Origin of the sequence: Pseudomonas sp. JS3066 (assembly GCF_036328175.1) — a bacterium.
Taxonomy (GTDB): Bacteria; Pseudomonadota; Gammaproteobacteria; order Pseudomonadales; family Pseudomonadaceae; genus Metapseudomonas.
This window is the reverse complement of record NZ_CP143312.1, coordinates 1187208-1242626: the sequence shown is the minus strand read 5'-3', so window position 1 is coordinate 1242626 and position 55419 is coordinate 1187208. Positions and strand designations below refer to the sequence as shown.

General features: G+C 63.2%; 55 protein-coding genes and 3 pseudogenes (1 of these 58 cut by a window edge). 28 read left to right on the top strand and 30 right to left on the bottom strand.

Annotated features, from left to right (window positions below):
• The first annotated feature begins 227 nt into the window (after positions 1-227).
• On the top strand, positions 228-1205 hold the full coding sequence (locus tag SA496_RS05880) for a zinc-dependent alcohol dehydrogenase family protein (protein ID WP_120652153.1): 978 nt from the start codon (positions 228-230) through the stop codon (positions 1203-1205).
• Between the two features lie 164 nt (positions 1206-1369).
• Here SA496_RS05880 and SA496_RS05875 read toward each other — a convergent pair.
• The 3 genes and pseudogenes from SA496_RS05875 to SA496_RS05865 form a co-directional block, all read right to left on the bottom strand.
• Positions 1370-1621 (bottom strand): annotated as a pseudogene (locus SA496_RS05875) (DUF1294 domain-containing protein); the annotation flags it as partial.
• 105 nt (positions 1622-1726) lie between these two features.
• Positions 1727-1831, bottom strand: a pseudogene (locus SA496_RS05870) (DUF4124 domain-containing protein); the annotation flags it as partial.
• Between the two features lie 2 nt (positions 1832-1833).
• Positions 1834-3165 (bottom strand): DEAD/DEAH box helicase, encoded by a 1332-nt coding sequence (locus tag SA496_RS05865; protein ID WP_330115160.1) that lies wholly within the window; start codon positions 3163-3165, stop codon positions 1834-1836.
• A 138-nt stretch (positions 3166-3303) separates the two neighbouring features.
• Here SA496_RS05865 and SA496_RS05860 point away from each other — a divergent pair, with 138 nt between their 5' ends.
• Both SA496_RS05860 and SA496_RS05855 read left to right on the top strand, forming a co-directional pair.
• Positions 3304-3849, top strand: a complete 546-nt coding sequence (locus SA496_RS05860) for a dihydrofolate reductase family protein (protein WP_153917805.1) — start codon at positions 3304-3306, stop codon at positions 3847-3849.
• A complete protein-coding gene (locus tag SA496_RS05855; RefSeq protein ID WP_330115159.1) occupies positions 3846-4247 on the top strand; it encodes an NUDIX hydrolase in 402 nt (133 codons plus the stop codon). The genes SA496_RS05860 and SA496_RS05855 overlap by 4 nt, the downstream gene beginning before the upstream one ends.
• Here the strand turns inward: SA496_RS05855 and rarD are convergent.
• The 3 genes from rarD to SA496_RS05840 form a co-directional block, all read right to left on the bottom strand.
• The gene (gene rarD / locus SA496_RS05850) at positions 4218-5114 is read right to left on the bottom strand and encodes an EamA family transporter RarD (protein ID WP_120652163.1); all 897 of its coding nucleotides are present in this window, start codon (positions 5112-5114) and stop codon (positions 4218-4220) included. The genes SA496_RS05855 and rarD overlap by 30 nt on opposite strands.
• A gap of 314 nt (positions 5115-5428) precedes the next feature.
• Complete coding sequence (locus SA496_RS05845; protein ID WP_330115158.1) at positions 5429-6028, bottom strand: FMN-dependent NADH-azoreductase; 600 nt, start codon at positions 6026-6028, stop codon at positions 5429-5431.
• Between the two features lie 162 nt (positions 6029-6190).
• Positions 6191-6505, bottom strand: a complete 315-nt coding sequence (locus SA496_RS05840) for a 3-phosphoglycerate kinase (protein WP_330115157.1) — start codon at positions 6503-6505, stop codon at positions 6191-6193.
• 109 nt (positions 6506-6614) lie between these two features.
• Between SA496_RS05840 and SA496_RS05835 the strand changes: the two genes are divergently transcribed.
• From SA496_RS05835 to SA496_RS05810, 6 genes are all read left to right on the top strand, one after another.
• Entirely contained in the window at positions 6615-7541 is a 927-nt protein-coding gene (locus SA496_RS05835; protein WP_120652169.1) for a LysR family transcriptional regulator, read from the top strand.
• A 13-nt stretch (positions 7542-7554) separates the two neighbouring features.
• Positions 7555-8364 carry an alpha/beta fold hydrolase gene (locus SA496_RS05830; RefSeq protein WP_330115156.1) on the top strand — a complete coding sequence of 270 codons (810 nt, stop codon included), beginning with the start codon at positions 7555-7557 and terminating at the stop codon, positions 8362-8364.
• A complete protein-coding gene (locus tag SA496_RS05825) occupies positions 8358-8912 on the top strand; it encodes a peptidylprolyl isomerase (protein WP_330115155.1) in 555 nt (184 codons plus the stop codon). The genes SA496_RS05830 and SA496_RS05825 overlap by 7 nt, the downstream gene beginning before the upstream one ends.
• A 58-nt stretch (positions 8913-8970) precedes the next feature.
• On the top strand, positions 8971-10803 hold the full coding sequence (locus SA496_RS05820; RefSeq protein ID WP_120652175.1) for an ABC transporter ATP-binding protein: 1833 nt from the start codon (positions 8971-8973) through the stop codon (positions 10801-10803).
• A 141-nt stretch (positions 10804-10944) separates the two neighbouring features.
• On the top strand, positions 10945-11211 hold the full coding sequence (locus SA496_RS05815; RefSeq protein ID WP_120652177.1) for a DUF2790 domain-containing protein: 267 nt from the start codon (positions 10945-10947) through the stop codon (positions 11209-11211).
• Positions 11212-11460: 249 nt separating this feature from the next.
• Positions 11461-11745 (top strand): DUF2790 domain-containing protein, encoded by a 285-nt coding sequence (locus SA496_RS05810; protein ID WP_120652179.1) that lies wholly within the window; start codon positions 11461-11463, stop codon positions 11743-11745.
• Here the strand turns inward: SA496_RS05810 and SA496_RS05805 are convergent, their stop codons facing one another.
• The 5 genes from SA496_RS05805 to SA496_RS05785 form a co-directional block, all read right to left on the bottom strand.
• Positions 11746-12873, bottom strand: coding sequence for a GNAT family N-acetyltransferase (locus SA496_RS05805; RefSeq protein ID WP_330115154.1), 1128 nt, complete (start codon positions 12871-12873; stop codon positions 11746-11748).
• A 102-nt stretch (positions 12874-12975) separates the two neighbouring features.
• Positions 12976-13092 (bottom strand): cytochrome c oxidase subunit CcoM, encoded by a 117-nt coding sequence (gene ccoM / locus SA496_RS05800; protein WP_280359762.1) that lies wholly within the window; start codon positions 13090-13092, stop codon positions 12976-12978.
• A gap of 239 nt (positions 13093-13331) precedes the next feature.
• Positions 13332-13487, bottom strand: a complete 156-nt coding sequence (locus SA496_RS05795; protein WP_162945836.1) for a hypothetical protein — start codon at positions 13485-13487, stop codon at positions 13332-13334.
• Complete coding sequence (locus tag SA496_RS05790; protein WP_280359763.1) at positions 13487-14080, bottom strand: alpha-ketoglutarate-dependent dioxygenase AlkB family protein; 594 nt, start codon at positions 14078-14080, stop codon at positions 13487-13489. Before SA496_RS05790 ends, SA496_RS05795 begins: the two co-directional genes overlap by 1 nt.
• Positions 14081-14122: 42 nt before the next feature.
• Entirely contained in the window at positions 14123-14419 is a 297-nt protein-coding gene (locus SA496_RS05785) for an aspartate-semialdehyde dehydrogenase (RefSeq protein WP_153917798.1), read from the bottom strand.
• 155 nt (positions 14420-14574) lie between these two features.
• Between SA496_RS05785 and rapA the strand changes: the two genes are divergently transcribed.
• Positions 14575-17424 (top strand): RNA polymerase-associated protein RapA, encoded by a 2850-nt coding sequence (rapA, locus tag SA496_RS05780; protein ID WP_120652187.1) that lies wholly within the window; start codon positions 14575-14577, stop codon positions 17422-17424.
• An 85-nt stretch (positions 17425-17509) separates the two neighbouring features.
• Here rapA and SA496_RS05775 read toward each other — a convergent pair whose 3' ends face one another.
• Positions 17510-18838 (bottom strand): spinster family MFS transporter, encoded by a 1329-nt coding sequence (locus SA496_RS05775; protein WP_120652189.1) that lies wholly within the window; start codon positions 18836-18838, stop codon positions 17510-17512.
• 288 nt (positions 18839-19126) lie between these two features.
• Here SA496_RS05775 and SA496_RS05770 point away from each other — a divergent pair, with 288 nt between their 5' ends.
• Entirely contained in the window at positions 19127-21328 is a 2202-nt protein-coding gene (locus SA496_RS05770) for a putative bifunctional diguanylate cyclase/phosphodiesterase (RefSeq protein WP_120652191.1), read from the top strand.
• A gap of 8 nt (positions 21329-21336) precedes the next feature.
• Here the strand turns inward: SA496_RS05770 and mnmH are convergent, their stop codons facing one another.
• The 4 genes from mnmH to SA496_RS05750 form a co-directional block, all read right to left on the bottom strand.
• Entirely contained in the window at positions 21337-22443 is a 1107-nt protein-coding gene (gene mnmH, locus SA496_RS05765; RefSeq protein WP_153917794.1) for a tRNA 2-selenouridine(34) synthase MnmH, read from the bottom strand.
• The gene (gene selD, locus SA496_RS05760; RefSeq protein ID WP_330115153.1) at positions 22443-23477 is read right to left on the bottom strand and encodes a selenide, water dikinase SelD; all 1035 of its coding nucleotides are present in this window, start codon (positions 23475-23477) and stop codon (positions 22443-22445) included. Before selD ends, mnmH begins: the two co-directional genes overlap by 1 nt.
• Positions 23478-23638: 161 nt before the next feature.
• Positions 23639-24424 carry a hydroxypyruvate isomerase family protein gene (locus SA496_RS05755; protein WP_120652197.1) on the bottom strand — a complete coding sequence of 262 codons (786 nt, stop codon included), beginning with the start codon at positions 24422-24424 and terminating at the stop codon, positions 23639-23641.
• Complete coding sequence (locus SA496_RS05750) at positions 24424-25311, bottom strand: NAD(P)-dependent oxidoreductase (RefSeq protein ID WP_120652199.1); 888 nt, start codon at positions 25309-25311, stop codon at positions 24424-24426. The genes SA496_RS05755 and SA496_RS05750 overlap by 1 nt, the downstream gene beginning before the upstream one ends.
• A gap of 125 nt (positions 25312-25436) precedes the next feature.
• Between SA496_RS05750 and SA496_RS05745 the strand changes: the two genes are divergently transcribed.
• From SA496_RS05745 to phnE, 4 genes are read left to right on the top strand one after another with little or no spacing between them, the layout of a single operon-like run.
• The gene (locus SA496_RS05745; protein WP_120652201.1) at positions 25437-26288 is read left to right on the top strand and encodes a putative selenate ABC transporter substrate-binding protein; all 852 of its coding nucleotides are present in this window, start codon (positions 25437-25439) and stop codon (positions 26286-26288) included.
• On the top strand, positions 26285-27091 hold the full coding sequence (locus SA496_RS05740; RefSeq protein WP_330115152.1) for a phosphonate ABC transporter ATP-binding protein: 807 nt from the start codon (positions 26285-26287) through the stop codon (positions 27089-27091). The genes SA496_RS05745 and SA496_RS05740 overlap by 4 nt, the downstream gene beginning before the upstream one ends.
• A complete protein-coding gene (locus tag SA496_RS05735) occupies positions 27085-27912 on the top strand; it encodes a PhnE/PtxC family ABC transporter permease (protein WP_120652204.1) in 828 nt (275 codons plus the stop codon). Before SA496_RS05740 ends, SA496_RS05735 begins: the two co-directional genes overlap by 7 nt.
• Positions 27912-28673 carry a phosphonate ABC transporter, permease protein PhnE gene (gene phnE, locus SA496_RS05730; protein ID WP_330115151.1) on the top strand — a complete coding sequence of 254 codons (762 nt, stop codon included), beginning with the start codon at positions 27912-27914 and terminating at the stop codon, positions 28671-28673. Before SA496_RS05735 ends, phnE begins: the two co-directional genes overlap by 1 nt.
• Before the next feature lie 126 nt (positions 28674-28799).
• Here phnE and SA496_RS05725 read toward each other — a convergent pair whose 3' ends face one another.
• Both SA496_RS05725 and SA496_RS05720 read right to left on the bottom strand, forming a co-directional pair.
• Positions 28800-29165, bottom strand: a complete 366-nt coding sequence (locus tag SA496_RS05725; RefSeq protein ID WP_153917788.1) for a DUF5064 family protein — start codon at positions 29163-29165, stop codon at positions 28800-28802.
• A 151-nt stretch (positions 29166-29316) separates the two neighbouring features.
• A complete protein-coding gene (locus SA496_RS05720; protein ID WP_330115150.1) occupies positions 29317-29634 on the bottom strand; it encodes a DUF2288 domain-containing protein in 318 nt (105 codons plus the stop codon).
• A 302-nt stretch (positions 29635-29936) separates the two neighbouring features.
• On the opposite strand from SA496_RS05720, the gene SA496_RS05715 reads away from it, so the two are divergent.
• From SA496_RS05715 to SA496_RS05685, 7 genes are all read left to right on the top strand, one after another.
• A complete protein-coding gene (locus tag SA496_RS05715) occupies positions 29937-31058 on the top strand; it encodes a branched-chain amino acid ABC transporter substrate-binding protein (protein WP_153917784.1) in 1122 nt (373 codons plus the stop codon).
• Positions 31059-31173: 115 nt separating this feature from the next.
• Positions 31174-32097 carry a high-affinity branched-chain amino acid ABC transporter permease LivH gene (gene livH, locus SA496_RS05710; RefSeq protein WP_120652212.1) on the top strand — a complete coding sequence of 308 codons (924 nt, stop codon included), beginning with the start codon at positions 31174-31176 and terminating at the stop codon, positions 32095-32097.
• Positions 32094-33350: a high-affinity branched-chain amino acid ABC transporter permease LivM gene (locus SA496_RS05705; RefSeq protein ID WP_120652214.1), complete on the top strand. Its 1257-nt coding sequence runs from the start codon at positions 32094-32096 to the stop codon at positions 33348-33350. Before livH ends, SA496_RS05705 begins: the two co-directional genes overlap by 4 nt.
• Positions 33347-34114, top strand: coding sequence for a high-affinity branched-chain amino acid ABC transporter ATP-binding protein LivG (gene livG / locus SA496_RS05700; protein WP_330115149.1), 768 nt, complete (start codon positions 33347-33349; stop codon positions 34112-34114). The genes SA496_RS05705 and livG overlap by 4 nt, the downstream gene beginning before the upstream one ends.
• 3 nt (positions 34115-34117) lie before the next feature.
• Entirely contained in the window at positions 34118-34819 is a 702-nt protein-coding gene (locus tag SA496_RS05695) for an ABC transporter ATP-binding protein (protein ID WP_120652217.1), read from the top strand.
• A gap of 363 nt (positions 34820-35182) precedes the next feature.
• Complete coding sequence (locus SA496_RS05690) at positions 35183-35671, top strand: phage infection protein (protein ID WP_330115148.1); 489 nt, start codon at positions 35183-35185, stop codon at positions 35669-35671.
• Positions 35672-35939: 268 nt separating this feature from the next.
• Positions 35940-37553, top strand: coding sequence for an FMN-binding glutamate synthase family protein (locus SA496_RS05685; RefSeq protein ID WP_120652221.1), 1614 nt, complete (start codon positions 35940-35942; stop codon positions 37551-37553).
• 111 nt (positions 37554-37664) lie between these two features.
• On the opposite strand, the gene SA496_RS05680 is transcribed toward SA496_RS05685, so the two are convergent.
• The 6 genes from SA496_RS05680 to SA496_RS05655 all read right to left on the bottom strand — a co-directional run bounded on the left by SA496_RS05680 (position 37665) and on the right by SA496_RS05655 (position 44354).
• Positions 37665-38447 carry an SDR family oxidoreductase gene (locus SA496_RS05680; RefSeq protein WP_120652223.1) on the bottom strand — a complete coding sequence of 261 codons (783 nt, stop codon included), beginning with the start codon at positions 38445-38447 and terminating at the stop codon, positions 37665-37667.
• A gap of 82 nt (positions 38448-38529) precedes the next feature.
• Positions 38530-39585 carry an ABC transporter ATP-binding protein gene (locus tag SA496_RS05675; RefSeq protein ID WP_120652225.1) on the bottom strand — a complete coding sequence of 352 codons (1056 nt, stop codon included), beginning with the start codon at positions 39583-39585 and terminating at the stop codon, positions 38530-38532.
• Positions 39586-39598: 13 nt separating this feature from the next.
• Positions 39599-40444 (bottom strand): ABC transporter permease, encoded by an 846-nt coding sequence (locus tag SA496_RS05670; protein WP_120652227.1) that lies wholly within the window; start codon positions 40442-40444, stop codon positions 39599-39601.
• Positions 40441-41349: an ABC transporter permease gene (locus tag SA496_RS05665; protein WP_330115147.1), complete on the bottom strand. Its 909-nt coding sequence runs from the start codon at positions 41347-41349 to the stop codon at positions 40441-40443. Before SA496_RS05665 ends, SA496_RS05670 begins: the two co-directional genes overlap by 4 nt.
• Positions 41350-41444: 95 nt before the next feature.
• Entirely contained in the window at positions 41445-42548 is a 1104-nt protein-coding gene (locus SA496_RS05660; protein WP_120652230.1) for an ABC transporter substrate-binding protein, read from the bottom strand.
• 342 nt (positions 42549-42890) lie between these two features.
• Positions 42891-44354, bottom strand: a complete 1464-nt coding sequence (locus SA496_RS05655) for an aldehyde dehydrogenase family protein (protein ID WP_330115146.1) — start codon at positions 44352-44354, stop codon at positions 42891-42893.
• A 186-nt stretch (positions 44355-44540) separates the two neighbouring features.
• Here SA496_RS05655 and SA496_RS05650 point away from each other — a divergent pair, with 186 nt between their 5' ends.
• The 3 genes from SA496_RS05650 to SA496_RS05640 all read left to right on the top strand — a co-directional run bounded on the left by SA496_RS05650 (position 44541) and on the right by SA496_RS05640 (position 46532).
• Positions 44541-45428 carry a LysR substrate-binding domain-containing protein gene (locus tag SA496_RS05650; RefSeq protein ID WP_153917780.1) on the top strand — a complete coding sequence of 296 codons (888 nt, stop codon included), beginning with the start codon at positions 44541-44543 and terminating at the stop codon, positions 45426-45428.
• Between the two features lie 438 nt (positions 45429-45866).
• Positions 45867-46148 carry a peptidylprolyl isomerase gene (locus tag SA496_RS05645; protein ID WP_120652233.1) on the top strand — a complete coding sequence of 94 codons (282 nt, stop codon included), beginning with the start codon at positions 45867-45869 and terminating at the stop codon, positions 46146-46148.
• Positions 46149-46319: 171 nt separating this feature from the next.
• Positions 46320-46532, top strand: coding sequence for a DUF4287 domain-containing protein (locus tag SA496_RS05640; RefSeq protein WP_120652235.1), 213 nt, complete (start codon positions 46320-46322; stop codon positions 46530-46532).
• 73 nt (positions 46533-46605) lie between these two features.
• On the opposite strand, the gene SA496_RS05635 is transcribed toward SA496_RS05640, so the two are convergent.
• The gene (locus SA496_RS05635; protein WP_153917778.1) at positions 46606-46971 is read right to left on the bottom strand and encodes a hypothetical protein; all 366 of its coding nucleotides are present in this window, start codon (positions 46969-46971) and stop codon (positions 46606-46608) included.
• Positions 46972-47529: 558 nt separating this feature from the next.
• On the opposite strand from SA496_RS05635, the gene SA496_RS05630 reads away from it, so the two are divergent.
• Positions 47530-48366, top strand: coding sequence for a hypothetical protein (locus SA496_RS05630; protein ID WP_330115145.1), 837 nt, complete (start codon positions 47530-47532; stop codon positions 48364-48366).
• 72 nt (positions 48367-48438) lie between these two features.
• Here the strand turns inward: SA496_RS05630 and SA496_RS05625 are convergent, their stop codons facing one another.
• A complete protein-coding gene (locus SA496_RS05625) occupies positions 48439-48867 on the bottom strand; it encodes a hypothetical protein (protein WP_153917774.1) in 429 nt (142 codons plus the stop codon).
• Between the two features lie 684 nt (positions 48868-49551).
• Between SA496_RS05625 and SA496_RS05620 the strand changes: the two genes are divergently transcribed.
• Positions 49552-50208, top strand: a complete 657-nt coding sequence (locus SA496_RS05620) for a hypothetical protein (RefSeq protein ID WP_120652245.1) — start codon at positions 49552-49554, stop codon at positions 50206-50208.
• A gap of 137 nt (positions 50209-50345) precedes the next feature.
• On the opposite strand, the gene SA496_RS05615 is transcribed toward SA496_RS05620, so the two are convergent.
• Positions 50346-51236 carry a DUF2950 domain-containing protein gene (locus SA496_RS05615; protein WP_120652247.1) on the bottom strand — a complete coding sequence of 297 codons (891 nt, stop codon included), beginning with the start codon at positions 51234-51236 and terminating at the stop codon, positions 50346-50348.
• Positions 51237-51249: 13 nt separating this feature from the next.
• Positions 51250-52758 (bottom strand): DUF3300 domain-containing protein, encoded by a 1509-nt coding sequence (locus SA496_RS05610; RefSeq protein ID WP_120652249.1) that lies wholly within the window; start codon positions 52756-52758, stop codon positions 51250-51252.
• A gap of 177 nt (positions 52759-52935) precedes the next feature.
• On the opposite strand from SA496_RS05610, the pseudogene SA496_RS05605 reads away from it, so the two are divergent.
• Positions 52936-53072 (top strand): annotated as a pseudogene (locus SA496_RS05605) (c-type cytochrome); the annotation flags it as partial.
• 326 nt (positions 53073-53398) lie between these two features.
• On the opposite strand, the gene SA496_RS05600 reads toward SA496_RS05605, so the two are convergent.
• On the bottom strand, positions 53399-54892 hold the full coding sequence (locus SA496_RS05600; protein WP_330115144.1) for a TolC family protein: 1494 nt from the start codon (positions 54890-54892) through the stop codon (positions 53399-53401).
• A gap of 51 nt (positions 54893-54943) precedes the next feature.
• Positions 54944-55419 carry the end of an Ig-like domain-containing protein gene (locus SA496_RS05595; protein ID WP_330115143.1) on the bottom strand. 10849 nt of this gene lie beyond the right edge of the window, so the window shows 476 of its 11325 coding nt (coding positions 10850-11325); its start codon lies off the right edge, out of view — the gene reads right to left on this strand; the stop codon is at positions 54944-54946.

The following is a 55419-nucleotide window of genomic DNA, read 5'->3' as shown; positions in this document are numbered from 1 at the left end:
CGATCTTCATCTTCTTGTTCCCTCGATGATTTGCGTGAGCGTGAGGAAGCCCCGAATCCTGCTTCGCCGCCGAACCTAGCAAAGGCGCTGCCTGTGGCCAGCCTCAGAACGACCTCCAGCGTCTTCATCGCGCCATCCGATCAGCCGTGGGAATAATGCTGGATTCAGTCGCCCTCGCCCGCCTGCGGCTAGACTCAACCTCCCCTCAAGCCGCCAGGAGAAGCGTCATGCTCAAAGCCGAATACAAGACCCGTGGCCCGGTGCCTCAGGATGTGATCGAGGCAGTGGAACTGGAACTCCCGCCGGTTGCCGCCGGCCAGGCGCTGGTGAAAGTACTGGCAGCCCCCATCAACCCGTCCGACGTGCTCACCCTCACTGGGGAATACGGCATGCTGCCACCACTGCCCGCCATCGGCGGTAACGAAGGCGTTGGCGAAGTGCTCGAAGTGGCCGCCGACGTGACGGGCCTCAAGCCCGGCCAGACCGTGCTGCTGCCGGTGGGCTGCGGCACCTGGCGCACGCATCTGGTCGCCGACGCCAAACAACTGATCCCGTTGCCCAGTGCCGATCCGCAGCAACTGGCGATGCTCACCGTCAATCCGCCCACCGCCTACCTGATGCTGCGCGACTTCGTCGACCTGCAGCCGGGCGACTGGGTGATCCAGAACGCCGCAAACTCGGGAGTGGGTAGCTACCTGGTCCAGTTGGCTAAGATTCGCGGATTGAAAACCATCAACGTGGTACGCCGCGAATCGGCGGTGGCCGGCGTGCAGGCCGAAGGCGGTGACGTGGTGCTGGTGGACGGCCCCGACCTGCCCAAGCGCGTCCGTGAAGCCACGAGCGGCGCACCGGTGAAACTGGGCATCGACGCGGTAGGCGGCGCCTCCACGGACCACCTCGCGGCCAGCCTGGCCGAAGGCGGCGTGCTGGTGAACTACGGTCGCATGAGTGGCGAGCCCTGCCAGGTGAACCCCGGTTCCTTCGTGTTCCGTGATGTGACCCTGAAGGGCTTCTGGCTGGCTCGCTGGTTCCGCCAGGCGACCCCGCAGCAGCAGATGCAGTTGTTCGGCGAACTGATCCAGCTAATAGCCACCGGCAAGCTCAAGGCGCGAATTGCCGCGACCTACGACATCAGCCGGATCAAGGAAGCCGTTGCCGCAGCAGCCGCGGGCGAACGAGACGGGAAGATCGTGCTGGTGCCCTAAGAAGCCCCCTCGCCCAAGCCCTCTCCCCACTAGTGGGCGAGGGCGCGGTACGTGCCTTACCCGCACCTCGACGCTTTGCTTGTAGGGGCCAATTCATTCGCCAAGCGGGCCGCAGGTCCGCCGGGCTCGCCTCAATGCAACGCCCAGCACCCCAGCAATCCCAGATGCAAGGCCACGATCAGCCAGAACTTCACCTGGTAGGCGACCTTGCGGTTCTTGTGGCGGATCAACCTCTGGGCCAGCAGGCCGCCCGGCCAGCCGCCGAGGAGTTCGTACAGGTGAAGGCGGAATTCGGGAGTGCGTTGCGCTCCGGCCCTGGCGAATCGCTTGTCGCGCCAATAGGCAACGAAGCAGACCAGACTCATGAGCGCGTAGGTGAGCAGTAGCAGCTGCCACAGGCTGAGGCCATCCAGCCATGGAACAACCTGGCGAACGCTGGATTCGGCATGCTGCAGCAATCCCGTTACAGCTCCCGGATCGCCGCTCGCCAAGGGTTGCGAAGCATCTAGAGAAGCGCAGCCACGATCGGTGTACTGCACCACCCCATCAGGCTGAACGCAGCGATAGACCTCAGCCGATGCCGGGATCGCCGCGGGCAGCGAAGCCAAGGCGGCGACCCTACGCATCGTTACTCCGCAGCCGGTTTCTTGCGCTTGAGCGGCGCCAGACCGTCGTTGCTGACCACGCGAGATTCCTCGCGAGGCTTGCTCGGCTTGCGCTTGGGCGCGGCGGTTTTGGCAGGCGCTTTCTTGTCGCCCTTCTTGTCGGTCTTTTTCTTCTTGACGCCAGCGGCCTTGCCGGATGCCTTGACCTTCTTCGGACCGGTGTAGGTGCCTTTCAGCTCCTTGATGACCCGTCGCTCGAAAGTCTGCTTGAGGTAACGCTCGACGCTGGACATCAGGTTCCAGTCGTTGTGACAGATCAGCGAGATCGCCAGGCCCTCGCCACCGGCACGACCGGTACGGCCGACACGGTGTACGTACTCGTCGCCGGAGCGCGGCATGTCGAAGTTGATCACCAGGTCCAGGCCTTCGATGTCCAGGCCACGGGCGGCGACATCCGTCGCCACCAGCACCTTGGTGCCGCCCTGTTTCACGCGGTCGATGGCCAGCTTGCGGTCCTTCTGGTCCTTGTCGCCATGGAGCACGAAGGCCTTGTAACCGCCAGCCACCAAATGGCCGTACAGGCGATCGGCCTGGACGCGGGTGTTGGTGAAAATGATTGCCTTCTGGTAGGTCTCGTTGGCCAGCAGCCAGCGCGCCAGCTGTTCCTTGTGCTCAGGATGGTCGGCCGTGATGATCTGATGACGAGTGCCTTCGCTGAGCTGGTCGATGCTGTTCAGGCGCAGGTGCAGCGGATCGCGCAGCACCTTGTTGGCCACTTCGCGCAGGGCGTTGCCGCCGGTGGTGGCGGAGAACAGCAGGGTCTGGTCGCGGTTGCTGCACAGCTCGGTGATGCGCTGCATGTCTTCGGCGAAGCCCATGTCGAGCATGCGGTCAGCCTCGTCCAGTACCAGCACTTCCACTTCACGCAAGTCGAGGCTGCCGGCATTGAGGTGCTCGATCAGGCGCCCAGGGGTGGAAATCAGGACGTCCGGCAGCTTGCGCAACAGCGCGGCCTGCACCTTGAAGTCTTCGCCGCCGGTAACCAGGGCGGACTTGATGAAGGTGAACTGGGAGAAACGCTCCACTTCCTTCAAGGTCTGCTGGGCCAACTCGCGAGTCGGCAGCAGGATCAGCGAGCGGATGCGTTCGCGCGGCTTGGCCTCGCCGATCAGTCGGTTGAGCAACGGCAGGACGAAGGCGGCGGTCTTGCCGCTACCGGTCTGGGCTGTCACCCGCAGGTCGCGCCCTTCCAGGGCAGGCGGAATGGCCGCCACCTGCACCGGAGTCGGCTCGACGAATTTGAGTTCGGCAACGGCCTTGAGCAGACGTTCGTGCAGGGCGAATTGGGAAAACACAGGACTACCTCGATCGAAAGCGTAAACAGCTGCATAGGTTACCCGGAGTTGCGAGCAAACGCCCGATTTCCGAGCGATACAGCGACGGAATCGCCAAGCGGGTATAGGCTTTTCCCACTCGTTTTCCGGAGCCTCGTCATGCGCGCAGCGCTGATCTACTACGTAGCCGCCAGCCTTGACGGATATATTGCCCGTCCCGATGGCAGCGTCGACTGGCTGGAACCGATCGAGGCCTCGGGAGACGACCACGGCTTCCAGGCGTTCTACGACAGCGTCGACGGCCTGCTGATGGGACGAGCAACCTACGAAACCATCCTGGCCTTCGGCGGTGACTGGCCCTACCCGGGCAAGCCCTGCATCGTGCTGACCCGTAGCGACATGTCTCCCGCAGCGCCAGCGGTGCAGATCAGCCACGACACGCCAGCCCAGGCCATCGAGCAACTGACCACCGCCGGCTGCAAACGAATCTGGCTGGTGGGAGGTGGTTCGCTGGCGGGGACCTGCTACTCTGCCGGGCTGCTCGACGAACTGGTGGTCAGCTTCATACCGCTGCTTCTGGGCGCGGGTATCCCGATGTTCGCCACCGGCCTCGGGCGCCGCCTCCAGCTTCGCGAGCAGCGCAGCTTTCCCACCGGCGTGGTGCAGCTGCACTACCAACTCCTGCCGGAAGCCGAGACACCATGACCACCCTGAATATCGCCGCCGCATGCCTGCTGGACCCACAAGACCGCCTGCTGCTGGTGCGCAAGCGTGGCACCCATGCGTTCATGTTGCCGGGCGGCAAGCGCGAGAACGGCGAAAGTCCGCTGCAGGCGCTGCAGCGTGAACTATGGGAAGAGCTGCAATTGCGACTTGACGCATCAGCCCTGAATCCACTGGGCCGTTTCCACGCGCCAGCCGCCAACGAAGCGAACACCTGGGTGGACGCAGAAATCTTCGTCGCCCGTCTGCCCCACGGCGTGGAAGCGGCGGCCGAACTGGAAGAACTGGCCTGGTTCGAACCCGGCGAGCCTCAACCGGAGAACCTCGCCCCACTGCTGCGGGACCACGTGCTACAGGCCTTGTCGGGCCTGCTTGCGTAACAGCTTGGCGCTATCCCAGCCAATCAGCAGCACTGCCAGCCAGATCGGCAGGTAGGTCCAGAGCTGTGCGGGATTGAACGGTTCACCGAGGAAGGCCACTGCCACCGCGAACAGCAGCACCGGTTCCACGTAACTGAGAATCCCGAACAATCCAAGCGGGAGAAGTCGACTGGACGCCATCATCGCCGCAAAAGCCAGGGTGCCCAGTAACCCCAGACCGGGAATGAGCCACCAGAGTTGCGGCGCCTGGCTGAAAGCACCCGGCGGTGAGAAGTTCAGGATCAGCCAGATGGCCAGTGGCGCCAGCACCGCCATTTCCAGGATGAAACCGGACAATGCATCCAGCTTCATCCAGCGACGCAGCATGAAATACGGCGGATAACCCAGGGCGGTGACCAGGGTCAGCCAGGAAAACGCTCGCGTCAGCCAGAACTCGTGCAGCACCCCGATCAACGCAAAGATCACCGCCAGCAACTGCAGCGGCCGAAGGTGCTCGGCATAGAACACTCGCCCTGCCACCACCATCGCCAGGGGCAACAGGAAATAGCCAAGGGAAACCTCCAGCATCCGCCCCTGCAGGGGCGCCCAGAGGAAAAGCCCCCATTGCAGGCCGATCAGCACCGCCGCGAGCGGCAACGACGCCAACAGCAAGGGTTCACGACGCAGACGCCCGAGCACGTTGACAAAGGTGGACCACTGGCGCGTCAGCGCCAGCATCAGGAGCACTACCGGAATCGACCAGAGCACGCGCTGGGCGAAAATCTGCACGCCATCGAGCGGCGCCAGCTCCCGCACGTATCCGGGCATCAGGGCAAACAGGACGGACGCCGTCAGCGACAGCGCAACACCTCGACCGGACAGCCTCATGGCCGCCTCAGCAGGCAGGAAAGGGAGTGGAGCGAAATCATCTGGGGCCTCGCAAAGCAGCCGGCGAACATACGCCTTCCTTGCCGCGAGCGGAAGCTTATCAAGGGCGAAATCTGACCATCCGGGCAGGGCCGCCGCCCGCATTGTTGAAAACGGCATTGCGCCCTACCGGTGGAGGCGAACTCATTCGCCATCGAGGCCGACGACCTCCCCCAGACACCAACAAAAAAGCCCGACCTGTATCAGGCCGGGCAGGCAAGGTGCGCGCACGGAGCGTCAGCGCACCTGGAGGGAGCGAGGAGCGACGCGGTGAATCAGGCCACCTGGGCCAGTTGCGCCTTGGCCGAAGCCAGGCCTTTCTCCTGGAACTCGTTGCCCATGTTCAGCCCTTCGGCATGGATGAAGATCACGTCATGGATCCCGATGAAGCTCATGGCTTGGCGCAGATAGGGCTCCTGATGGTCCAGGGGGCTGCCGGAGTAGATGCCACCGCGAGCAGTCAGGACGAAAGCGCGTTTGCCGGTGAGCAGGCCTTTCGGGCCGGTTTCGGTGTACTTGAAAGTAACGCCAGCGCGCAGCACATGATCCAGCCAGGACTTCAGAGTGCTGGGGATGGCGAAGTTGTACATGGGAGCGGCCATTACCAGTACGTCGGCAGCCAGGAGTTCCTCGGTCAGCAGGTTGGAGCGCTGCAGGGAGGCTTTCTCACTGTCGCTCTGCTGGTCCGCGGGCTTCATCCAGCCACCCAGCAGGTCGGCGTCCAGGTGCGGTACCTGATCGACGGCGAGGTCGCGAACGGTAATTTCATCGGCCGGATAGGCGGCTTGCCAATTGGCGATGAAGTCCTGGGTGAGTTGGCGGGAAACGGAACCTTGCTGACGGGCGCTGCTTTCGATGACGAGTACACGGGACATTTGGGGCTACCTCCATCGGGGGGTTGATTGCGTCGATGGGGCGCAGATTATTTCGACAAGAATCGATTAAAAAGCGTAAATATCCGCTTCTAAGTATCAAGAAATTTGATTTGTAGCAGGAAGGGCACTAGGCTGCTTGCTGTGCCCGAATCCGCGCCCCGACTACTTGGGATTGCAGGTCAGCTTGATCCGCAGCTTGATAATCGCGCGGTTGAAGTTGGCCGTCAGGTAGGCGCTTTTGCCACTCTCGATGACAGCCTTGCGCACTTTGGGAGTCTCGGGTCCGTTGACGAACACCACCTTGCACTCTGCCGTGGTTCCACCGACGTTCTGGATGTTGATGGCGGCCAGGTTGTTGTCGATGTCCGTGGTGTCGTAGACGAGCTCGGCGCCGTTGTACTGCTTCTCCACTTCGATGGGGTAAGCGAAAGCCAGGGTTGGCAACACGGCGAGCAAGGCACAGCACAGTTTTTTCATGGGCGATCTCCAGTGCAGAGAACGCCAGCTTAACAGAGCGCCGCAAGCGGAATCAGCGCCATGAGCGCGCGCAATCTGCCGGCATAAGCAGCTAGAGGAGCAGCTCCGCATGAAAGCCCCGCGCGTGACACTGGACCAGTGGCGAACCCTGCAAGCGGTCGTGGACCACGGCGGCTTCGCCCAGGCAGCCGAAGCGACCCACCGCTCGCAATCCTCGGTCAGCTATACCGTTGCGCGGATGCAGGAGCAGTTGGGTGTGCCCCTGTTGCGCATCGAAGGGCGCAAGGCGGTGCTGACCGAAGCCGGCGAAGTGCTGCTGCGCCGCTCGCGGCAACTGGTCAAGCAAGCCAGCCAGCTCGAAGAACTCGCCCACCATATGGAGCAGGGCTGGGAAGCCGAAGTGCGCCTGGTGGTGGACGCAGCGTATCCCAACGCCCGCCTGGTGCGTGCCCTCACCGCTTTCATGCCGCAAAGCCGGGGCTGCCGCGTGCGCCTGCGCGAGGAAGTACTGTCCGGCGTCGAGGAAGTGCTGCTGGAAGGCTCAGCCGACCTCGCAATCACCACGCTGGATATCCAGGGCTACCTGGGGGCCGGACTCTGCTCGGTGGAGTTCGTCGCCGTCGCTCACCCAGACCACCCTCTGCATCGTTTGCAGCGGGAGATCAGCTTCCAGGACCTGGAAAGCCAGTTGCAGGTGGTAATCCGCGACACCGGCCGCACCCAGCCGCGCAACGTCGGCTGGCTGGGCGCGGAACAGCGCTGGACGGTTGGCAGCCTGTCCACGGCCGCCAACTTCGTCAGCAGCGGACTGGGTTTCGCCTGGCTGCCACGACATCTCATCGAACGGGAAATAAAGGAAGGGCAGCTCAAGCCGCTTCCCATGGAACAGGGCGGTAGCCGCCACCCCGCGTTCTATCTATATGCCAACAAGGACAAGGCCCTGGGGCCGGCGTCGCAGATCCTGGTCGAACTGATCAAGACCTTCGACTCCGCGCCGCTGGACGCCCCCTTCGCCGCGCCACTTTCCAGCGTCTGACAGGAGTCCACGCATGTCCTACTTCGATAACGACGGTTGCCAACTGCACTACGAGGACTACGGCCGCGGCATGCCGGTCTTGCTGATTCACGGTCTCGGCTCCAGCACCCGCGATTGGGAATACCAGGTCCCTGCCCTGGCCGCCCACTATCGGGTAATCGTCATCGATGTGCGCGGCCACGGCCGCTCCGACAAGCCCAATGAGCCCTACAGCATCGCCGCCTTCGCCGATGACGTGACGGCGCTGATCGAGCACCTCAAGCTGATCGACGTGCATCTGGTCGGCATCAGCATGGGCGGGATGATCGGTTTCCAGCTCGCCGTCGATCACCCGGAACTGCTGCGCAGCCTGACCATCGTCAACAGCGGTCCCGAGGTGAAACCCCACTCGCCGAAGGAGTACCTGGAAATCGCCAAGCGCTGGACCCTTTCGCGCCTGCTCAGCCTCGATAGCATCGCCAAGGCTCTCGGCGGCCTGTTGTTCCCGTTGCCCGAGCAGGCTGACCTGCGCCGCAAGATCGAAGAACGCTGGCCGCAGAACGACAAACGCGCCTACCTTTCCGCGCTGAACGCCATCATTGGCTGGGGCGTACGCGATCGCCTGCAGCGCATCAAGTGCCCAACACTGGTGATCACCGCCGACCGTGACTACACCCCGGTCGCCAAGAAAGAGACGTATGTGAAGGAACTACCGAACGCGCGCCTGGTGGTCATCAAGAATTCCCGCCATGCCACCCCACTCGATCAACCCGAACGTTTCAACACCACCCTGCTCGACTTCATTGCTGAAGTGGAGCGCAAAAAGGACCAAATCCCATGCTGAAGAAACTCGTCCTGGGCGCCTGCGCCCTGTTCGTCTCCCTGAGCCTGATGGCCGCCGACAAGCCCCATGTGCTTCTGACCACCAGTGCTGGGGAAATCGAGGTGGAACTGGAAGCCGACAAGGCCCCTGTCAGCGTGAAGAATTTCCTCGACTACGTGGATGCCGGGTTCTACAACGGCACCGTGTTCCATCGCGTGATCCCTGGTTTCATGATCCAGGGTGGCGGCTTCGATACCGAAATGAGCCAGAAGGACACCCGTGACCCGATCAAGAACGAAGCCGACAACGGCCTGCGCAACCTGCGTGGCACCCTCGCCATGGCTCGTACCCAGGCGGTGAATTCGGCCACCAGCCAGTTCTTCATCAACCACAACGACAACGCCTTCCTCGACCACGGCAGCCGCGACTTTGGCTATGCGGTGTTCGGCAAGGTAGTGCGTGGTATGGATGTAGTGGACCAGATCGCCAATGTGCCCACCGGCAATCGCGGCATGTTCCAGAACGTACCGCTGCAGCCGGTAGTGATTCTCTCCGCCAAGCGGCTCTGACGCTCTCGACCCGGGAAGGAAGCCCGGGTCGACCGCTTATCCTTCGGATGGATTCGCCATGCTATTCCAACGCTTCGAGCGTCTGATCGACGTCTTTCGTCAGGCGCCAGACGAAATGCCGCCGCGCAGCGTCCTGCGCTTCTACGTCTATTACCTGCGCCAGGTATGGCCGATCTTCAGCGCCCTGCTGCTGGTGGGGCTGATCGTTGCCCTGATCGAAGTGGCACTGTTCAGCTTCCTCGGCCGCCTCGTCGACCTGGTCCAGGCCACGCCGGTGGGAGAACTCTTCCAGCGGCATGGTGCAGAACTGGCCTGGATGGCCGTGGTGACACTGATCCTGCGACCGCTGTTCAACAGCCTGCACGATCTGCTGGTGCACCAGAGCATCACGCCCGGGCTGACCAACCTGATCCGCTGGCAGAACCACCGCTACGTGCTGAAACAGAGCCTGGGCTTCTTCCAGAACGACTTCGCCGGGCGCATCGCCCAGCGCATCATGCAGACCGGCAACTCCCTGCGCGACTCGGCGGTGCAAGCGGTGGACGCCCTCTGGCACGTGCTGATCTATGCGATCAGTTCCCTGGTGTTGTTCGCCGAGGCCGACTGGCGCCTGATGATTCCCCTGGTGCTGTGGATAGCCAGCTACCTCTATGCGCTCTACTACTTCGTGCCGCGAGTGAAGCAGCGCTCCGTGGAATCCTCCGATTCCCGCTCGCGGCTGATGGGGCGCATTGTCGACGGCTACACCAACATCGCCACCCTCAAGCTCTTCGCCCATACCCGCGAGGAAGAGGACTACGCCCGAGAAGCCATCGGCGACCAAACCCGGAAGAGCCAGGCGATGGCGCGAGTGATCACCGCCATGGACGCCACCGTGACCATCATGGGCGGCCTGCTGATCGTCAGCACCTGCGGCCTGGCCCTGTGGCTTTGTAACCAGGGTCTGATCAGCGTCGGCGCCATTGCCCTGGCCACCGGGCTGGTGATCCGCATCATCAGCATGTCCGGCTGGATCATGTGGGTGGTCACCGGCATCTTCGACAACATCGGCCAGGTACAGGACGGCATGCAGACCATCGCCGTGCCGCGCCAGGTGACCGACCACCCGAACGCCGCACCGCTGCGGGTAGAGCGAGGCGAAGTGCGTTTCGAGCACATCGCCTTCCACTACGGCAAGGGCAGCGGAGTGATCGAGGGCCTGGACCTGGTGGTGCGGCCTGGCGAGAAGATCGGTCTGGTCGGCCCCTCCGGTGCCGGCAAGTCGACCCTGGTCAACCTGCTGCTGCGACTTTACGACCTGGAAAGCGGACGCATCCTCATCGACGGCCAAGACATCGCCCAGGTAACCCAGGAAAGCCTGCGCGCTCAGATCGGCATGGTCACCCAGGACACCTCGCTGCTGCACCGTTCGATCCGCGACAACCTGCTCTATGGCCGCCCCGGCGCCAGCGATGCCGAACTGCTGGATGCGGTGCAAAAGGCCCGCGCCGGCGAATTCGTCCCACAGCTTTCGGACGCCAACGGTCGGCGCGGCTTCGACGCCCATGTCGGCGAACGCGGCGTAAAGCTCTCCGGCGGCCAGCGCCAGCGCATCGCCATTGCCCGCGTGCTGCTCAAGGACGCCCCCATCCTGATCCTCGACGAGGCCACCTCTGCACTGGACTCTGAAGTGGAAGCCGCCATTCAGGAAAGTCTGGAAACGCTCATGCACGGCAAGACGGTCATCGCCATCGCCCACCGTCTGTCCACCATCGCGCGCATGGATCGCCTGGTGGTGCTGGACAAGGGGCGAATAGTGGAAAGCGGCAGTCACTCGCAGTTGCTGGAGTGCGGTGGTCTCTACGCGCGGCTCTGGCAGCACCAGACCGGAGGGTTCGTCGGCGTGGAATGAGTACCAGCCGCGTCGCTCCATCGACGCGGCTGATCTCTAATACAAGGCGCTTCGATTTCAACCTGGCGCATCTGGCTGGTCATATGGACCCCGTATCCGGTTTCACCTCAAACCCACCACGGAACCCGAGAGGATCAGCCCATGAAGATCGCATCCGCCGTCAGCGCCGTGCTCGCCAGCCTCGCTCCAAGTGTGTTCGCCCAGGACCACCATCGTGACGTAGGCGCCGGCATTCCCGCAGTCGACTATCACTACGGCATGGAACTGGACGTGCAGCGCGTCCTTTATCGCACCGACGCAACCCAGCGTGCAGGCGTGGTTCCGGTAACCATGGTCTACGAGGACAGCCAGGGCGACCTGCACAAGGTTCGTTTCCTCGAATGGGGCAGCCATACCAGCAACAGCTGAGAAAAATGAGCCGGGCGCCCCTTCTCCGGGTACCCGGCTTCTCGTACATGGCACCGCGGTACGAGGTAGACCACGATCAATTTTTTCAGGAACTGCGACAAACGGTCGCAACCCCTCAAGCTTGGGCAATTGCGAATGATCAAAAAACGCTCAGACGAGGCACTCGGATCGTGGGCGCTGAACTAACCGTTTTCAGTCGGTCAGATTAAGTCCCTTGTAAGCGAAACCCAACAGAGGAAAACAAGCCTTATGAAAATGGCCTCGGTTGTAAGCGCCCTGCTCACTAGCCTCGCGCCCAGCGTATTCGCCCAGGATGGCCCCCAGAATCAAGGCTCCGGCATCGCGCCGGTGGATTACCACTACGGGATGGAAGTCGATATCCAGAAAGTGCTGCACCGCACCGACACCTCCCAGAAGACCGGTGTAGTGCCCGTCACGCTCGTCTACGAAGACAGCGAGGGCGAAGTCCACAAGCTCCGCTTCCTCGAGTGGGGTGGCAGCACCGCCACTCCCGACCTCCCCCAGATCGGCTGATCAATCCTGCCGATATGGCAGCAAGCCTCGCGCCTCCTCGGCGTAGGCCAGCACGCCAACCCGCTCCTGCACTAGGAAATCACCCACAGCAGCCCGCAAGCCGGGGTGGGCGAGCCAGTGCCAGGAGCGGGTGATCACTGGCTCGAATCCCCGAATCAATTTGTGCTCGCCCTGAGCACCCGCATCGAAGCGCTGCAGACCCGTGGCTATCGCCTGATCGATTCCCTGGTAGAAACAGGTTTCGAAATGCAGCCTGTCGAACTCCGCCAGACAACCCCAATATCGCCCGTAGAGGGTGTCTCCGCCCTGTAGCGAAAATGCCATGGCCACTGGCCGGCCTGCCTGCAGCGCCAACACCACGTGAATGGCTTGCGGCATCCGCTCCGCCAGCAGGCTGAAGAAGGTTCGCGTCAGGTATGGCGCCTGGCCCCGCACCCGGTAGGTGTTGGCATAGCAGGCGTAAACGAAATCCCAATCCGCTTCATCCAACTCCCGGCCTTGGCGCCACTGGAAGTCGATCCCCTGCCCCGCTACTTGTTCGCGTTCTTTGCGGATCTGCTTGCGCTTGCGTGAACTCAACGCGTCGAGGAAATCCTGGAAATCCCGGTACCCGTGGTTGCGCCAGTGAAACTGGCAACCCAAGCGCTCCAACCAGCCTTCGCGCCCGCGCAAATGGTGGTCGGCAAAAGAGTCGGTGAAGTTGATATGCAGTCCGGACAAATTGTCAGTGGCTACATCGACGACTACCGCATCAAGCAGTTCGCTCGCTACGGCGTCATTCACCGCCAGCACGCGCGCGCCTCCCACCGGGGTAAAGGGCACTGCCGCTAACAACTTGGGGTAATAGGGGATGCCCGCGCGCTGGCAGGCATCGGCCCAGGCCCAGTCGAATACGTATTCGCCATAGGAATGGCTCTTCAGGTAAGCCGGCAACGCGGCACGCAACTCGCCCTTCGATCCGCGCAGCAAGTGGTGGGCAGGATGCCATCCGCTGCGACCACCCACGCTGCCGCTTTCTTCAAGGGTGGATAAAAAGGCGTGGCGCACGAATGGCTGATCGTCCGGCAGAAGGGCATCCCACTGCTGCGGGTCGAGTTCATTGAGGCGGGAAAGGGGCTGGATCGACATGGCGCCAGTCTGGCGCGGGCTGCGGAGGAAGAAAAGTGGGGACAAAAAAATGGGCGACCGAAGTCGCCCGAGGTGCCTTGCGTGCCTGTAAACCCAGAAAACTCAACGCGGCTTGCGTTTGTGCGAGTCCTTCCAGATGAAGTAACCAACACCGGCGAAGAAAGCGACCATGAGACCGACGGTGCCTATACCGGCGAGAACCACTGTATCGACGAACATGATCTGCCTCCTGCGTTGTGGCGTTGTTGCTTCGATGGGTTCAAGTTACCCGCACGGCAGGGAGGAGAAATTGATCTGGATCAATAGCCCTGGAGCGCCCGCGGCAAGCCTGCCAGGGCACTGATCCAAGTCAATTTTCGGAGCATCTGGCAGGAAGCGGGAGGGGCAAAACGAACAGTGGGAGCGAATTCATTCGCGAATGAATTCGCTCCCACAATGGGCAGGAAAAGGAGCGGTTCTCAGCGTTTCTTCGGTTTCTTCGGCTTCTTGCCCTTGGACAGTGGCATGGCTTGTTCGAAGGCCTTGCGCATGTCGTTCAGACGCTTGTCGTGGACGTCATGGATGCGCTTGTCGCGCTCGGCGCCGAAATCGATCAGGTTGTCGTCGTTGCTCATCAGCGAATCCATCGGAAGGTGAGGTTGAGACGGGGGGCGCAAGCGGTACGGGTCTTCGCCACCTGGTGCTGCCAATGATGCTGTGTCGGCCCACTCATGACCAGTAGTGCGCCATGGCCAAGTTCCAGGGAATGTTCGATGCGATTGCCACCCTTGCGCCGCAGGTCGAAGCGACGGGTGCCGCCCAGGTTGAGCGAGGCGACCAACGGATTGCTGCCAAGCTCGGGCTCGTCATCGCTGTGCCAGCCCATGGAGTCCTGACCGTCACGATAGTAGTTGAGCAGCACGCCATTCAGGGGCTGCCCCACCGCCGCCACGATCCGCGCGCGAATCTCCGCCAGCAACGGCGTCCAGGGCAGCGGCTCGTGGGTCAGGCCGGAATAGCGGTAGCTGGCCTCGGCATCACCGTACCAGGCCACCAATCGGGGAACCGGATAAAAGCGGCCATGCAGATGAACCTGTGGCTGCTCCCAGGCAGTCTCGGCCACCAAACGCGCCAGCCAGTCACTGGCCACGTCCGGAGAAAGGAAGTGTGGCTCGTAGTGCAGCTCGGCGTTTGGCAACTGAAGGGGAATATCGTCGAACAGATCCACCGGTATAGGCTTCAGGAATCAAGACGCCTCATTCTGCGCGCCTCAGACCTCCACATCCACCCATAGCCCCTGACGTGGCAGCTCCTGGAGAACGGCCTGATCTTCCTCGGCGACCTCTCCGGCCGCCAGTTCCTGGGGCGAATAACCTCTCCGCTGACGACGACGCTGCTCTTCGCGCAGCAGTTCCTCGGCCTCCTGGGGATGGCGCTTGTCCAGGCTCACGGCGCTTTCCTGCGCACTCTCCTGCATGGGAGTGACGGGCGCGATGTCAGGACGCGGCTTGACCACGTCCTGTTGGGCCGTGACGGGGACCAGGCCCTGCGGAATGGGTGGCAACATGATCGCGCCCTCCTTTGGTCAGTCTGTCGGCCACTTGGGGGGTTTCTTTACCGGCGCTCGCTAAACTTCTGCGGATATACGGCCCGTATCCGGCGTCGCCCTGCGCCTTCGGTTCCGTTAACATACGCGGCTTTTTTCAATTCAGGGAGACACGCATGGCGCAGCAGTATCAACCGGGGCAACGCTGGATCAGTGACAGCGAAGCAGAGCTTGGGCTCGGAACCATCCTGACATCGGATGGCCGGCTGCTCACCGTGCTCTACCCGGCCACTGGCGAGACCCGCCAGTACGCGCTGCGCAATGCGCCGCTGACCCGCGTGCGCTTCGCTCCGGGCGACGAGATCACCCACTTCGACGGCTGGAAGCTCAATGTCCAGGAAGTCGAAGATATCGATGGGCTGTTGATCTATCACGGCATCACTGCCCAGAACGAACCTCGCATCCTCCCGGAAACCCAGCTGAACAACTTCATCCAGTTCCGCCTGGCCAACGATCGCCTGTTCGCCGGGCAGATCGACCCGCACAAGTGGTTCGCCCTGCGCTACCACACGCTGGAACACCGCTCGCGCCTGCTGCAATCCTCCCTCTGGGGTCTGTCCGGCGCCCGCGCCCAGCCGATCGCCCACCAGTTGCACATTGCTCGTGAGGTAGCCGACCGCGTTGCGCCGCGCGTACTGCTGGCCGACGAAGTAGGCCTGGGCAAGACCATCGAAGCCGGCCTCGTCATCCACCGCCAGCTCATCTCCGGCCGCGCCAGCCGGGTACTGATCCTGGTACCGGAGAACCTCCAGCACCAATGGCTGGTAGAAATGCGCCGTCGCTTCAACCTGCAGGTCGCCCTGTTCGATGCCGAACGCTTCGCCGAGAGCGATGCCAGCAACCCCTTCGAAGACAGCCAGTTGGCTCTCGTGTCCCTGGAGTGGCTCAAGAGCAGCGACCGCGCCCAGGATGCAGCCTTTGCCGCCGGCTGGGACCTGCTGGTCGTCGACGAAGCGCACCACCTGGTGTGGCATCCGGAGCAGGCCAGCCCTGAGTACCGTCTTGTGGAGCAATTGGCCGAGGTCATCCCCGGTGTCCTGCTGCTCACCGCCACCCCGGAACAGCTGGGTCTGGAAAGCCACTTCGCGCGCCTGAGACTGCTGGACCCGAGCCGTTTCCACGACCTGGAGGCCTTCCGTGCGGAAAGCGCCAACTATCGCCAGGTGGCCGAAGCCGTCCAGGAACTGCTGGACCAGGGCCGCCTGAGCGCCAAGGCCGAAGCAACCATCAAGGGCTTCCTCGGCGAAGAAGGCGAAGGTCTGCTGCACGCCCTTGCCGGTGGCGACGAAGAAGCCGCACCACGCCTGGTGCGCGAGTTGCTCGACCGTCATGGCACTGGCCGCGTGCTGTTCCGCAACACCCGCGCCGCCGTGCAGGGCTTCCCCGAGCGCCAGCTGCACCCCTACCCGCTGCCCAACCCGGTCGAGTACATGGAGCTGCCTATCGGCGAGCACCCTGATCTCTACCCGGAAGTCAGCTTCCAGTCCCAGCAGGACAACAGCGACGAAACCGAACGCTGGTGGCGCTTCGATCCGCGCGTCGAATGGCTCATCGACACCCTGAAGATGCTGAAGAAGTTCAAGGTGCTGGTGATCTGTGCCCACGCGGAAACCGCCCTGGACCTGGAAGACGCGCTGCGCGTGCGCTCCGGCATCCCGGCTACCGTATTCCACGAAGGCATGAGTATCCTCGAGCGCGATCGCGCCGCCGCCTACTTCGCGGACGAGGAATTCGGTGCCCAGGTGCTGATCTGCTCTGAAATCGGCTCCGAGGGCCGCAACTTCCAGTTCGCCCATCATCTGGTGCTGTTCGACCTGCCGGCCCATCCGGACCTGCTGGAACAACGCATCGGCCGCCTCGACCGGATCGGCCAGAAACACACCATCCAACTCCATGTGCCCTATCTGGAAACCAGTCCGCAGGAGCGCCTGTTCCAGTGGTACCACCAGGCATTGAACGCCTTCCTCGCCACCTGCCCTACCGGCAGCGCCATCCAGCACAAGTTCGGACCGCGTCTGCTGCCGATGCTCGAAGGGGGTGATGACAGCGCCTGGGATGCCCTGGTGAGCGAAGCCGAAGCCGAGCGCAAACGCCTGGAAGGTGAAATGCACAACGGCCGCGACCGCTTGCTGGAACTCAACTCCGGTGGTGCCGGCGAAGGCGAGCGTCTGGTCGAGGACATTCTCGACCAGGACGACCAGTTCGCCCTGCCTCTTTATATGGAGTCTCTGTTCGAAGCCTTCGGTGTCGACAGTGAAGACCACTCCGAGAATGCTCTGGTGCTCAAGCCTGGCGAGAAGATGCTGGACGCCGGCTTCCCCCTCGGCGACGACGAAGGCGTGACCGTCACCTACGACCGCGACCAGGCCCTGTCCCGCGAGGACATGCAATTCCTCACCTGGGAACATCCCATGGTGCAGGGCGGCATGGACCTGGTGCTCTCCGGCTCCATGGGCAACACCGCGGTGGCGCTGATCAAGAACAAGGCGCTCAAGCCCGGCACCGTGCTGCTGGAACTGCTCTATGTCAGCGAAGCCGTCGCCCCGCGTGCCCTGCAACTGAGCCGCTTCCTGCCACCCAAGGCCCTGCGCTGCCTGCTGGATGGCAACGGTAACGACCTGGCGTCCAAGGTGGCCTTCGACACCCTCAACGACCAATTGGAAAGCGTGCCGCGCGGCAGCGCCAACAAATTCGTCCAGGCCCAGCGCGACGTGCTCGCGGCGCAAATCAACGCCGCCGAAGCCAAGATCGCCCCGCGCCATGCCGAGCGCGTTGCCGAAGCCAAGCGCCGTCTGAAGGCCGAACTGGACGAAGAACTGGCCCGCCTCACCGCACTTCGGGCGGTCAACCCGAGTGTGCGCGACAGCGAGCTGGAAGCCGTCCGCCACCAGCGTGACGAAGGCCAGCAACTGCTGGACAAGGCCGCGCTGCGATTGGAGTCGATCCGGGTGCTGGTAGCGGGGTAATTGGCCGGTCCACTCCCCCACAGGAGAGAACCACACTAACAAGAAGGCCCGCAGAAATGCGGGCCTTCTTGCTTACGGAGTACTGTCAGGCCGCGGCTGCCACCATCCCCTGGCGCATGTTCGCCGCATCGCGCACGAAGCAGCGTGCCGCCTGGCACAGCGCCAGCATGGTCAGGGTGAGTGCCACCGGCACCAGGAACATTGCGTTATGCAGCCCCACGGCCTTGAACGTCTCGTTCATTTCGCTGGCACCGGCCGCCAGCATCGCCGCCTGGGAGTAATGGTCCGACAGCAGCCCCACCACTACCGGGCCGAGACCGCCGCCGAGCAGGTAGAGACCGGCAAAGAACAGCGCCATCGCGGTAGCCCGCAGGCGCGGCTCCACCACATCCTGGATGGCGGTGTAGACGCAGGTATAGAAGTTGTAGGCGAACAGCCAGCCCAGGCTGAACACTCCTACGAACAGGCCGATCTCGATGCGTCCGGCGAACAGGGCATAGCCAGTGCAGACAGCCGCCACCGCCATGCTGAATGCCGCCAGCAGAAGACGGCCACGTTCGGACTTCTGATGCACTTTATCCGCCACCCAGCCCCCCAGGGTCAGGCCAACCAATCCGGTCAGGCCGGTAATGATGCCGGTGGCGACTGCCGCCTGCTCGAGGGGCATCAGGAAGTAGCGCTGCAGCATCGGCACCATGAAGGAGTTGGTGGCGTAAGTGGCGAAGTTGTAGGTCAGGCCCGCAACGGTCAGCCACCAGAATGTGCGGATCGCCAGCACCCGGCGTAGCGGCTTGTCCATTGGGGTTGCAGTGGACACCTGCACAGCCTCGGCGGCGCCACGGGCAGGTTCCTTGATGAAGAACATGAAGATCGCCAGGATGATCCCTGGCACAGCGGCGATGAAGAACGGCGCACGCCAACTGTCGAAGGCCTTCACCATCGCACCGATGGTAAAGAACGCCAGCACCAGCCCCAGCGGCAAGCCCAGCATGAAGATGCCCATGGCACGGGCACGCTTGTGGGCGGGGAAAAGATCACCGATCAACGAGTTGGCAGCCGGCGCGTAGCTGGCCTCGCCAATGCCCACCCCCATGCGTACCAGCAGGAAGCTCCAGAAGTTCCAGGCCAGGCCGTTCACGGCCGTCAGGCCGCTCCACACCGCCAGGCCCCAGCCCATGATCTTCCTCCGCGCGCCAGTGTCGGCCATGCGTCCAAGCGGCACGCCAGCTATCGCATAAACCAGGGTGAAGGCAGTGCCGATCAAGCCCAGCTGGAAATCGCTCAGGCTCCACTCGTGGCGCACCGGCTCGATGATGATGGCCGGGATGGTCCGGTCGAAGAAATTGAAGAGGTTGGCCAGAAAAAGCAGGAAGAGCACGCGCCAGGCATTGGCCGCTTGAAGAGATTGCTGCATGAGTCGGTCTCGTTGTTGTTGTAAGGCGCCCGGATAACCGCAAGCCGGGGTCCAGGCTGCAATCTAGAGCGTGCGGCCGGCCACTGTCTGCGAAAATTCGTGGGATTTATGTAACCCGATGCTGCCGGAACGAACAGCCCTGCTGGCCGGTCATCCCTCGCGAACTACCGTTCAGCGCCAAGGTACGATCGTCTCAGGAAGCGGCCAACCGCTGGCTATACTGAAGGCACGGTGCCAGCAAGCACTCCCTCCCCCGAATATTCAATAGTCTGCATGGGAACGCCCTCTATGGACTGGCTGGGTCTGCGCTTCGGTACCGATCTTCCTGCGGACGGCCAGATCCTCCTGGCTTGCACCCATAACAGCTGGTTGGTGTTGCTGGCCTTCCTCGTCGCCTCAGGCGCCGGTTACTGCGCCTTCGACATGGCTGAACGAGTGGCCCATGCGCAGCAACCGGAAACCCGGCGGCGCTGGTGCTGGCTTGGGGCCTGGTGCCTTGGGGGCGGCATCTGGGCGATGCACTTCATCGCCATGCTGGCCTTCGAAGCGCCTATCACCATCGACTACGACATCCCCACCACCACGCTCTCGCTGGTCATGGTGGTTTCCGCCTCACTGGTGGGCATGTACACCCTCGGCCGGACCAACGTCGAACCCCGCCACTACCTCGCGGCGGCACTGGCAATCGGCCTTGGCATCACCCTAATGCACTACAGCGGCATGGCCGCGATCCGCTCGGTGGCGACCCAGTACTATCACCCCGTCATGGTCGTCGTATCTGTGGGTGTAGCCGTGGCCGCCAGCCTGGCTGCCATGCTGCTTTCCGCATTCTTCCGTGAGCGCAGCGAAGGCCACCAACTGCTGAAGATTCCCGCCAGCCTGGCCATGGGCGGCGCCATCTGCAGCATGCACTTCACCGGCATGCTGGCCCTGCAACTGGCGGTTCCCGCGGGCACCGAACTTCACCTCAAACAAGCCGACAATGCCTTACAGCTCGGCCTCAGCCTCGCGGTGATCGCTGGCATGGTGCTGGTGTTCGCCCTGTGCGTGGCCTGGGCCGACAAGAAGCTGCAACGCAAGGAACGTGACCTGCAACACGTCAACAACCTGCTGCGGGAACTGGAGCAGGTTAAGGTCAAACTGCAGAACGTCGCCCATTACGACGCCCTCACCAACCTGCCCAACCGTCGTGCATTCAACGATTTCTTCGTCGAGAAGCTTCAACAGCACGCCCAGTACAAGCAACCGCTGGCCGTAATGTTCCTGGACGTGGACCATTTCAAACGCGTCAACGACAGCCTCGGCCACGACGCCGGAGACGAGTTGCTCAAGGTCGTGGCAGAGCGGGTACGCAGCGTACTGCGCCGGGAGGATGTCATCGCGCGCCTGGGAGGAGATGAGTTCTGCGTGCTGGCCAGCCTCGGTAGCCTGATGGAAGCCAAGGCGCTGTCCCAACGCATCATGCACCGCATGAAGGAGCCCATCACCCTGGCCGGGCGCAATGTCACCATGACTACCAGCATCGGCATCAGCCTCTTTCCGGATGATGGCGAGACCTGCGAGGAACTGCTCAAGCACGCCGACCTCGCGCTCTACCAGGCCAAGAGCAGCGGTCGCAACAACCTCCACTTCTTCAGCCACCACCTGAAGCACAAGGCGACATTCGAGCTGCAACTGGAGGAAGAACTGCACCTGGCGCTGGCCAGGGATCAGGGCCTGTTCCTCAACTACCAGCCCATCCTGGACCTGAACAGCGGCCAGGTAACCAAGCTGGAAGCCCTGGTGCGCTGGCAGCATCCACAACTTGGCCTGCTCTCTCCCGACCGCTTCATCGGTGTGGCCGAAGCCAATGGCTTCATCGCCGAACTGGACGGCTGGGTGCTGCGCCGCGCCTGTCGCGACCTGGCCAGCCTGGCCGCCAAGGGATTCCACGACTTGCGAGTGGCGGTGAACTGCTCGGCGCTCAACCTCAGCCGCAATGAACTGGCAGACGAAGTGCAGCGTGTCCTGGAGGAAAGCGGGCTACGGCCGCAAAGGCTGGAGCTGGAGGTCACCGAAAACGCCCTGATGTGCAACGTCAACCAGGCGCTGTACCTGCTGGAGCGCATTCGCAGCCTCGGCGTGAGCATTTCCATCGATGACTTCGGCACCGGCTATTCATCCCTGGCTTACCTGAAGCGACTGCCCCTGGATACGCTCAAGATCGACCGTTCCTTCGTCATGGACATCCCCGGCAGCCATGCCGACATGGAGATCGTCCAGGCCATCATCGGCATGGCCCACACCCTGCATCTGCACGTGGTGGCCGAAGGGGTGGAGACTCGCGAACAGCTGGAGTTTCTCCATGGCCAAGGCTGCGACTACATCCAGGGCTACCTGCTCAGTCGCCCACAGTCGCTGGAGGCCATCGAAGCCTTCCTGCGTAGCTCCTACGGACTGAGCGGCAGCAATGTGCTGCCACTGCGCCCCAAGGACTCCAGCCCGGCCTGAAGTCGCGGTCAGCGGCGCGCCGACTGGCGATGACGCAAATACTCAAGGACGGCTGCCTGTTCGCCGGCGAACTCGATCCGGGTCGACTTGCTTTCGCGCTGGAAGGCATACATCGGGTCGTAATACTCGCGCAGCAAACCTTCGATCCAGCCACGATGCAGCTCCACATTGCCGGTGGCTTCCTGCTCGGCGAGGGCAGCCTCCATCAATGCCGACATCCGCTGGTGACGTTCGCCGCCCAGGCGCCGGAGGATATTGTCCAGGCTCTGGCGCATGCGCTCGGCGAAGCGGGTGAAGCCGTGTTCGTCTCCGTGGGTGGCGATGAACTCGGCACAGAGGTTGACCACGTAATCCCGCAGGATACGCTCCACCCGGTCGTCGAAACTGTCATCGAGCCAGACCAGCGGGTATTGCTGCATGCCCTGGTACAACTCCAGCGGCACCGAGCAGCTACCGACGATGCGCCCCTCGTCTTCCAGCACGAACTGTTCATGGCCGGCGGCGCGCTTCTTGAGGATGTCGATGGCCAGTGCGTTTTCGAAATCGATTTGCGCGGGCTGGGGAGTCGCGCGCTTACCGAAGCTCGAACCTCGGTGGTTGGCGTGGCCTTCGAGGTCCAGGCTGTTGGCCAGATGCGCGATCACATCGGTCTTGCCAGTGCCGGTCAGGCCGCCCACCAGCACGAAATCGCACTGGTTGACTGCGTCCTGGGTCGTTTCCAGGAGAAAGGTCCGCATCGCCTTGTAGCCGCCTCTCACCCTCGGATACTCGATCCCCGCTTCCGTCCTCAACCACTCCTGCACCAGCTGCGAACGCAGACCGCCCCTGAAGCAGTAGAGGTAACCCTGTGGATTAGCGCGGGCGAAGGCAGCCCAACCCTCGATGCGCTCCGCCTTGGTCGCGCCGCTCACCAGCTGGTGGCCCAGGGCAATGGCCGCCTGCTGGCCATGCTGCTTGTAGGACGTCCCCACTTTCTGCCGCTCGATGTCGGTCATCAGCGGCAGGTTGACCGTATGGGGGAAGGCGCCCTTGGAGAATTCCACCGGGGCGCGGGCATCCATCATCGGCAGGTCATCGAGGAAGATTTCGCGGTAATTCGAGGTGTCCGGACGCATCAGAACACCTCGACCGCGAGACTCTGTCGCTCGTGCAACTGGCCGATGGGCGCCAGTTGCAGGCCGAGCTCCTCGGCCACGGCCAGAAACTCCGCCTCTCCTTCCGGCGCCACCGCCACCAGCAGGCCGCCGCTGGTCTGTGGGTCGCAGAGCAGAAGTTTCTGCACTTCTGCGAGCGGCGCCAGGCGGTCGCCATAGCTCTCGAAGTTGCGCAGGGTCCCACCGGGCACGCAGCCGTGTTCCAGGTAGTACTCCACGCCCGGCAGGCTGGGCACCTTGGCGTAATCGATACGGGCGGTCAGGCCACTGCCGTCGGCCATTTCCACCAGGTGGCCAAGCAGGCCGAAGCCTGTGACGTCGGTCATCGCCTTGACGCCGGCGAGCTTGCCGAAGCGACTGCCAGGCTTGTTCAGCGTGCACATCCAGTCGCGGGCCAGGCCCACGTCGGCTTCGCGCAATTTGCCCTTCTTCTCCGCCGTGGTGAGGATGCCGATGCCCAGGGGCTTAGTCAGGTACAACTTGCAGCCAGCGGTGGCGGTGTCATTGCGCTTCATGTTGCGCTTATCCACCACGCCGGTGACGGCCAGGCCGAAGATCGGCTCGGGGGCATCGATGGAGTGCCCACCGGCCAGCGGGATTCCCGCCTCATCGCACACCGAACGACCACCCCGAATCACTTCGCGGGCGACTTCCGGCGGCAGCACGTTCACCGGCCAGCCGAGAATGGCAATGGCCATCAGCGGGTCGCCGCCCATGGCGTAGATATCACTGATGGCGTTGGTGGCAGCGATACGGCCGAAGTCGAAGGGGTCATCGACAATCGGCATGAAGAAGTCAGTGGTGGAAACTACGCCGCGCTCATCATCCAGCGCATAGACCGCCGCATCATCCCTAGAGGCATTGCCTACCCAGAGTTTCGGGTCGAGGTTCTGTGCGCCGCTGCCGGCAAGGATCACTTCCAGCACCTTGGGAGAAATCTTGCAGCCGCAACCAGCTCCATGGCTGTACTGGGTGAGGCGTATGGGGTCGGTCATGGTTCTCTCTCTGAAACAATTCGATCGGGGTATCTGTAGGAGCGACTTCAGTCACGAAGGACTGCACAGCAGTCCCGTAGGCGTTCACCAGCGGGCAGCCCACTCGCATCGCGAATGAATTCGCTCCCACTCGCGCACGTTCCACATAGATTCTCGTGGGCTCAGGCCAGCCTGGCCTTCCAGTCCGGCAGCCAGCCCAGAGTGTCGGCAGTGACGCCGGTGGGCTTGTACTCGGCTCCCAGCCACCCGGGGTAATCATCTTCCTGCAGGGCACGCATGGCAGGGCCGAAGTCGGTGTTGCCCGTGCCCGGCTCACCGCGGCCGGGGCAGTCGGCGAACTGCACATGGCCGATTCGACCAGCCAGCAGGCGAATACCCGCCGCCGCGTCCACGCCCTGCCGGGCCATGTGGTAGAGGTCGTACTGGGCACTGAGGTTGGGGTGGTCGACATCGCGCAGCAACCGGTCCAGTTGCTCCGGGGTGTTGATCAGGAAACCAGGCATATCCAGCGGGTTGATCGCCTCGCACACCACGCCAATATGCAGCACCGCAAAGGCTTCAGCTGTCTTGCGCAGGTTGGCCGCAAGGCAGGCCAAGGCTCGATCACGGCTGACGCCCTCGGCCTGCCGCCCTGCCAGCACATTGACGAAGCGCGGGCGAGTCATGGCGGCGTAGCTCAGTGCCTGCGCCAGCGCATCGTCGAACTGCTCCTGTCGATCCGGCACGGCCGCGAGGCCAGGGCCGCCATCCATCAGGTCGCCAGCCGGCAGGTTGAAGAGGACCAGCGGCAGACCGGCTGCTTCCAGCACTTCCTTCATGCGGATCGCCGGCAACTCGTAGGGGAACTGCACCTCGACGCCGTCAAATCCGCAGACGCGGGCGGCTATGACACGCTCAATCAATGGGCGATCGGTGAACAGCAGGGACAAGTTCGCGGCGATCTTCATCAATGATTCTCCCGATACATTTCCACCAGCGTAGCCGGATCGCGTTCCAGATTGCCCTGACTGCCGTGCAGGCGCATCAGTTGGGCCGCCAGGCCACTGAGCGGCGTTGCCGAGTCGTGCTCGCGAGACAGGCGCACTGCGGTATCCAGATCTTTCAGCAGGGTGCGCACGTGCCATTTGATGGGTTCGAAATGGCTCGCGGCCATCTGCGGCGCGAGGATCTGCAGCGGCTTGGAATCCGCGAAGCCACCGGCCAGCGCCGTGGCGATCAGGCTCGCATCCACACCGGCCTTTTCCGCCAGGGCAACCACTTCGGCAATTACCAGGGCGTTGCAGGCCACGATCATCTGATTGCAGACCTTGGTCACCTGGCCGGCTCCGACCGCACCCATGCGGGTCAGTCGCTGGCCCAGGTGGGCGAGGATCGGCCGCACCCGCTCCACATCGTCTTCATGACCGCCGGCCATGATCGCCAGGGTGCCAGCCTCGGCACCGGGCGTACCACCGGATACCGGCGCGTCCATCCAACGCATGCCGGTACGAGCCTCCAGATCGGCTGCCATCTCGCGGGTGGCGGCAGGTTCCAGGCTGGAGAAATCCACCAGCAATTGTCCCGGCTTAGCGCCTTCAAGAATGCCGCCCTCACCGAACACCACCTTGCGTACCACGCGGGTGTCCGCCAGGCAGAGCATCACAATGTCCGCCTCGGCGCACAGTTCGGCCGGTGCTTTCACGCGGCGTGCACCCAATTCAACCAGAGGCGCGCACTTCTCTGGCGAGCGGTTCCATACGGTCAGCGGGTAACCGGCGGCCAGCAGGCGGCGGGTCATGGGCAGGCCCATCAGGCCGATGCCGGCGAAAGCGATGGAAGGCAGGGAATCGGTCATGCCGAAGCTCCAGGCAATTAGCGAAACGCACATCTTAAACGCCTGGCCAGCAACGTGAAGCTACCAAGCCGCCGGGCGCTCACTATAATCCGCCTGCCTTTTCCGCTATTGAACCGGAGAATCCTATGTTCAAACGCTCTCTCGCCCTCGTGGCAGGCATCGCACTGTCTTTTTCCGCTGTTGTTTCCCAGGCCGCCGACGTCCTCAAGGTCTCGGCCATTCCCGACGAAGCGCCAACCGAACTGCTGCGCAAGTTCAAGCCGCTCGGTGCGTACCTCGAAAAACAACTGGGCATGAAAGTAGAGTTCGTTCCCGTGGCCGACTATGCGGCCGTGGTCGAATCCCTCGCGGCCGACCGTTTGGACATGGCCTGGCTCGGCGGCTTCACCTTCGTCCAGACTCGCCTGAAGACCGGCAACGCCATCCCCCTGGTGCAACGCGAGCAGGACGAGAAGTTCACTAGCAAGTTCATCAGCGCCGACCCGGCAGTGAAGTCCCTGCAGGACCTCAAGGGCAAGACCTTCGCTTTCGGCTCGGTTTCCTCCACCTCCGGCAGCCTGATGCCGCGCTACTTCATGCAGAAGGACGGCATCGTGCCCGAGCAGTTCTTCTCCCGAGTTGCCTACTCCGGCGCCCACGACGCCACAGTGGCCTGGGTCCAGGCCGGCAAGGTCGATGGCGGCGTGCTCAACGCCAGCGTCTGGCAGAAACTGGTGGACGCCGGCAAGGTCGACACCAGCAAGGTGAAGGTATTCGCCACCACCCCGACCTACTACGACTACAACTGGACGGTGCGCGGAACCCTGGACCCCGCCCTGGCCGAGAAAATCAAACAGGCCTTCCTCGCGCTCGACCCAGCCAATCCGGAACACAAGGCGATCCTCGACCTGCAGGCCGCCAGCCGTTTCATTCCGACCAAGCCCGAGAACTACAAAGGCATAGAGGAAGCCGCACGCTCGGCCGGCCTGTTGAAGTGAGCCTGTCGCTGCATGGCGTGGATCTGGTCCACGCCAACGGCCAACCTGCACTCCGGGGCATCGATCTCACTGTCGGTAGCGGTGAAAGGGTAGCCATCATCGGCCCATCGGGCGCCGGCAAGACCAGCCTGCTGCGCCTGCTCGCCACCAACCTGAAACCCGCCGCCGGGCAGTTCCAACTGCTCGGCGCGACGCCTTGGTCGCTCTCCGCGCGGGAGCGCCAGCGCCTGCGGGCGCGCATCGGTCTGGTGCACCAGGCGCCGCCCTTGCCACCACGCCAAAGGGTGGTCACCGCAGTACTGGCTGGCAAGCTCGGCCAATGGTCCCTAAGCAAAGGCTTGCTCAGCCTGGTGCATCCCCTGGACAGCACCGGCGCCCAGGCCGCCCTGGCACGGCTGGATCTGGCCGATAAGCTCTTCGAGCGCTGCGACCAGCTCTCCGGCGGCCAATTGCAGCGCGTGGGCATCGCCCGCGTGCTCTACCAGGCACCCGAATTGATCCTCGCCGACGAGCCGGTTTCCGCAATGGACCCGGTGCTCGCCGATCACACCCTCGACGTACTCTGCGCCGACGCCAGTCGCCGTGGCGTCACGCTGCTGGCGAGTCTGCACGCCGTGGAGCTGGCACTGGAACATTTTCCGCGCATCATCGGCGTACGCGACGGCCGTGTTGCCTTCGACCTCCCGCGGGAAGCTGTCAGCCAGGCTGACCTGGATACCCTCTACGCCAACGAGCAACTGCACGGCGACACCCCATCCTCGCCGCCCATAGCGGCCCCCGTGCTGCACATTCCGCGATGCTGAAAGCCACACCACGCGACCCCGCCGCGCTGCCCCGCCTACTGCTCACCCTGCTGGCCCTGGCGCTGCTCTGGCCTGGGCTGGAACTGAGCGAACTGAACCCGGCAGTGCTGCTAGATGAGGGCAACGCCCGCACCATGGGGCAATTCCTGTCGGCCTTCTGGCCACCCGAGCACGGCGAGGAGTTCCTTCATCTGTTAGGTCGCGCCACGCTGGAAACCCTGGCCATCGCCACCGCAGGCATGAGTCTGGCGCTGCTGATCGCCCTACCCGCCTCCCTCTGGGCCAGTCGAGCCCTTTCGTTGTCGGCCCTGCACCGCGGCGGGCGCCCAGCCTGGTGGGCACAGGCGTTGCGCTGGCCGGTGCGCGGCCTGCTGATTTTCCTGCGCAGTGTTCCGGAAATCGTCTGGGCACTACTGTTCGTCCGCGCCGTGGGCCTGGGCCCCACCGCCGGGGTGCTGGCCATCGCCATCACCTACAGCGGCATGCTCGGCAAGGTCTACGCGGAGATCTTCGAGTCCGTCGACCCACGCCCCACCCGCGCACTGCTTGCCGCCGGCAGCCCACGTCTGGCGGCGTTCGCCTATGGCGTACTGCCCAACGCAGCGGCAGAAGTGATTTCCTACACCGTCTACCGCTGGGAGTGCGCAGTGCGCGCCTCAGTCGTGATGGGCTTCGTCGGCGCCGGCGGCCTGGGCCAGCAGATGGACCTGTCGATGCGCATGTTCGCCGGCGGCGAAGTTGCCAGCATGCTGCTGACCTTCCTCGCCCTGGTGCTGTTGGCCGACCAACTCAGCCGCTTCCTGCGCGGGAGATTCGCGTGATGCCGGGCAATATCCTGGTGATCGTCGCCTTGCTGGCGGCGACAGTCGCGTCCTTCGTGTGGCTGGGCGTCGACCTTGGCGCCCTGGTCAGTGGCGACGCCCTGCACCAGATGGGCAGCTACGCCATGCGCTTCCTCCACCCGGACTTTTCCACCGCACACCTCAAGGCCATCGGCTGGGGCGCCCTGGAGACGCTCGCGATGTCGGCCCTCGGCACGCTGCTGGCGGCGCTGCTGGGCCTGCTCATCGCCCTGCCTGCCGCCGGCCGCTTCGGCAGCCTGGCCCAAGGGACCGCGCGCCTGCTGCTGAATGCGCTACGTGCGGTGCCTGAACTGGTTTGGGCTGCGCTGATGGTCCTGGCTGCCGGCCTGGGTCCGAACGCCGGTACCCTGGCCCTGGCCCTGCACACCGCCGGCGTGCTGGGCCGGCTGTTCGCCGAGGCCCTGGAAAACACCCCGCCCGAACCCGCCGAAGCCATCCGTCTGAATGGCGGCGGACGAGTTGCCGCCTTCTGCTACGGCACCCTGCCGGGGGTCTGGCCGCAACTGGTGGCCTACATGCTCTATCGCTGGGAGAACAACATCCGCATGGCCAGCGTGCTCGGCTTCGTCGGCGCCGGAGGGCTGGGGCAGATGCTCTACATGAGCCTGTCCCTGTTCCAGGAAGCCCAGGCGGCCAGCGTGATCCTGGCAATGCTGATTCTGGTACTGGGAGTGGATGCCCTGAGCGGCTGGATGCGCCAACGCTGGGTCAGTGCATAGATAGTGCGAACACAAAGTGGATGCCTTGTGGGGGCGATTCCACCCCCACAGAAACAACAAAGGAGGCCAAAGGCCTCCTTGATGGAAAGGTGTAAACCGCAAGGCGGCTTACATCCGGAGCAAGGATCAGAACCCGTCTTTCTCGAGATGGTCGAAGTTCACCTTCTCACCGGGTTCGGCACCCAGCACGCGGCGGATATCTTCGAAGATCTGGTCGTATTCCTTGTGGTTACGCATGATCAGCGTGGTATTCGGGTGCAGACCGTTCTTCACCGCCACCTTGGAAACCACGCTGGCGAAGTTGAACGCAGTGTCGCGGTGCATCTCGAACTCTTCGGTAAATGACTTGCCCTCGATTTCGCCGACCATGCGGAAGTGCAGCATGGTGCCTTCCTTCGCATTCGGGCGCGCTTCGTAATAGAGGTCGATGGAAAACTGCTGTCCCGGAAAACCGGGCACGCTGGCCCGATGTACATGGCCTGGTTCGAACATGGTTACGCTCCCTGTCGATATCAAAGAGAAGAAGAAGGTGGGTTGAGTCTAGCCCGCTCCACCAGTTTCGCTGGCCGCCCCTGACCGGTGCACGATCAAAAAGGGCAGCACACTCCTGGAGGCCTTCCCTGACCTCCATGTTAACGCCGGCTCAGTGAACGATCGGCGCCTCGTCCCGCTCCTGGATCAGGACCCAGGGCGCTACCACCACAGCCCAGAGCTTCGGATCGCGCGCCAATAGATCCTGGGCGAGAGACTCTTCCACCTTGCTGAGCTTGCCGGCGGCCAGAAGCGCCGCGACCTGGACCTTGTCGTCCTCGGCTACAGCCAGGGCCACGCCGACCAGGTCTGCGGCGCCATCCACCCAAAGCAGAGCGCCCCTGGCGAAGAAGGGTTGCAGCTCTTCCCAGGTGATGGCGGCGGTTTCGCCGAGCAGCTTGGCATAGAGGGTGCTAGCGTTATCGTTCATGGCTTTTTTTGAGTTGGTTGGTAACGAAAGGACTGGGGGGCGCAATGATAGCGTCGAGCAACTTTCAGACAAGCCCTGCCTGACGATGCCAGCCGCGCACGAGACACGCCGTATTTCTATACGTTTGTTTCAATTAAGCGACACAAGATCATTCCGCCATCAAAACCCGACTTTTCAAGCCGCAAATCAGCAATCTACACTGTTCCGGTACAGTTGCCGGGGCATGTTGGCGGGGTGCAATACCTTGTCCCGTAGCTTCGGCAAACAGGACAACAACAACGAAAACACAAGAGTGGAGCACTATGAATAAGGCTACCAAGCAGATTTCCAAACTGTTCGCCGCCATGGCTCTCGCCGGTGTCGCCAGCTACTCCGTAGCAGCTGACACCATCAAGATCGCCCTGGCTGGCCCGGTGACCGGTGCGGTTGCCCAGTACGGTGAGATGCAGTTCATCGGCGCCAAGATGGCGATCGAGCAGATCAACAAGGCCGGCGGGGTGAACGGCTCTCAGCTCGAAGGCGTGGTCTATGACGACGCTTGCGATCCGAAACAGGCTGTTGCCGTAGCCAACAAGATTGTCAACGACGGTATCCATTACGTAGTTGGCCACCTCTGCTCCAGCTCCACCCAGCCCGCGTCCGACATCTACGAAGACGAAGGCATCCTGATGATCACCGCGGCTTCCACCAGCCCGGACATCACCTCCCGTGGCTACCAACTGGTATTCCGCACCATCGGCCTGGACAGCCTGCAAGGCCCGACCGCCGGCAACTTCATTGCCGATCACGTCAAGCCGAAGACCGTTGCCGTCATCCACGACAAGCAGCAGTACGGCGAAGGCATCGCCACTGCCGTCAAGCAGACCCTGGAAAGCAAAGGCGTGAAAGTCGCCCTGTTCGAAGGCATCAACGCCGGCGACAAGGACTTCTCCACCATCGTTTCCAAGCTGAAGCAGGCCGGTGTGGACTTCGTCTACTACGGCGGCTACCACCCGGAACTCGGCCTGCTGCTGCGTCAGTCGGCTGAAAAAGGTCTGAAAGTACGCTTCATGGGTCCGGAAGGCGTGGGCAACAAGGAGCTCTCCGCCATCGCTGGCCCGGCTTCCGAAGGTCTGCTGGTAACCCTGCCGAAGTCCTTCGACCAGGATCCGAAGAACCAGGCCCTGGTAGACGCCTTCAAGGCCAAGAACGAAGACCCGAGCGGTCCGTTCGTGTTCCCGGCCTACGCCGCGGTACAAGTAATTGCCGAAGGCATCAAGAAAGCCGGCGAAGACGACACCGCCAAGGTAGCTGCCGCCCTGCGCGCCAACTCCTTCGCAACCCCGACCGGCAACCTGGCCTTCGACGAGAAGGGCGATCTGAAGGACTTCAGCTTCGTGGTGTACGAGTGGCACAAGGACGGCACCAAAACCGAAGCTAAATAAGCTTCCCGCCTGAACGCAAAGCCCACTGCTTAGGCAGTGGGCTTTGTTTATCCGTGTTTTACGGGCTCCGCTGCGCCACAAGCGCCGCTTTTCGTGATGCCCGAGGAGTTAGGGAATGCCTGATCTCTACCACTATCTGCAACAGCTGGTTAACGGTCTCACCGTTGGCAGCACTTATGCCCTGATCGCCATCGGCTACACCATGGTCTACGGCATCATCGGCATGATCAACTTCGCCCATGGCGAGGTCTACATGATTGGCTCGTACGTAGCCTTCATCGTGATTGCCGGGCTCACCATGCTCGGTCTGGAAAGCCTTCCGATCGTCATCGTCGCGGCCTTCGCCGCGAGCATCATCGTTGCAAGCGCTTACGGTTACAGCATCGAACGGGTCGCCTACCGCCCCCTTCGCGGCAGCAACCGCCTGATCCCGCTGATCTCCGCGATCGGCATGTCGATCTTCCTCCAGAACGAAGTACTGCTGACTCAGGACTCCAAGGACAAGGCCATCCCCAACCTGATTCCGGGCAACTTCGTGTTCGGCGAGAGCACCATGAATGGCGTGGTGATCTCCTACATGCAGATCCTGATCTTCGTCGTCACCTTCCTGGTCATGTACGGTCTCACGCTGTTCATCTCCCGTTCGCGCCTGGGCCGTGCCTGCCGCGCCTGCGCTGAAGACATCCGCATGGCCAACCTGCTGGGCATCAACACCAACAACATCATCGCCCTGACCTTCGTCATCGGCGCCACCCTGGCCGCCGTGGCCGCGGTGCTGCTGGGCATGCAATACGGCGTGATCAACCCGCATATCGGCTTCCTCGCCGGTATCAAGGCCTTCACCGCAGCCGTGCTGGGTGGCATCGGCAGTATTCCGGGCGCCATGCTCGGTGGTCTGGTGCTGGGTGTAGCCGAAGCCTTCGGCGCCGACATCTTCGGCGACCAGTACAAGGACGTCGTGGCCTTCAGCCTGCTGGTTCTGGTCCTGTTGTTCCGGCCGACTGGCATCCTTGGCCGTCCGGAGGTGGAGAAGGTATGAACACTCGACTCAAAACGGCGTTCTTCAGCGCCCTCCTGGTGCTGGCCGTCGCCTACCCCATCCTCGGCCTGAAACTCAGCGTCGTTGGCGTGGGCCTGGTGGTCACCGGTGCCGACACCCCCACCCTGCTGGCCATCGCGGCGTGCGCCGTGGCCATGTTCTTCTGGCAACTGATGCGTGAAAAAGTCCAGGGCGCCTGGGCTGCTGCGCCCAAGCTGCCGGGCATGTCGAAGAAGACCAGCAACTTCCTGACCCTGCCCTCGACCCAGCGCTGGTTCATTCTCGGCCTGATCGTCCTGGCCCTGGTCTGGCCGTTCTTCGGTTCGCGCGGTGCAGTCGACATCGCCACTCTGATCCTGATCTACGTGATGCTCGGCCTTGGCCTGAACATCGTGGTCGGCCTGGCAGGTCTGCTGGACCTGGGCTACGTCGGTTTCTACGCCGTCGGCGCCTACAGCTACGCGCTGCTCTCGCACTACTACGGCCTGGGCTTCTGGGTGTGCTTGCCGATCGCCGGCCTGATGGCGGCCTTCTTCGGCTTCATCCTCGGCTTCCCGGTACTGCGCCTGCGCGGAGACTACCTGGCCATCGTGACCCTCGGCTTCGGCGAGATCATTCGTATCCTGCTGCGTAACATGACCGAGCTGACCGGCGGCCCCAATGGCATCAGCAACATCGACAAGCCAACCCTGTTCGGCCTGTCGTTCGAGCGCCGTGCCGAAGAAGGCCTGCAGACCTTCCACGAGTACTTCGGTTTCGCCTACAACTCGGTGAACAAGGTGGTCTTCCTCTACCTGATCGCCCTGCTGCTGGTGCTGCTGACCCTGTTCGTGATCAACCGCCTGCTGCGCATGCCGCTGGGCCGCGCCTGGGAAGCCCTGCGCGAGGACGAGATCGCCTGCCGCGCGCTGGGCATGAACCCCACCGTGATCAAGCTCTCCGCCTTTACCCTGGGCGCCTGCTTCGCAGGCTTTGCCGGCAGCTTCTTCGCCGCGCGCCAGGGCCTGGTGACGCCTGAGTCCTTCACCTTCATCGAGTCGGCGACCATCCTCGCCATCGTGGTGCTCGGTGGCCTGGGCTCCCAGTTGGGCGTAATCCTTGCGGCCATCGTGATGATCCTGCTCCCCGAACTCATGCGTGAGTTCAGCGAGTACCGGATGCTCATGTTCGGCGCTCTGATGGTGCTGATGATGATCTGGCGCCCGCAAGGTCTGCTGCCGATGCAACGTCCCCACCTGGAGCTGAAACAATGAGCCGCCCGATTCTCGAAGTAAGCGGTCTCACCATGCGCTTCGGCGGTCTGCTGGCCGTCAACGGGGTGGGGCTGACCGTACAGGAAAAACAAGTCGTCTCCATGATCGGCCCGAACGGCGCCGGCAAGACCACCGTGTTCAACTGCCTGACCGGTTTCTACCAGCCGACCTCCGGCAGCATCCGTCTGGATGGCGAGCAGATCGAAGCCCTGCCGGGCCACAAGATCGCCCGCAAAGGTGTGGTGCGGACCTTCCAGAACGTACGCCTGTTCAAGGAAATGACGGCGGTGGAAAACCTGCTGGTCGCCCAGCACCGCCACCTCAACACCAACTTCCTCGCTGGCCTGCTGAAGACTCCGAGCTTCCGCAAGAGTGAACGCGAGGCCATGGACTACGCCGCCCACTGGCTGGAAAAGGTCAACCTGACCGAAGTCGCCAACCGCCCGGCCGGCACCCTGGCCTACGGTCAGCAACGCCGCCTGGAAATCGCCCGCTGCATGATGACCCGCCCGCGCATCCTCATGCTCGACGAGCCAGCCGCCGGCCTCAACCCACGTGAGACCGACGACCTCAAGGCGCTGATCGCCATGCTGCGTAACGAGCACAACGTGACCGTGCTGCTGATCGAGCACGACATGAAGCTGGTGATGAGCATTTCCGACCACATCTACGTGATCAACCAGGGCACCCCCCTGGCCGACGGCACGCCGGAGCAGATCCGCAACAACCCCGACGTGATCAAAGCCTATCTGGGGGAGGCCTGAGCCATGCTTACTTTCGACAAGGTTTCCACCTTCTACGGCAAGATCCAGGCGCTGCACAGCGTCAGCATGGATGTGAAAAAGGGCGAGATCGTCACCCTGATCGGTGCCAACGGTGCCGGCAAGTCGACCCTGCTGATGACCCTGTGCGGCTCGCCGCGCGCGGCCAGCGGCAGCATTCGCTTTGAAGGCGAAGAACTCGTTGGCCAGGAATCCTGCGACATCATGCGCAAGAGCATCGCCGTCGTGCCGGAAGGTCGCCGCGTGTTCGCCCGCCTGACCGTCGAAGAAAACCTGGCCATGGGCGGCTTCTTCACCGCCAAGGGCGACTTCCAGGAGCAGATGGACAAGGTGCTGCACCTGTTCCCGCGCCTGAAAGAACGCTTCGAGCAGCGCGCCGGCACCATGTCCGGCGGCGAACAGCAGATGCTCGCCATCGGCCGCGCGCTGATGAGCAAGCCCAAGCTGCTGCTGCTCGACGAGCCTTCGCTGGGTCTGGCACCGATCATCATCCAGCAGATCTTCGACATCATCGAACAGCTGCGTAAGGACGGCGTGACCATCTTCCTGGTGGAACAGAACGCCAATCAGGCGCTCAAGCTGGCCGACCGTGGATATGTGCTGGAGAACGGCCACATCGTCATGCAGGGTAGCGGCGACGACCTGCTCAACGACCCCAAGGTCCGCGACGCCTACCTCGGCGGCTGACGACTTCGCGGTACAAGAAACGGCCCCTCGCGGGCCGTTTTCTTTTTCCGGCATTCGGGAGCATTCGCGACTGCAAGCCGTACAAACATAGGATCAGGAATCCCGAATCGTTAGGCTTCGCAGGCCCTGCACCAACCTACCCAAGCCCCCTGCTGCTGCCTAACCCCTTGTGGACGCGCCGAACAGAACCCGATTGCTTCGAGAGCGACACAAAACAACACAAGTCATTGATATTTATAAATTTAATCAACCATCAATGGCGTTAATGATCGCTATCGGGCGTGATCACTTTTTAATCACCCCCCCATCCGTAAGATTGGCTCCGTACCCAGTTTCCAGCCCCCCCTTCGAGGAGCCCAGATCATGAAAACTCAAGCCATCGCCGCACTGTTCATCGCCACCCTGAGCAGCTCTGTTTTCGCTCTGCAGTCCTCCTCCCAGGCCATCGACCCGGTTGCCGCTGAAGGCAGCTTCATGGTCCTGGACCGCGTTGCTGAAGGCGGCTCCGACCGTACCGGTGCCAACCGCATCGCCGAAGGTGGCTCCGACCGTACCGGCGCCAACCGCATCGCCGAAGGCGGCTCCGACCGCACTGGCGCCAACCGCATCGCCGAAGGCGGCTCCGACCGCACCAATTCCTTCCGCGTCGCCGAAGGTGGCTCCGACCGTACCGGTGCCAACCGCGTCGCCGAAGGTGGCTCCGACCGCACTGGTGCCAACCGCATCGCCGAAGGTGGTTCCGACCGCACTGGTGCCAACCGCATCGCCGAAAGCGGCTCCGATCGCACCAATGCCTTCCGCGTTGCCGAAGGTGGTGCCGACCGTCTGCTGCAAGCCCAGCGCGTAAGCTGATCAAAAACTCGCTTCGAACCCTCAAAGCCCGGCAGATGCCGGGCTTTTCGTTTTTGGGAGCAAGTGAATGCAATGCGTAGGTTGGTCCGGGTCACGCTGGTCGAGCGCAGCGAGGCCCAACACAAGAAGCCAGCGGAATCCCGAATCGTTGGGCTTCGCAGGCTCAGCACCAACCTACATCGATTAAGGTCTTGTCCTTGAGCCCCGGCAAGGCAATTACCGCGCATTCGCACTACGCTGTGCCGGTACCTGCAATCAAGGAGTCCGCATGAGCCTTTCGCTGCTGAGCCGCTACGCCTTCTTCACCTTCTGCGTCCTGTTCACTCTCTTCAGCCTGCCCTTCATCGGTCACGAATGGGTATGGCCTTTCACCTTACTGGGTGCGGCACTTAGCGCGCTGGGGGTGTTCGACCTACTTCAATCGCGCCACGCCGTGCGGCGCAACTACCCGATCCTCGGCAACATCCGCTACCTGGTCGAGGGCATCCGCCCGGAGATCCGCCAGTACTTGCTGGAAGCCGACGACGACCGCCTGCCGTTCTCCCGCGCCCAGCGCTCGCTGGTCTATGCGCGCGCCAAGAACGAAGGCGGCGACAAGCCCTTCGGCACCCTGATCGACGTCTACCGCGCCGGCTACGAATTCATCGGCCACTCCATGCGCCCGGCGCCGCTCAGTGACCCGTCCAGCTTCCGTGTGGTGGTCGGCGGGCCCCAATGCACCCAGCCCTACTCGGCCTCGGTCTTCAACGTTTCGGCCATGAGCTTCGGTTCGCTCAGCGCCAACGCCATCCGCGCACTCAACCGTGGCGCCAAGCTCGGCAACTTCTATCACGACACCGGCGAAGGCAGCATCAGCCCCTACCACCGTGAGAACGGTGGCGACCTCGTCTGGGAACTGGGCAGTGGCTACTTCGGTTGCCGCACCAGCGACGGCCAGTTCGACCCGGAGCGTTTCGCAACCCAGGCGCGCAGTCCGCAGGTACGGATGATCGAAATCAAGCTCAGCCAGGGCGCCAAGCCAGGGCACGGCGGCATACTGCCCAAGCACAAGGTCACCGAGGAAATCTCCCTCACCCGGGGCGTGCCCATGGGCGAAGATTGCGTCTCCCCCTCACGCCATAGCGCCTTCTCCACCCCCATCGAAATGATGCAGTTCATCGCGAAACTGCGAGAGCTTTCGGGCGGCAAGCCAGTGGGCTTCAAGTTCTGCCTGGGGCACCCCTGGGAGTTCATGGGCATCGCCAAGGCCATGCTGGAAACCGGCATCCTCCCCGACTTCATCGTCGTCGACGGCAAGGAAGGCGGCACGGGTGCGGCGCCTCTGGAATTCACCGACCACATCGGCGTGCCGCTGCGTGAAGGGCTGTTGTTCGTGCACAACACCCTGGTGGGACTGAACCTGCGAGACAAGATCAAGCTCGGCGCCAGCGGCAAGATCATCAGCGCCTTCGACATCGCCAGCGTGCTGGCCATAGGCGCCGACTGGGCCAACTCCGCACGCGGCTTCATGTTCGCCATTGGCTGCATCCAGTCGCAGTCCTGCCACACCAATAAATGCCCCACCGGCGTCGCCACCCAGGACAAGCTGCGCCAGCGCGCCCTGGTGGTGCCAGACAAGGCACAGCGGGTGCAGATGTTCCACCGCAATACCTTGAAAGCCCTGGCCGAAATGCTCGCGGCCGCCGGCCTGGATCACCCCAACCAGTTGGAACCCCGCCACCTGGTGCGACGCGTTTCGGACAAGGAAATCCGCCTGTTCTCGCAGATTCACCTTTTCCTCAATCCAGGCGACCTGCTCAAGGAAAAGATCGAGGCGGACTTCTACGAACGCATGTGGGATATGGCGCGGGCCGACAGCTTCGAGCCGTCGTGCGCGTGGTGAGAATTGTGGGGCCGCTTCGCGGCCCTTGGCGATTGAAATCGCCCCTACAGGAATGGACGTGCCTCGTGTAGGGGCGAATTCATTAATCAAGCCGGCCGAAGGCCTACCCAATCAACCTTTCAGCACGCCGCCATCGACCGGAATCAGCGTTCCGGTCACATAGCTGGCCAAGGGACTGGCCAGGAACGCGGCCATCGCACCGAACTCCTCCGCCGCGCCATAGCGGCCCACCGGAATCGCCGCCTGCTCCTCGGCCATGAGGCTGGATACCGACGTGCCGCTGCGCTCTGCGGCGCGCAACAGCAGGGTTTCGGTGCGCTCGGTCCAGAACGAACCGGGCATCAGGGTATTCACCGTCACGCCATCGGCGGCCACTTCTGCCGATAGCGTCTTGCCCCAATTGGCCAAGGCGCTGCGTAAGGCGCTGGACAGCACCAGGCCAGGAATGGGCTCCACCACACTGGTGGACGAAATCATCAGGATGCGGCCGAACCGTCGCTGGCGCATGCCGGGGAGGAAAGCGTTCACCAGCGCCATGGTGCTCAGCAACATGGCATCCAGCTGGCGATGCCAGAGCGACGGATCGAAATCCACCGCGTTGACCGGCGGCGGCCCACCGTTGTTGGCGATCAGGATGTCCGGTGCGCCGACAGCCGCCACTATCTGTTCGATGGCCATGTCCACAGCGCCCAGGTCGTTCAGGTCAACCGCCACCGCCTGGGCTTCGCCGCCCGCCTTGCGGATACGCTCCACCGCCAGTTCCAGCTTGGACAGGTTGCGCGCCAGCAGGCAGACCCGCACGCCTTCCCTGGCCAAGGCCTCGGCCACGCCGAAGCCCAACCCGGAGCTGCCACCGCACACGAGGGCGCTGCGGTTTTCAAGTTGAAGGTCCATGGTCAGTACTCCACTTCCAGATTCACCCGCCAGTGTGCGCCTGGAAGCGGTGCAGGCCAATGCGCAGCCGAAGCCTGCTGACTCATGCCGAAAGCACCCGGCAGGCATGCTCTGGAATGGTCACCGACACCGGATTGCCAATGGCCAGGCCGATGTCCTGGCAAGGCGTGGTCAGCGCGGTGAGGGAAACGCCGGAGCACTCCACCGTGGTCTCGATGGTGGCACCGATGTCCCGTACGAAGGTCACCGTACCCGGCACGCTGTTGGCGCCGCCGGCCTGGGGTGCCGACAGCTGCAGGTCCTCCGGGCGCACCAGCAGCTTGATCGGCGCACCGGCCTGGATGCTGTTGCAGATCGGCGCCTGGATCGCTGCGCCGCCGGGTAGGCCGACTCGCCCGCTGCCCAGGGCAGTGGCCGCAAAGATGTTGCCGGTGCCGATGAAGTCGGCGACGAACTCATTGGCCGGATTGCGGTAGATCTCGATCGGCGTGCCCACCTGCTGCACCCGATGCTCGCCCAGCACCACCACTATGTCGGCCATGGTCATGGCTTCACGCTGGTCGTGGGTGACCATGATGGTGGTGATGTTCAGCCGCTGTTGCAGCTGGCGAATCTCGATCTGCATCGACTCGCGCAGCTTGGCGTCCAGCGCCGACAAGGGTTCATCCAGCAACAGCAGCTTGGGGTGCGAGGCGATGGCGCGGGCGATGGCCACGCGCTGGCGCTGCCCACCGGAAAGCCGAGACACCGGCCGGTCGACCATTTGCTGCAACTGGATCATCTGCAGCAGCTCGGCCACCCTCGCCTGCTGCTCAGCCTTGGGCACATTGCGCAGGCGCAGCGGGTAGGCAATGTTCTCGCCGACCGTCATGTGCGGGAACAACGCCAGTGACTGGAACACCATGCCGAAGTTGCGCTGGTGCGCCGGCGTGTAGCCGATGTCCTGGCCATCCAGGTGGATATGCCCGGAACTCAGGCTCTCCAGGCCGGCGATCATTCGCAGCAGGGTGGTCTTGCCGCAGCCCGAGGGGCCGAGGAAGCACACCAGCTTGCCCTCCGGCAGGTGCAGGTTGACGTCGGTCACGGCGCAAATGGAGCCGTAGCGTTTTTCGACATTTTGCAGAATCAGTCCAGACATGCTTCACCTCGACTCAGAAAGACACGCCGCCATCGCCAACCAGCTTCTCAAGCGCCCAGATCAGGGCGAAGTCGATCAGCACGATCAGCACGGCAAAGGAAAATACGGTGGGATCGAGGGACGACACGGTGCGGCTGTACATCCAGATCGGCACAGTCATCACATCGATGTTGTAGAGGAAGTAGGTAACGGTGAACTCGTTGAACGACACGATGAAGGCCAGCAGCATCCCGGCCAGGATGCCCGAGCGCATCAACGGCACCACCACATCCCGGATCGCTCGCAGCGGCGACGCGCCGAGCATCTGCGCGGCCTCCTCCACTTCGGTGCCGATGGAAACCATGGCCGCCGTGCAATTCTTCACTACGAAGGGCAGCGCGAGGATCACGTGGGCGATCACCAGCCGCGAGGTATCCATGTGGAACGGCAGGCTGTCGAACACCAGCAAAAGAGCCAGCCCCAGTACCACCATGGGGAACACCAGGGGCAGCGACATCAGCTGCAGCGCCACGGCCTTGCCACGGAACTCGCAGCGGGTCAGCGCGTAGGACGCCGGCACCGCGACCAGGGTGGCCAGCACCATGGTCAGGCAGGACACCAGCAGGCTGGTGGTCAGCGCCTGGCCCAGGCTCAGCACATCACTGGCATCAGGCGAGACGAAGGTGCGCCAGGCTGCTTCGTACCATTGCAGGCTGTAGCTCGACGGCGGGAAGTCAAGGTTCGACGCGCCGCTGAAGGACATCACGATCATGGTCAGGATCGGCAGCACCGCCAGCAGCAGGATCACGCCGGAGAGGATCATCGCGAAGCGGCCGGTTTCCCCCGGAAGCGCTGCGTGGGAACGGAACGGATTGCTCATTGCGAAGCCTCCAGCATGCGGCGGCGACGGCCAGTGACGTACTCGGAGAAGGTCATGATTGCCAAGGTGGTGACGATCAGCACCACGCCAGCGGCGGAGGCCGCGGGCCAGTTCATCAGCGGCGCGATCTGGTCATGCACCATCACCGCCAGCATCGGCACGCGCCGCCCACCGAGCAGCAGCGGCACCACGAAGCTGCTGGCGTTGTAAGCGAACACCAGCGTGGCGCCGGTGAAGATGCCCGGCAGGCTCATCGGCAATACCACCTGGCAGAACACCCGCACGCGGCTGGCGCCCAGGGTCGCGGCAGCCTCTTCGTAGGTGCGCGACACGCCGCGCATGGCGCTGGCGATCGGCAGCACCGCCAGCGGGAAAGCCGTCTGCACCAGCCCCATCAACACGCCGGTCTGGTTGTAGAGCAGCATCACCGGCCGGTCGATCAGCCCCAGCCCCATCAGGGCCTGGTTGAGCATGCCAGCCGGACCGAGGATCACCAGCCAGCCGTAGCTTTGCAGCAGCAGGTTCACCAGCAACGGCAGGAGCACCGCGGCCAGGAACACCCGGCGCAGGAAAGGCGACTGCAAACGCGACATGCAATAGCCCACCGGAATCGCCAGGGCCACCGCGATCAGCGCGCTGAACAGCGCCAGGCGCAGGGTCAGCAACAGGGACTTCAGATAGTAGGGCTCAGCCAGTTGGGCATAGCTGGCCAGGCTGAACCCGCTCCACTCGGCCCCCTTATCCCCGATGCTCATGCGCAGCACCAGCAAGCTGGCGGCCACCAGCACGGCCAGAAAGAGCATTGAAGGGGTAAGGAAGAGCCAGGCCCGAACAGTAGGGGAAACCGCCTTCGCCGGAGGCAGCGGTGCCGCGCCGACCGGTTCGGTCAGATCAATGTGTTCCATTTCGCTCATCTCGTCAGAACAGGGAAACCACGCGCCCGGGCGGGCGGCCAAAAGCCACCCGCCCGGCGCGACTCACGGCAGGCGCCGTGGCTGCATCAGGAAGAGAAGATTTCCGTGTAGCGGCGAATCCACTGGTCGTGGACTGTGGCGAGGAAGGCGTTGTCGTGCATGATCGCCTTCTCTGCGATCTGCTCCGGCGTAAGGATGAAGGGGCTCTTGCGCGCCTCGGCGGAGATGATCGCCTTGGAGTTGACCGGACCATTGAAGATGTCTTCGGCCATCTTGCCCTGCACCAGCGGGTCCAGCGAATGGTCGAGGAAAGCGTAAGCCAGGTCGGTATCACCCGGACGGTGCTTGGGCATGACCGAGAGCATCAGGTCGGTGTAGAAGCCTTCCTTCATGCCGAAGGTGGCGCCCAGGCTGTAGGCGGGATCGCGGATCTGCTTGGGGAAGAAGGCCGGGGCGTAGAGGCCGCCCATGTCAAGGGAGTTGGTGCGGAACAGCTCGGCGATCTGGTTGGGGTTCTCCCCCAGGGTCATCACGCGGTCCTTCAGCTCTTCCAGCTTCTTGAAGCCCGGTTCGATGTTATGCACATCACCACCGGCCAGCTTGGCCGCGATGATGATCAGGTCCATGGCCTCGGTCCAGTTCGGCGGCGGCAGGAACAGACGGCCTTCGTAGGTCGGGTCCCAGAGCGCGGCGTAGCTGTCCGGCACGTCCTTCACGGTGCGCGTGTTGTACACCAGGCTGTTGCACCACAGCAGGTAACCGATGCCGTGGCCGTTGGCGCCAGTCTGGTACTGGGCGGGCACATCCTTGAGGTTGGGAATGCGGTTGAGGTCAGGCTTCTCCAGCAGCCCGGCACTGGCCAGGCCTTCGGCACCTACCCCGGCGAGGGTGATGATGTCGTACTGCGGGCGATCACCACCGGCCTTCAGCTTGGCGACCATTTCCGAGGTGCTGCCGGTGCGGTCGGCGATCACCTTGGCGCCGGTCTTGGCCTCGAAGGTGGCCGCGATATTGCGCAATGCCGCAAGCCCGGTGTCGTCCGACCAGGTCAGCAGTCGCAGGGTCTTGCCCTGGAAGCGGGTATCGCTGGCGCTGGCCCGGATGAAGGGCATCGAAAGGGTGGCGGCGGCCACCGAAGCGACACCCACCGTCTTGATGAAATTTCTTCTGCTCAGATCATGCTCGCCCATTGAGGACTCCTCTTGTTCTTGTATGGAGCTGCGGCAGCGAAGTGCCCGGCGCGGTCATCCTGCGGCGCACCGCATAGCGCAACAATCGAAAATTCGTCATCGGAGCCATGTCTTCCATGCATGGCTGGAGAGCAGACATGACAAAGCCGCCCGAGGGCGGCCTTGTTGGGTTTCATGCGGGTCGTTTTGGGGGCGAATTCATTCGCGATGGGGTTCGCAGCGGCCTCTCAACCCACTGTGGGGCAGTGCCTTCGGCCTGATCGGCGATTGAAATCGCCCCTACAGGGGAAGGCACAGCGAATTCATTCGCGATCGAAATCGTTCCCGCAACGAAGGCAGGTGTCAGACCGCCCGCACCACGTGCTTGATTTCCTGGAAGGCGGAGAGCCCCCACGGGCCGAGCTCGCGGCCGATGCTGCTCTGCTTGTAACCACCCCATGCGGTCTGCGGGAAGATCACCTGCGGCGAGTTGATCCACACCATGCCGGCCTGCAGGGCATTGGCCACGCGCTCGGCGGCATCAAGGTCGCGGCTCACCACGCTGGCCACCAGGCCGAACTCGCTATCGTTGGCCAGTTCGATAGCCTCCTCCTCGGTGGCGAAGCTGCGTACGCAGAGCACCGGGCCGAAGATTTCCTCGTTCCACAGGGCGCTGTCTCGCGGTACATCGGCAAACACGGTAGGCCGCAGGAAGTAACCGCGCGCAAGCTCCGCCGGACGCTCGCCACCGCACACCAGGCGCGCACCGGACGCGATGCCGCGCTCGATATGGCCACGCACGCGCTGGTATTGCGCCTGGTTCACCAGGGCACCCATCTCCACATCCTCACTGAAGGGGTCACCCACCTTGGTGGCCTCGGCGCGAGCCTGCACCTGCGCCAGGAAATCCGCCATCAGGGGAGCGGCGACCAGCACGCGGCTGGTAGCCGAGCACATCTGGCCCGCGTTGAAGAAGGCACCGCCACACGCCAATTCCACGGCCAGCTCCAGGTCGGCGTCCTGCAACACCAGCAGCGACGACTTGCCGCCCAGTTCCAGGCTGACGCCCTTCACGGTTTCCGCCGCACGCTGCATCACTTGCACACCCACGGCATTGCTTCCGGTGAAGGACACCTTGGCCACCTTCGGATGGGACGACAGCGGCGCGCCAACCACCAGGCCAGTGCCGCACACAATGTTGAGCACGCCAGCCGGCAGGCCGGCTTCGTGGATGATGCGCGCCAGTTCCAGTTCCGGCAGCGGCGTCACTTCAGAGGGCTTGAGCACCACGGTGCAACCGGCGGCCAGGGCCGGGGCGAGTTTCCAGGCGGTGGTCACCATGGGGAAGTTCCACGGCACGATCAGGCCCACCACGCCATAGGGTTCGCGGCGCAGTCGTGCGGCGAAGTCTTCGGTGGGCAGCTCAACCGGGCGGTCCTGCTGGGCATCAAGACCCTCCGCGAGGCCGGCGTAGTACTCGAAAGTGCCGATCACGTCATCAACATCGATGGCAGCTTCGAAAAGCGGTTTGCCGTTGTTGGCGGACTGCAGCTGAATCAGGGTTTCGCGGCGTTGCCGCACGCCCTCGGCAATACGGCGCAGCACAGCACCGCGCTCGGCACCGCTGCTGCGGGCCCAGGCTGGGAAGGCTTTGCTGGCGGCCTGTACAGCCAGCTCGACACTGGTGGCATCACCGCTGCCGATAGTCGCCAGTGGAGCTTCGGTGGCCGGGTTTATCACCGCCAGTTCGGCGCCACCGGTCAGCCACTGACCATCGATGTAAACGCCTGCGAGGGTTTCGGTGTAGGTCGGGAGAGTGTTCTGCATTGCGTAATTCCGTCGATTCTGGCCGCCGAACCTGCAATCGGCGCGGGTGACAGTGAGCGCCTTGCCGCTGAATGCGCGGCAGCAAGAGCTGGGGCAGGTAGGATGCGTAATTGGACCCGTCGGGCGGCGGCCATGACAAGGCAAAATTCGTCATACTTGCCATGTCCTCACGTCATGGCTGCCCTGATGAAACGCCTCCCACCCCTGCCTGCGCTGCACACCTTCCTGGTCACTGCCCAATGCTGCAACTTCACCCGTGCAGCCGAACTGCTGCACCTCACGCAGGGCGCCGTGAGTCGGCAGATTTCCGGGCTGGAAAGCCATCTGGGTTACCCACTGTTCCAACGCCAGGCGCGCGGGCTCAGCCTCACCACCCAAGGGCGAGAGCTACTGCCGCGCATTCAGCAGGTCTTCATCCTGATCGACGAGGCCGTCGAACAAGTCGGCGCAAAGCGCGAAGCCCTGCAACTCAAGGCCCCCACCTGCGTAATGCGCTGGCTCCTGCCGCGCCTTATGCGCTGGCAGGCAGAGCGCCCGGACGTGCCGGTGGAGCTGACCACCACCGTGCAATATGGCGTGGATTTTCGCCGGGAAGAATTCGACGCCGCGGTGATCTACGGCACCCAGCCCGGCAGCGCCCAGGTCGCCCACCACCTGTTCGATGAACAGCTCACGCCCGTGTGCTCCCAGCAGTTGATGGATGGCCCCATACCACTGGCCAGCACCGCCGACCTGGCGCTGCACACCCTGCTTCACCCCACCCGTGATGACCAGGACTGGAAAACCTGGCTTCTGGCCGCCGGAGCCACCCTCGACAAACTTGGGAGCGGGCACCACTTCGACACCCTCGACCTGGCCCTGTCCGTCGCCACCCAAGGCAATGGCGTAGCCCTGGGCGACTGGGCGCTGATCGGCGAAGACCTCGCTACCGGCCGTCTGGTGGCGCCCTTCGACCTCAAGGTCCCCACCGGCGGCGCCTACTTCATGGTCTACCCCGAGCGCCCGGCGCCCAGCCCGCAGCTGCTCGAACTGGTGGACTGGCTGGTCGCCGAGGCTCAAGCCGGGCAAACATAACAAGGCATGCCAAAGCCGCCGCACCGTAAAAGAGCACATGCCGAGCACCAACGCCCGAACCCATTGGGCGCGTTGACATGAAGCGCCATATCGCTTGCCCGCCCGGCGCAGCACCGGGTGTCCGCCCACTCCAGCCACCCACCAGCCTTACAGGTTTGCTCTTTCCACTAACAATGGGAGGGTTGACCCATAGCTACATTCCCCGGCACCCCGGGAGACGACTTCGCCTTCGCCTGACCGGGGTCCGGCCAACTCCCCCCGGCCCCTCTCCCTCCGTGAGAGGGGCCGGGGGTGGGGGAAGCAACCTGTGGGGGCGAATTCATTCGCCAATCGATCCGCAGGATCGACCTATCCACTCCCCACCCCCGACCAAGCACCTTGAATCAGCCGCCAATTCCGCTAGGCTCTGCCCCCTCAATGTTATGAGGAGTACCCACCATGGCACGCGCCACCGCCCGCCACATCCTGGTTTCCACCGAAGCCAAGTGCAATGAACTCAAAGCTGCTATCGAAGGCGGCGCCGATTTCGCTGAAATCGCCAAACAACACTCCACCTGCCCCTCCAGCCGCGATGGCGGCAACCTCGGCTCCTTCGGCCGTGGCCAGATGGTCAAGGAATTCGACACCGTCGTATTCAGCGCCCCGCTGAACGTCGTGCAAGGCCCGGTGAAAACCCAGTTCGGATATCACCTGCTGGAAGTCACCAGCCGCCAGGACTGATGGTTCCAAGGCGCCGCCATTCGGTGGCGCCCACTCTCTCTCCGCTCTCCCCCGCCCCCCGCATCGTTCTCCTCCTGCCTCGATCAGCAAGTGGCCCGGTCATGTTTCCAGCGGCACGTTCAGTCCTGAACTAACGTAGTTACGCCCGAAAACATTCAAAGGAGTTTCACCATGTCGGAAGACACCAAGGTAAAAGGACCGGCCTCGTACTTCCCCTCCATCGAAAAGAAATACGGACAGCCGATTGCCCACTGGCTGAATCTGCTGGAAACGGTGAACGGAAAGAAGCACATGGAGATGGTGGCCTGGCTCAAGGCTGAACATGGCATGGGCCACGGGCATGCCAATGCGCTGGTTGCGCATTACCTGGCTGCCGCGAAGTAACTTCAGCGAACGAAATTTCCGCGCTTTACGACTTGCTGGCCAGCGGGTGCCGACCAGCAGTTCAGGTATGAGCTCAATACCCCCCGATGTCCGACCCGATGAATATCCCCAGCCTCGGGTCGTAATACTGAATCACGATCCGTGGGCTGCCGTAGTGTTGGTAGTAATAGGGCCGTTCGCCCAGGTAGTAGCCACCGTAGTAGCGGGGGGCGTAGATAACGCGCGGGCCGTGGTTGTGGTAGGCGCGGTGACGGTAGAAGTGTTTGTGGCCATAGCCGTGGCGGTTGCCCTTGAAGTGCTTGCCACCGCCGTGGCCGCCACCATTCCAGGCAAGCAGGGTTTCGCCAGAACTGCTGGGGGTTGGCCAGGGTTGCTGAGCGAGGGCCAGCCCGCTGGCAGCGCAAGCCAAGAAGAAGATGAACGGTTTGAGGATACGCATGGCGAGCCCTCCTGCATGGTCCCCCCACGTTTCACCCCCGCACTCCCAGTATAGTTTTTGACCAGTTTCAATCCGGGCCGGACACTACCTTGCGTCGGCGGACCTGACCCCGGCGACGTACGGTGAAGGCCATTTCCTACAGCCTTTCCTGTGCGCCTAGCCCGCCGTCCTACAGAGAAATTTCCCACAGACATTTAGCCTTGAGCGCCTACAAACGCGCCGCTTAGAGTCCCGCCTCGTCACGGTCAATCCCGTGACCTGGGCGTAGGAACCCGGAACTCAATCAAGACACGGTCGCGACATGGCTGCTGGAACAGGCGTTGAAGCTGTCCAGTACACCTATGGCGGGCCGTGCGAGGAGGCCTCCTGGCCTATCCGGTTCTTGGTTGCCGGTATTCCTACCCTTGCACGGCCCTGCCACCCAACCCGTAGGAAGGTTGCAGGCAGGTAACGACGGCCCAACCAAGGTGCTTGCCATGGATAGCAGATACCCACCTTTTACCCACGCGCACCTCCGCGCCACCTCCCGAATTACCACCTCCGCCCTGGAGGTGCGCCATGCCTGACTTCAAGACCTTTGCTCCTCCCTCCCAGCCCTATTCCGACGTGATGTTCTTCAACGCCGGCGTCAGTCATGCCCACCTGTTCGAAACCGCCCACCAGCGCATGTCCGCAGCGCTGGATCTGTTGCAACTGGTGGAGCAAGCGGAGAACGGCGATTTCGTGCAGCGTGAGGCCGCGCGGTTGTCCTTTGCGGTGGGTTTGTTGCTGGGAGATGCGCGGTCGCTCTACGAGGCTGCGCATGAGCGGGTAATCAAACCGGGCCAGGGAGGCGGCGACGTGAGCCGTACCGCCTACTTTCCGCTGCTTTCCGACTTCAGCGAGCAGGTGCAGGAGGTGAACGCATGTTCGCCTCCGGGGGACTTTCGAGAGTTGGGCTGCTATCGATTGGTGCAAGCCAGCGCAGCCGTCGACAGCCTGCTCGCGGCGCTCACGCCCGAGAGCCGGGCCGATGGAGAGCCCTACCTGCGGTACCTGCAACACCTGCTGCTGGATGCCTACCAGATGATCGAGCTGTCGGCGCAGGTTGCCGAGGAGGACCAGGCATTGCTGGAGGCCCTGCAACGGCCCATCAGTCGTCGTATTCCAGCGACTGAGCATTACCGGGAACTGCCTCTGGCTGGCTGGCGCTGGGAGCATCGGCAGACAGTGTTGGCCGGGATGGCAACAGCCGAAGCCTGTCTTGCGCAGGGCGCGAACGCGACGCCTTGGGCGGCATTGGCGGAGGGACGCAGCCAGTGGCGCGGCGAGCGGGCCAGGGCGGCATTCGAGTTGGGTTTCATGATGCGGATGTATCAGCGGGTCATGGCGTCGAACGCCAACCATCGTGAATGAAACGCAGCACTTGGACGCCACCAGTTGTGAGGCGGGCGGAAAAGTGAGGGGTTTACCGGATTCGGCTTGCACCTACAGCCGAGGCCAGGCCTGAAGGGTCCCGGTCAGGTACAGCCCGCCGAGCATCAGGCAAGTCGCCGAACTGACGATCCAGAAGCGGGCACCGTTGTAGCCGGGTCTGAACCGGGCAATGGCCAGGCCTGCCACCCCGCGCAACAGCAGGACGACAGTGATCGCGAACAATACGAAGCGGGCAGCCGGCAGGGCGGGGAGCATGCCTGCACCGGCCAGTGCGTACAGCGCCCAGATCACGAGCACGAGGGTGATCGCGCCGGTGATCAGGGTCGGCTGCCACCGGCCCTCGCGCGACAGGCGGACCATCCTTTCACCGGCCCCCATGGCGTCGTACCAGGCTGAACCGAAAACGATGCAGCCGAAATGCAGGGCGGCGGCGAGCAAGGTGCCCGCAGCAGCCAACAGCAACCATCCGTTGTCTTCCATATTGAGCCTCCGGAATCGAAGCCTGATGTTGGCGGTGCACCAAGATGGGCGCAATGCGGCGGGAGACCGCAGAAATGCAAGACTAGCTGCTTGGGCGTTTTGGCCATGCAGCCTATGGGAGGCTGCCAACAGGTCGAACGCTCCTCCTACCCACCATTTGGTGTCGACACGAAGCTCAATTTTCCGGGCTGCGAATTGATGGATATCGCGTCGCGCCGCCACATCCTGCCGGCGAACGCAAGTGACAAATAAGCCACCTTGTGACCAATTTGACATCCATCCACATTGGAAATTTCGCCGGTGTCCAGAGGGGTTTCGGGTGCATCGGAAAACACCGGTTTAGAGGCGATCCCTCACTTTTCGTAGGGCTGTTATAACCGTCGCCCGCGCTGCCGCCGGTCGGGGTTTTGATCGTTTTTTGAACAAAAACCGGATGTTGCGATTATTATGCCCCGGCGATCAGGACACGACTTGCCATCAACACCACTGATGGCGCGCCTGACTTCTACATAAATTCGGAACGACTCCACAGTGCATGAGAGTTCATGTACGGGGGATTTTTCGTCCCTGAAAAAGGCCAATGGTAGGCCCTCGTTCGCGGTTAACGGCGAACACTCGAATCCATAATTCCAATGCCGCTGTTGCATCAGTACAGCCGCTCAAATCGTTAGAAAGAGGTAAACCATGGAGCTTTTTCATCTTGTTGCTTCCCTGTTCCAACAGCCGGCAACCATGGAGCTGACTCGCATGGGCGTGGTCTACGCCCACCTCATCGCTTGCTGCGTGGCCATCGGCATGGTGCTGACCAGCGATATCGCCATGATCAAGCAACTGTTCCAGGGCCGTGACTCAACTGCTGCCGACAAAGAACATTTGCATGCGCTGAAGAAGACCGTGCTGCTCGCACTGGCGGCGCTCTGGGTCACCGGTATCGGCATCCTGGCGCTGGATTACTCGCAGAAGGGCGCGATGTACTTCCTCAACCCGAAACTGCAGGCCAAGATCCTGGTCGTCGCGCTGCTGACCCTCAACGGCTGGGTACTGCACAGCGTGGTGATGCCTGCGATGGACAAGGCCGGCAGCCTGCTCAAGCTCGACATCAATGCCCGTAGCCTCGCGCTGTTCTCGGGTGTCGTTTCCGGGGTGTCCTGGTTCTATGGCGCGATGCTGGGTATCGCCCGTCCGCTGAGCTGGAAATACTCCCTGACCGAAATCATGGTCGCCTACCCGGTACTCATCTGCCTCGGCTTCGTCGCGATGAGCCTGCTGGTGAAGTGGGCCGCCAACCGGACCGCCACTCGCGCTCCGGCTGGAATGACCCCCGCGCTCGCTACCTGCTGAGCGTGGGCGGGCAAGGACGCCCGACCTTATTGAAAAAGCCGCAGGGGCCAATCAGGCCCCTGCGGCTTTTTTCTTTTCTTGCCTGAATCCTGGCGACTGAAAATGGCCTCACTTCCAAGCCGATTCGGCCGATGTCTTCAAGGCGTATCGTCGGTCTTGACTTCATCCCAGCTGCTGTCCGGGTCGAAGGTCTTCATGGCTTTGGCAAGTTTTTCGCTCTCGGGGCCCAGGTCCTTCTGAAACACCTGGCCTTCGTGACTGATCATGAAGCTCATCACGCCGCTGTCGCCGTACTGGGCCGGCCAGGCGACCAGGGCGAAGCCGCGGCTCATGGCTTTGCCGAGCATGTAGCCGTAGGCGCCGCCAGGTGCCGAGGGCCCTTGCGCAGTGAGGATGCGGAAGTGATAACCGTGCCAGTCATCTCCTTTGGTCTGGCCGCCGAACAGTGGTCCAAGTGGGCTCTCATCGGTGCCGTCTTCGTCGGCCCAGTAAAGGCCGTCGTGCTTGCCGTCGCTGCTGATGAACCGCTGCGCGTACTCGAGCACACCGTCGCCATTGCGATCGACTTCGGCATAGTCCATCTGCGCGTCGTGATAAGCCTCCGCAGCCTCTATGGCCGACAGCTCGTTGCGACCGATGCGGCGCAGGCGGATTTCCTCACCGCCAGCCTTGGCGTCGAACCTCCAGCCTTCCTTGCCCTGGACAATGGGAATGGGCAGGGTCCAGGGATCGTTGCCGACCACCAGATGCGCGCGCCCCTTGGTGGCGGTGTCGATACTGTGCTTTTCGCGGTAGTGGCGGAGGAAAGCATCAACATCCTTGCGTTCGATGCCTTTGGTGGGGATGTATTCCTGCCAGTTGGCGCCCAGCAACGCGGCCAGGCGGTTTGCGTCGGCCTTCTCGGTGCCAAGGGCAGCGACGAAGGATTCGGCCGCTGCGTCCGGGGTCTTGAAGTACTCGTTGGCGCTGACGCCGAAGGTGCAGGCGACCAGCGACAGCATTGCAAAGATGCGGATTGCACGAATCATGTGCTGTCTCCTTTCAGCGCCGACGGCCACCACCGCCACGGGACGGTGCGTGGGCTGGACGTTGTACCTGGCGGCCTGCGGCCGACTGGTGCGGACGCGAAGCGGAAGCCCGGCTGACCTGCCCCCGGTTTGCCGCTGCGCGCGTCTGCGACGGCTGTCGCGCTCCTGCAAAAGCGTTATTGCGCGGTCCTTGCCGGGCAGAGGCATGTTGCTGCCGTGCCTGCTGCCGCACTTGCTGGTTGTTCTGCGCACGCGGGCGCTGCTGCTGCCGATTTGCATCGGCGCGCTGACGCTGCTGCACGGCACCTTCTGCGCGCTGGCGAGCCTGCGGATCGTTGCGTATGTCACGGGTAGCAGCCTGGGCGCGTTCGCGAGCCTGCTGGTTGGTACGGGCCGGAGCCTCGATGCCACGTTGCTGAAGGCTCTGGCGGGCTTTCTGGCGTTCGGCGGTGCGGTTGGCGTCATAACCACGCAAGGCCTCGCGCTGCTGACTGCCATTCAGGCGCAGGCCGTTCTGTTGTCGATTGATGTTGTCGCGATAAGGCACGCCCTGACGGTTGATGGGGTTGTGGACGAACTTGTTCTGGTTACGGTTGATCTGCCGATTGGAGTTGATGTTGTTGTAGCGGTTGACGTCGATGTCGACATCGCCGCCCCCCCAGTCACAGTCGCCCCAGAGTGAGTTGACAATGCCGACGCCGACGCCGAAGGCCAGGCCAGTCGCCAGGCCGGTGGCGATTGGATAGCCGTAACTGGGCGGCGGCGGATAGTAGGGAGGTGGATAGGACGGATAGGACCAGGTGCCATAGACCACAGTGGGGTTGTAGCTGGGAACGTAGACCACCTGCGGATTGCTGGGCTCGATGACGATTGTCTGGTTGCTCGAGGCAGGCTGCACCACGGTGGTGGTGGAGGTGCTCGGCGCTGGCGCCTCCTGGACGGTGACCTTCTGCTGCTCGTTGGACTCCAGGTTGCCGGCAGCCTGGGCCTGGCGACGCAGGCGCTGGACGGAATCCATCACGTCGTTGGGTTGGGCGAGGAAGGCATCCCCCACCCGTTGCACCCAGGCAGGGTCCTGGCCGAGGGTGGCAAGCACCTGAGGAAAGGCCACGAGCGACTGGACGCTAGGGTCCCATGGCTGGTTGGCCACCTGTTTCACGGCGTCATCACCCTTCGCGTCCGGGTGCGCCTTGGACCAGGCGACCGCATCGGCCACATTGCCCGGATAGGTGGCAGCCATCAGCACCTGAGCCAGCAACGAATCCGGGTAGAGGGCGATCGGCGCCATCATCTGGTCAAGCTCTTCGGTCTTGAACACCGCCTGGGGCGCGGCTGGTTGGGCGGCCGGTGCGGCAGCTTGGGCAGGTGCGGCTTCGGGCGTGGATTCGGGCGCGGCGGAAACACCCGCGCTTGGGCCATCGCCATCTTCAGCGGCGGAGATGCCGGCGTCCGTGGCGGCGAAGGCTGGGGGGAAAGCCAGCAGGGCCAGCAGAACGGCACTGAAACGGGTGCGGTTGGGCATGTTGCGTCTCCCGCAAACGGAGTGGTTGTCCTTGAACCCGGCAAAGGCATGCGCCCTACCGCTGCCGTTTGGAAACGATAGACCAGCCACGGTCGGCAGGCCGGAGAAGCTGACAGAAATGTAATCACCCGCCGTTTTCCGATGTGGCAATACGGCGTGCCGGGTTTCAGTTTCGCCGGCATCGCGCCGGACGGCATGCCCCGTGGGGCAAGAGCATGGGCGACGAGCACATCTGGGGGATGGTGGCCTTCCTCCAGCCATTGCCGCAGCTCGATGCCGACAGCTATCGCCAATTGGTAGCCAGCAGCGACGGGCGGTGGAAGTGGCTAAAGACGAAGGGCATGGGCATGCAGAGGGACATACCCATTAGTGGTAGCGGCACCCCGGGTTCGCAAACAAGTTCGCTCCTACGGGGCAGGACTGCGCCTGCGGTGAGCCCAGAGTCATCCCTCTCCAATTCAGGGGTGAAGAGGCATGCTTGCTTAAGCACCGCGTCCGTTGCCGATGAACGCCTGAACGCGACGCGACGCGACGCGACGCGACGCGAACAGGCTGGGGCGCAGGGCGGGGCCGGGGGTGAGGGAAGTTACCGGCCTGCTTGGTGCCGACGCTTTTCGCGAATGAACTCGCGCCCACCCTCTTACTTCACGCCGATATTCCCGCTCTCCCATCGCGATTCGCCGGTCTCCAGCGCGTTGGCGATGGTGGCGAGCTTGTCGTCCGGCAGGGATTCGGGCAGCGGGTCGACGCCTGCGCTGACGAACAGCTGCGCATAGGCGTTGCGCAGTTCGGCATAGGACAGGTCGCGATTGAGCTGAGCCTGAAGGGTGTTCAGTTCTCCCTGAATCAGGTCCAGCTCGCCGATGCTCTGGGTCTTGTAGCGATTGCGCAGCTGTTCGGCGATCTGCCCGTCCAGCCTGGCCAATTCTTCGCTGGTCTGGAACTGTCGCTGGGCCTCGTGGAAGTTGGCGTTGGCCACATAAAGCTGCGCCAGCACCGCCATGGACATCGCCTGGCGTCGGGCGGCTGCGACGGACTCGCCTGCCTTGGCAACGTCGATAGCGGCCGGGCCGGAGAGGACGTTGAACAGGTTCCAGGTGACCTTCACGCCGTAGTCGGCCCAGCTCTGGTTCACCAGGAAGGAGTTGCTGTCGTAATGGCCGCCAGCGGAGAACTCCAGGCCCGGCAGCAGACGCAACATGGCCTTGCGGGTTTCGGCAGCGCTGATGCGCGCCTGGTAGTCCTGCTCGCGCAGTTCCGGGCGGCTGGCCAGGGCTTCTTCTTCCAGGCGGTTCATATCCACCTTGAGCTCCGGCACCTGATAGTCGTCAGTGGCGGCCAGAGTGAAGTCGGTGTTCAGCGGCAGGTTGATCAGCGCGGCCAGCTCGGTCTTGGCCAGAGACAGCGCGCGGCGCTGCTCTTCCAGCTGTCGGGTGGCTTCGATCAGTGCCCGCTGGTAGCTCATGGCCTGCACCGGGTCGCCGATGCGCTCCGAGCTCATGCGTTGGCTGCTGGCGCGAGCCTCATCGACGCGTGCCATCAGGCTGTCGATCTGTTTCAGCAGGCGGTCGGCCGCCACGGCGCGCCAATAGGCCGAACGCACGTCCTGGATGATGGTGTGGACCACCTTGCGGCGGCGCTCCTGGACGATCAGGCGCTGGTCGGCCTGCTGCTTGGCGCTGACGTAGCTGACGCCGAAGTCGAGCACGTTCCACACCATGGTCAGGTCGGCCACGCCACGGTCGCGGTCCTGGGAGGTGGACGGTTCCAATGACTGGGTGTTGGTCAGCACACTCTGGCTGCTGGAGGCGCTGACGTTGCTGCGCCCAGCGTAGCCGGCTTCCATGGCCATGCGCGGCAGCATGTCGAAGCTGGCCAGATCCACCTGGCGCTTGGCCAGGGCTTCTTCCATCACCTTGAGGCGTGCCTCCAGGTTGTACTTCACCGCGCGGGCCATGGCCTCGTGCAGGGTCAGGGGTCCGCTGAGGGGTTCCTGGTCCTTGAACATGGTGGCCAGGTCCGCGCGAGCGCGCTGTTCGCTGACGCTACGGTCGATGGGCTGGCTGGTCACCGCACAACCGGTGACCGCCAGCGCCAGTACGCTTACGGTGAAAAGCTTCGCTGCTTTGCTCATCCTTGGGCCGCCCCCTAGACACGGCACTTACAGATTTCTAATTCGTTGTTCTTAAGCCTGCGGGCGATCCACCTGGATCTGTCCCAGTGCCATGGCCAGTTCCCTGACCTGACGCTGCTCGTTGTCCTTGATGTCCTGCAACTGCTGGCCGAGCGTGGGCGCCCCGAAGATGCCCTGGCCGCTCCCCCCGGAGCCGCCCTTCCATTGCTTGCCATCAAACAGCTTCATTTCTTCGGAATCCTGCGGCACGTCCTTGTCGAAGAAACTCGACAGGCTGCTGGTGCCGAACACACCGCCATCGCCCCCGCCGAAGCCGAGGAAGCCCGAGCCGGAGCCATCGCCAAAACCGTCGCTGCTGCCGAAGACCTGGGCGATGAAGCTGGGCGCCAGGGCTCCCTGGTTGATGAAGATATTGCCCAGGGTCGGAATGCCACTGCCCAGCGTCGGCTGATCGAACAGCGGCGGCGGAATGAGCGGCGACGTGAACGGCGGCGGTGGCACGTTGGGCTGCACCGGGTCGAACGGTA

Excerpts from the sequence above, each read along its gene's own strand:
- SA496_RS05815 (WP_120652177.1), top strand. The coding sequence starts at position 10,945 with ATGAAGATCGCATCCGCCGTCAGCGCCGTGCTCGCCAGCCTCGCTCCA.
- SA496_RS05635 (WP_153917778.1), bottom strand. The coding sequence starts at position 46,971 with ATGCGTATCCTCAAACCGTTCATCTTCTTCTTGGCTTGCGCTGCCAGC.
- SA496_RS05600 (WP_330115144.1), bottom strand. The coding sequence starts at position 54,892 with ATGAGCAAAGCAGCGAAGCTTTTCACCGTAAGCGTACTGGCGCTGGCG.
- SA496_RS05655 (WP_330115146.1), bottom strand. The coding sequence starts at position 44,354 with ATGCAGAACACTCTCCCGACCTACACCGAAACCCTCGCAGGCGTTTAC.
- SA496_RS05755 (WP_120652197.1), bottom strand. The coding sequence starts at position 24,424 with ATGAAGATCGCCGCGAACTTGTCCCTGCTGTTCACCGATCGCCCATTG.
- SA496_RS05670 (WP_120652227.1), bottom strand. The coding sequence starts at position 40,444 with ATGAGCAATCCGTTCCGTTCCCACGCAGCGCTTCCGGGGGAAACCGGC.
- SA496_RS05685 (WP_120652221.1), top strand. The coding sequence starts at position 35,940 with ATGAGCCTTTCGCTGCTGAGCCGCTACGCCTTCTTCACCTTCTGCGTC.
- SA496_RS05640 (WP_120652235.1), top strand. The coding sequence starts at position 46,320 with ATGTCGGAAGACACCAAGGTAAAAGGACCGGCCTCGTACTTCCCCTCC.
- SA496_RS05705 (WP_120652214.1), top strand. The coding sequence starts at position 32,094 with ATGAACACTCGACTCAAAACGGCGTTCTTCAGCGCCCTCCTGGTGCTG.
- SA496_RS05805 (WP_330115154.1), bottom strand. The coding sequence starts at position 12,873 with ATGTCGATCCAGCCCCTTTCCCGCCTCAATGAACTCGACCCGCAGCAG.
- mnmH (WP_153917794.1), bottom strand. The coding sequence starts at position 22,443 with ATGCGTCCGGACACCTCGAATTACCGCGAAATCTTCCTCGATGACCTG.
- SA496_RS05835 (WP_120652169.1), top strand. The coding sequence starts at position 6,615 with ATGAAAGCCCCGCGCGTGACACTGGACCAGTGGCGAACCCTGCAAGCG.
- SA496_RS05675 (WP_120652225.1), bottom strand. The coding sequence starts at position 39,585 with ATGTCTGGACTGATTCTGCAAAATGTCGAAAAACGCTACGGCTCCATT.
- SA496_RS05745 (WP_120652201.1), top strand. The coding sequence starts at position 25,437 with ATGTTCAAACGCTCTCTCGCCCTCGTGGCAGGCATCGCACTGTCTTTT.
- livH (WP_120652212.1), top strand. The coding sequence starts at position 31,174 with ATGCCTGATCTCTACCACTATCTGCAACAGCTGGTTAACGGTCTCACC.
- SA496_RS05785 (WP_153917798.1), bottom strand. The coding sequence starts at position 14,419 with ATGTTGCCACCCATTCCGCAGGGCCTGGTCCCCGTCACGGCCCAACAG.
- SA496_RS05690 (WP_330115148.1), top strand. The coding sequence starts at position 35,183 with ATGAAAACTCAAGCCATCGCCGCACTGTTCATCGCCACCCTGAGCAGC.
- SA496_RS05820 (WP_120652175.1), top strand. The coding sequence starts at position 8,971 with ATGCTATTCCAACGCTTCGAGCGTCTGATCGACGTCTTTCGTCAGGCG.
- SA496_RS05645 (WP_120652233.1), top strand. The coding sequence starts at position 45,867 with ATGGCACGCGCCACCGCCCGCCACATCCTGGTTTCCACCGAAGCCAAG.
- SA496_RS05770 (WP_120652191.1), top strand. The coding sequence starts at position 19,127 with ATGGACTGGCTGGGTCTGCGCTTCGGTACCGATCTTCCTGCGGACGGC.
- SA496_RS05725 (WP_153917788.1), bottom strand. The coding sequence starts at position 29,165 with ATGTTCGAACCAGGCCATGTACATCGGGCCAGCGTGCCCGGTTTTCCG.
- SA496_RS05840 (WP_330115157.1), bottom strand. The coding sequence starts at position 6,505 with ATGAAAAAACTGTGCTGTGCCTTGCTCGCCGTGTTGCCAACCCTGGCT.
- SA496_RS05715 (WP_153917784.1), top strand. The coding sequence starts at position 29,937 with ATGAATAAGGCTACCAAGCAGATTTCCAAACTGTTCGCCGCCATGGCT.
- livG (WP_330115149.1), top strand. The coding sequence starts at position 33,347 with ATGAGCCGCCCGATTCTCGAAGTAAGCGGTCTCACCATGCGCTTCGGC.
- SA496_RS05695 (WP_120652217.1), top strand. The coding sequence starts at position 34,118 with ATGCTTACTTTCGACAAGGTTTCCACCTTCTACGGCAAGATCCAGGCG.
- SA496_RS05825 (WP_330115155.1), top strand. The coding sequence starts at position 8,358 with ATGCTGAAGAAACTCGTCCTGGGCGCCTGCGCCCTGTTCGTCTCCCTG.
- SA496_RS05650 (WP_153917780.1), top strand. The coding sequence starts at position 44,541 with ATGAAACGCCTCCCACCCCTGCCTGCGCTGCACACCTTCCTGGTCACT.
- ccoM (WP_280359762.1), bottom strand. The coding sequence starts at position 13,092 with ATGTTCGTCGATACAGTGGTTCTCGCCGGTATAGGCACCGTCGGTCTC.
- SA496_RS05855 (WP_330115159.1), top strand. The coding sequence starts at position 3,846 with ATGACCACCCTGAATATCGCCGCCGCATGCCTGCTGGACCCACAAGAC.
- SA496_RS05735 (WP_120652204.1), top strand. The coding sequence starts at position 27,085 with ATGCTGAAAGCCACACCACGCGACCCCGCCGCGCTGCCCCGCCTACTG.
- SA496_RS05625 (WP_153917774.1), bottom strand. The coding sequence starts at position 48,867 with ATGGAAGACAACGGATGGTTGCTGTTGGCTGCTGCGGGCACCTTGCTC.
- SA496_RS05665 (WP_330115147.1), bottom strand. The coding sequence starts at position 41,349 with ATGGAACACATTGATCTGACCGAACCGGTCGGCGCGGCACCGCTGCCT.
- SA496_RS05620 (WP_120652245.1), top strand. The coding sequence starts at position 49,552 with ATGGAGCTTTTTCATCTTGTTGCTTCCCTGTTCCAACAGCCGGCAACC.
- SA496_RS05630 (WP_330115145.1), top strand. The coding sequence starts at position 47,530 with ATGCCTGACTTCAAGACCTTTGCTCCTCCCTCCCAGCCCTATTCCGAC.
- SA496_RS05680 (WP_120652223.1), bottom strand. The coding sequence starts at position 38,447 with ATGGACCTTCAACTTGAAAACCGCAGCGCCCTCGTGTGCGGTGGCAGC.
- rapA (WP_120652187.1), top strand. The coding sequence starts at position 14,575 with ATGGCGCAGCAGTATCAACCGGGGCAACGCTGGATCAGTGACAGCGAA.
- SA496_RS05860 (WP_153917805.1), top strand. The coding sequence starts at position 3,304 with ATGCGCGCAGCGCTGATCTACTACGTAGCCGCCAGCCTTGACGGATAT.
- SA496_RS05660 (WP_120652230.1), bottom strand. The coding sequence starts at position 42,548 with ATGGGCGAGCATGATCTGAGCAGAAGAAATTTCATCAAGACGGTGGGT.
- SA496_RS05610 (WP_120652249.1), bottom strand. The coding sequence starts at position 52,758 with ATGCCCAACCGCACCCGTTTCAGTGCCGTTCTGCTGGCCCTGCTGGCT.
- SA496_RS05810 (WP_120652179.1), top strand. The coding sequence starts at position 11,461 with ATGAAAATGGCCTCGGTTGTAAGCGCCCTGCTCACTAGCCTCGCGCCC.
- selD (WP_330115153.1), bottom strand. The coding sequence starts at position 23,477 with ATGACCGACCCCATACGCCTCACCCAGTACAGCCATGGAGCTGGTTGC.
- SA496_RS05795 (WP_162945836.1), bottom strand. The coding sequence starts at position 13,487 with ATGAGCAACGACGACAACCTGATCGATTTCGGCGCCGAGCGCGACAAG.
- SA496_RS05750 (WP_120652199.1), bottom strand. The coding sequence starts at position 25,311 with ATGACCGATTCCCTGCCTTCCATCGCTTTCGCCGGCATCGGCCTGATG.
- rarD (WP_120652163.1), bottom strand. The coding sequence starts at position 5,114 with ATGAGGCTGTCCGGTCGAGGTGTTGCGCTGTCGCTGACGGCGTCCGTC.
- phnE (WP_330115151.1), top strand. The coding sequence starts at position 27,912 with ATGCCGGGCAATATCCTGGTGATCGTCGCCTTGCTGGCGGCGACAGTC.
- SA496_RS05880 (WP_120652153.1), top strand. The coding sequence starts at position 228 with ATGCTCAAAGCCGAATACAAGACCCGTGGCCCGGTGCCTCAGGATGTG.
- SA496_RS05775 (WP_120652189.1), bottom strand. The coding sequence starts at position 18,838 with ATGCAGCAATCTCTTCAAGCGGCCAATGCCTGGCGCGTGCTCTTCCTG.
- SA496_RS05830 (WP_330115156.1), top strand. The coding sequence starts at position 7,555 with ATGTCCTACTTCGATAACGACGGTTGCCAACTGCACTACGAGGACTAC.
- SA496_RS05615 (WP_120652247.1), bottom strand. The coding sequence starts at position 51,236 with ATGATTCGTGCAATCCGCATCTTTGCAATGCTGTCGCTGGTCGCCTGC.
- SA496_RS05720 (WP_330115150.1), bottom strand. The coding sequence starts at position 29,634 with ATGAACGATAACGCTAGCACCCTCTATGCCAAGCTGCTCGGCGAAACC.
- SA496_RS05845 (WP_330115158.1), bottom strand. The coding sequence starts at position 6,028 with ATGTCCCGTGTACTCGTCATCGAAAGCAGCGCCCGTCAGCAAGGTTCC.